Annotated in this window: 36 protein-coding genes, 2 pseudogenes and 1 riboswitch; of the genes and pseudogenes, 15 read left to right on the plus strand and 23 right to left on the minus strand. The window is 74.2% G+C overall.

The features are described from left to right. Positions 1-77: 77 nt before the first annotated feature. Together VKZ81_RS27500 and VKZ81_RS35240 are read right to left on the minus strand one after the other, a co-directional pair. Positions 78-635 carry a helix-turn-helix domain-containing protein gene (locus VKZ81_RS27500; RefSeq protein ID WP_324244645.1) on the minus strand — a complete coding sequence of 186 codons (558 nt, stop codon included), beginning with the start codon at positions 633-635 and terminating at the stop codon, positions 78-80. A 33-nt stretch (positions 636-668) separates the two neighbouring features. Continuing rightward, a pseudogene (locus VKZ81_RS35240) lies at positions 669-1,152 on the minus strand (DJ-1/PfpI family protein); the annotation flags it as partial. Positions 1,153-1,266: 114 nt separating this feature from the next. Here VKZ81_RS35240 and VKZ81_RS35245 point away from each other — a divergent pair. After that, a pseudogene (locus VKZ81_RS35245) lies at positions 1,267-2,052 on the plus strand (EamA family transporter); the annotation flags it as partial. Between the two features lie 230 nt (positions 2,053-2,282). Here VKZ81_RS35245 and VKZ81_RS35250 read toward each other — a convergent pair. After that, a complete protein-coding gene (locus VKZ81_RS35250) occupies positions 2,283-2,915 on the minus strand; it encodes an OmpA family protein (RefSeq protein WP_414709487.1) in 633 nt (210 codons plus the stop codon). Then, positions 2,912-3,514, minus strand: a complete 603-nt coding sequence (locus VKZ81_RS27515; RefSeq protein ID WP_324244612.1) for a hypothetical protein — start codon at positions 3,512-3,514, stop codon at positions 2,912-2,914. Before VKZ81_RS27515 ends, VKZ81_RS35250 begins: the two co-directional genes overlap by 4 nt. A gap of 224 nt (positions 3,515-3,738) precedes the next feature. On the opposite strand from VKZ81_RS27515, the gene VKZ81_RS27520 reads away from it, so the two are divergent. Further along, positions 3,739-4,467, plus strand: a complete 729-nt coding sequence (locus VKZ81_RS27520) for a hypothetical protein (protein WP_324244613.1) — start codon at positions 3,739-3,741, stop codon at positions 4,465-4,467. Positions 4,468-4,471: 4 nt separating this feature from the next. On the opposite strand, the gene VKZ81_RS27525 is transcribed toward VKZ81_RS27520, so the two are convergent. Next, complete coding sequence (locus VKZ81_RS27525) at positions 4,472-5,866, minus strand: NAD-dependent succinate-semialdehyde dehydrogenase (RefSeq protein WP_324244614.1); 1,395 nt, start codon at positions 5,864-5,866, stop codon at positions 4,472-4,474. 148 nt (positions 5,867-6,014) lie between these two features. Between VKZ81_RS27525 and VKZ81_RS27530 the strand changes: the two genes are divergently transcribed. Beyond that, a complete protein-coding gene (locus VKZ81_RS27530; protein ID WP_324244615.1) occupies positions 6,015-6,572 on the plus strand; it encodes a very short patch repair endonuclease in 558 nt (185 codons plus the stop codon). On the opposite strand, the gene VKZ81_RS27535 is transcribed toward VKZ81_RS27530, so the two are convergent. The 4 genes from VKZ81_RS27535 to VKZ81_RS27550 are packed head-to-tail and all read right to left on the minus strand — an operon-like array spanning position 6,573 to position 11,492. Then, entirely contained in the window at positions 6,573-7,802 is a 1,230-nt protein-coding gene (locus tag VKZ81_RS27535; protein ID WP_324244616.1) for a CaiB/BaiF CoA transferase family protein, read from the minus strand. Continuing rightward, a complete protein-coding gene (locus VKZ81_RS27540) occupies positions 7,799-8,938 on the minus strand; it encodes an acyl-CoA dehydrogenase family protein (protein ID WP_324244617.1) in 1,140 nt (379 codons plus the stop codon). Before VKZ81_RS27540 ends, VKZ81_RS27535 begins: the two co-directional genes overlap by 4 nt. Further along, on the minus strand, positions 8,935-10,116 hold the full coding sequence (locus VKZ81_RS27545) for a CaiB/BaiF CoA transferase family protein (protein WP_324244618.1): 1,182 nt from the start codon (positions 10,114-10,116) through the stop codon (positions 8,935-8,937). The genes VKZ81_RS27540 and VKZ81_RS27545 overlap by 4 nt, the downstream gene beginning before the upstream one ends. Continuing rightward, entirely contained in the window at positions 10,113-11,492 is a 1,380-nt protein-coding gene (locus VKZ81_RS27550; RefSeq protein ID WP_324244619.1) for an MFS transporter, read from the minus strand. Before VKZ81_RS27550 ends, VKZ81_RS27545 begins: the two co-directional genes overlap by 4 nt. A 217-nt stretch (positions 11,493-11,709) precedes the next feature. Between VKZ81_RS27550 and VKZ81_RS27555 the strand changes: the two genes are divergently transcribed. After that, positions 11,710-12,879 carry a PucR family transcriptional regulator gene (locus VKZ81_RS27555; protein ID WP_324244620.1) on the plus strand — a complete coding sequence of 390 codons (1,170 nt, stop codon included), beginning with the start codon at positions 11,710-11,712 and terminating at the stop codon, positions 12,877-12,879. A gap of 10 nt (positions 12,880-12,889) precedes the next feature. Here VKZ81_RS27555 and VKZ81_RS27560 read toward each other — a convergent pair whose 3' ends face one another. Beyond that, a complete protein-coding gene (locus VKZ81_RS27560) occupies positions 12,890-13,930 on the minus strand; it encodes an Lrp/AsnC family transcriptional regulator (protein ID WP_324244621.1) in 1,041 nt (346 codons plus the stop codon). Between the two features lie 92 nt (positions 13,931-14,022). On the opposite strand from VKZ81_RS27560, the gene VKZ81_RS27565 reads away from it, so the two are divergent. The 4 genes from VKZ81_RS27565 to VKZ81_RS27580 are packed head-to-tail and all read left to right on the plus strand — an operon-like array spanning position 14,023 to position 18,287. Continuing rightward, positions 14,023-15,231, plus strand: coding sequence for a M20 metallopeptidase family protein (locus VKZ81_RS27565; RefSeq protein WP_324244622.1), 1,209 nt, complete (start codon positions 14,023-14,025; stop codon positions 15,229-15,231). Further along, on the plus strand, positions 15,228-16,562 hold the full coding sequence (locus VKZ81_RS27570) for an MFS transporter (protein WP_324244623.1): 1,335 nt from the start codon (positions 15,228-15,230) through the stop codon (positions 16,560-16,562). The genes VKZ81_RS27565 and VKZ81_RS27570 overlap by 4 nt, the downstream gene beginning before the upstream one ends. Continuing rightward, positions 16,537-17,340, plus strand: coding sequence for a cyclase family protein (locus VKZ81_RS27575; protein WP_324244624.1), 804 nt, complete (start codon positions 16,537-16,539; stop codon positions 17,338-17,340). Before VKZ81_RS27570 ends, VKZ81_RS27575 begins: the two co-directional genes overlap by 26 nt. After that, complete coding sequence (locus VKZ81_RS27580; RefSeq protein ID WP_324244625.1) at positions 17,337-18,287, plus strand: MBL fold metallo-hydrolase; 951 nt, start codon at positions 17,337-17,339, stop codon at positions 18,285-18,287. The genes VKZ81_RS27575 and VKZ81_RS27580 overlap by 4 nt, the downstream gene beginning before the upstream one ends. A 100-nt stretch (positions 18,288-18,387) precedes the next feature. Here the strand turns inward: VKZ81_RS27580 and VKZ81_RS27585 are convergent, their stop codons facing one another. Genes VKZ81_RS27585 through VKZ81_RS27600 form a run of 4 tightly spaced genes read right to left on the minus strand, consistent with a single transcriptional unit; the run spans position 18,388 to position 21,781 of the window. After that, positions 18,388-19,614, minus strand: a complete 1,227-nt coding sequence (locus VKZ81_RS27585; protein WP_324244626.1) for a cytochrome P450 family protein — start codon at positions 19,612-19,614, stop codon at positions 18,388-18,390. Beyond that, entirely contained in the window at positions 19,595-19,990 is a 396-nt protein-coding gene (locus tag VKZ81_RS27590) for a nuclear transport factor 2 family protein (protein WP_324244627.1), read from the minus strand. Before VKZ81_RS27590 ends, VKZ81_RS27585 begins: the two co-directional genes overlap by 20 nt. An 11-nt stretch (positions 19,991-20,001) precedes the next feature. Then, positions 20,002-21,225: an NAD(P)-binding domain-containing protein gene (locus VKZ81_RS27595; protein ID WP_324244628.1), complete on the minus strand. Its 1,224-nt coding sequence runs from the start codon at positions 21,223-21,225 to the stop codon at positions 20,002-20,004. Between the two features lies 1 nt (position 21,226). Next, positions 21,227-21,781 carry an OsmC family protein gene (locus VKZ81_RS27600; protein WP_324244629.1) on the minus strand — a complete coding sequence of 185 codons (555 nt, stop codon included), beginning with the start codon at positions 21,779-21,781 and terminating at the stop codon, positions 21,227-21,229. Positions 21,782-21,969: 188 nt separating this feature from the next. On the opposite strand from VKZ81_RS27600, the gene VKZ81_RS27605 reads away from it, so the two are divergent. Then, on the plus strand, positions 21,970-24,546 hold the full coding sequence (locus VKZ81_RS27605; RefSeq protein ID WP_324244630.1) for an ATP-binding protein: 2,577 nt from the start codon (positions 21,970-21,972) through the stop codon (positions 24,544-24,546). A 16-nt stretch (positions 24,547-24,562) separates the two neighbouring features. Here VKZ81_RS27605 and VKZ81_RS27610 read toward each other — a convergent pair whose 3' ends face one another. Continuing rightward, positions 24,563-25,591, minus strand: a complete 1,029-nt coding sequence (locus tag VKZ81_RS27610; RefSeq protein WP_324244631.1) for an aldo/keto reductase — start codon at positions 25,589-25,591, stop codon at positions 24,563-24,565. A gap of 141 nt (positions 25,592-25,732) precedes the next feature. Between VKZ81_RS27610 and VKZ81_RS27615 the strand changes: the two genes are divergently transcribed. Continuing rightward, the gene (locus tag VKZ81_RS27615) at positions 25,733-26,359 is read left to right on the plus strand and encodes a TetR/AcrR family transcriptional regulator (protein WP_324244632.1); all 627 of its coding nucleotides are present in this window, start codon (positions 25,733-25,735) and stop codon (positions 26,357-26,359) included. Positions 26,360-26,366: 7 nt separating this feature from the next. Here the strand turns inward: VKZ81_RS27615 and VKZ81_RS27620 are convergent, their stop codons facing one another. Beyond that, positions 26,367-26,951, minus strand: coding sequence for a TetR family transcriptional regulator (locus VKZ81_RS27620; protein ID WP_324244633.1), 585 nt, complete (start codon positions 26,949-26,951; stop codon positions 26,367-26,369). Between the two features lie 36 nt (positions 26,952-26,987). Here VKZ81_RS27620 and VKZ81_RS27625 point away from each other — a divergent pair, with 36 nt between their 5' ends. Next, positions 26,988-27,899: an SDR family NAD(P)-dependent oxidoreductase gene (locus tag VKZ81_RS27625; RefSeq protein ID WP_324244634.1), complete on the plus strand. Its 912-nt coding sequence runs from the start codon at positions 26,988-26,990 to the stop codon at positions 27,897-27,899. Between the two features lie 12 nt (positions 27,900-27,911). On the opposite strand, the gene VKZ81_RS27630 is transcribed toward VKZ81_RS27625, so the two are convergent. Together VKZ81_RS27630 and VKZ81_RS27635 are read right to left on the minus strand one after the other, a co-directional pair. After that, the gene (locus VKZ81_RS27630) at positions 27,912-28,490 is read right to left on the minus strand and encodes a carboxymuconolactone decarboxylase family protein (RefSeq protein ID WP_324244635.1); all 579 of its coding nucleotides are present in this window, start codon (positions 28,488-28,490) and stop codon (positions 27,912-27,914) included. Beyond that, on the minus strand, positions 28,487-29,500 hold the full coding sequence (locus VKZ81_RS27635) for an ABC transporter permease (protein ID WP_324244636.1): 1,014 nt from the start codon (positions 29,498-29,500) through the stop codon (positions 28,487-28,489). Before VKZ81_RS27635 ends, VKZ81_RS27630 begins: the two co-directional genes overlap by 4 nt. Positions 29,501-29,703: 203 nt before the next feature. Between VKZ81_RS27635 and VKZ81_RS27640 the strand changes: the two genes are divergently transcribed. From VKZ81_RS27640 to VKZ81_RS27650, 3 genes are read left to right on the plus strand one after another with little or no spacing between them, the layout of a single operon-like run. After that, the gene (locus VKZ81_RS27640) at positions 29,704-31,287 is read left to right on the plus strand and encodes an ABC transporter substrate-binding protein (RefSeq protein WP_324244637.1); all 1,584 of its coding nucleotides are present in this window, start codon (positions 29,704-29,706) and stop codon (positions 31,285-31,287) included. A 14-nt stretch (positions 31,288-31,301) separates the two neighbouring features. After that, entirely contained in the window at positions 31,302-31,850 is a 549-nt protein-coding gene (locus tag VKZ81_RS27645) for a nuclear transport factor 2 family protein (RefSeq protein WP_324244638.1), read from the plus strand. Beyond that, positions 31,847-33,757, plus strand: coding sequence for a nuclear transport factor 2 family protein (locus VKZ81_RS27650; RefSeq protein WP_324244639.1), 1,911 nt, complete (start codon positions 31,847-31,849; stop codon positions 33,755-33,757). The genes VKZ81_RS27645 and VKZ81_RS27650 overlap by 4 nt, the downstream gene beginning before the upstream one ends. Here VKZ81_RS27650 and VKZ81_RS27655 read toward each other — a convergent pair. From VKZ81_RS27655 to VKZ81_RS27675, 5 genes are read right to left on the minus strand one after another with little or no spacing between them, the layout of a single operon-like run. Then, complete coding sequence (locus tag VKZ81_RS27655) at positions 33,706-34,362, minus strand: ABC transporter ATP-binding protein (protein WP_324244640.1); 657 nt, start codon at positions 34,360-34,362, stop codon at positions 33,706-33,708. The two genes, VKZ81_RS27650 and VKZ81_RS27655, sit on opposite strands and share 52 nt — an antisense overlap. Next, positions 34,362-35,186, minus strand: coding sequence for an ABC transporter ATP-binding protein (locus VKZ81_RS27660; RefSeq protein WP_324244641.1), 825 nt, complete (start codon positions 35,184-35,186; stop codon positions 34,362-34,364). Before VKZ81_RS27660 ends, VKZ81_RS27655 begins: the two co-directional genes overlap by 1 nt. Further along, entirely contained in the window at positions 35,183-36,037 is an 855-nt protein-coding gene (locus tag VKZ81_RS27665; protein WP_324244642.1) for an ABC transporter permease, read from the minus strand. Before VKZ81_RS27665 ends, VKZ81_RS27660 begins: the two co-directional genes overlap by 4 nt. After that, positions 36,034-37,074, minus strand: a complete 1,041-nt coding sequence (locus tag VKZ81_RS27670; RefSeq protein WP_324244643.1) for an ABC transporter permease — start codon at positions 37,072-37,074, stop codon at positions 36,034-36,036. The genes VKZ81_RS27665 and VKZ81_RS27670 overlap by 4 nt, the downstream gene beginning before the upstream one ends. Continuing rightward, positions 37,062-38,678 carry an ABC transporter substrate-binding protein gene (locus VKZ81_RS27675; RefSeq protein WP_324244644.1) on the minus strand — a complete coding sequence of 539 codons (1,617 nt, stop codon included), beginning with the start codon at positions 38,676-38,678 and terminating at the stop codon, positions 37,062-37,064. The genes VKZ81_RS27670 and VKZ81_RS27675 overlap by 13 nt, the downstream gene beginning before the upstream one ends. 105 nt (positions 38,679-38,783) lie before the next feature. After that, positions 38,784-39,001, plus strand: a riboswitch (cobalamin riboswitch). A 137-nt stretch (positions 39,002-39,138) separates the two neighbouring features. Between VKZ81_RS27675 and metE the strand changes: the two genes are divergently transcribed. Then, on the plus strand, positions 39,139-40,661 hold a 1,523-nt coding region (metE, locus tag VKZ81_RS27680), incomplete at its 3' end, for a 5-methyltetrahydropteroyltriglutamate--homocysteine S-methyltransferase (protein WP_324244646.1).

Consider the following 40,661-nt stretch of genomic DNA (forward strand, 5'->3'; position numbering starts at 1 on the left):
GCGGGGCGACGACCCCGAACCGGAGCGGTCTCGTCATGTCGGGACTCCTCGTCGTGGGCGCCGCCCGTGCCGCGGCATCATCCCTGCAACGAGTCCGCTTCTCCGACCCGGATCCGGACGTCCTGCGCCGAGATCTCGCCAACCCGGCGGTGCAACCCGGTGACTACCCGCCCGCGGTCCGGAACCGGGCCCGGTGGTCCGACGGTGCGACGCCCACGATCCGGTGGAACGTGCGCCGCAATGTCTCGGCGGATGCCGAACCCGCACCGGCGCGCGATGCTGTCCACCGGATCGTCCCGTTCGGCGAGCGCGCGTTGGGCCACCTCGACCCGGACCCGTTCGACGTAGGCGGAGGGCGGTATCCCGATCTCGCGGGTGAACTTCCGCTGGGAGTGGCGCGGGCTCAGCTTCGCCGGCGCGGCGAGGGCCGCGATGTCGTGCCGGCCGCCCGGGTCGGTGTCGATGGCATCGACGACCACCCGCAGCGCGTCGGTGGCCGCCGGCCTCGACCACAACGGGGTGCTGAACTGCGACTGGTTGCCCGGCCTGCGCAGGAACAGCACCAGCTCCCGGGCGACCTCGAGCGCGGCCTGCGCCCCGACGTCGTCCTCGACGAGTGCCAGCGCCAGGTCCATGCCGGCGGTCACACCGGCCGAGGTCCAGATCCGGCCGTCGCGGATGAAGATCGGTTCACGGTCGACGATCACCGCGGGGTGCTGGCGGGCCAGCTGCTCGGCTTGGAGCCAGTGCGTCGTCACCCGGCGCCCGTCCAGCAGCCCCGCCGCCGCGAGCAGGAACGTGCCGTTGCACACGGAGGCGACGCGACGGGCCGAAGCGCCGGCTGCGGCGAGCCAATCCATGAGCGTCGGGTCGGAGACCGCGGTGTGCACCCCCGCCCGCGACGATCACCGCGTCGGCGCCGCGCGGGTCCACGGCGGACACCGGGGCATCCGCGTTGATCGACAGTCCCATGGATGAGCGCACGAGGCCGGCTCCCCCCGCAGCGACGGTGCACGCGTAGCCGGCATCGCGCAACACCTCGAACGGGCCCACCAGGTCCAGCGACTGGTGGCCGTCGAAGATCAGGAAGGTGACCGCGGCGGCCTCATGCCCGAAGCGTGCCGCCCGGCCGCGCCGCCGTCCACCGCCCACACCCGCGGTGACGCGCCGTCGGACCTGCGTGGCGCGATCGGGGGGCTGCTGGTCGACGACGCCCTCCCGGCCGGCGACGAGCCTGGAGCCATGGCTGTCGGAGGCCCGCTGCTCATGGTCGGAAGCGCCGGTGCGTGGGCGGCCGGGTTGATCCTCACCAAGGTCGCGCTGGACGAGACCGGCGCGGCGCCGAACCTCGTGCTGGTCGTGCAGCTGAGCGCGTCGGTCGGGGTGCTGGGGGTGATCGGGCTCGTGGCCGGGGCACCGACCGGCGGCGCGTGGCGCCGCGGGTGGGTCGGCCTGCTCGAGCCCGGGGTCGCGTACCAGCTGGCGCTCGCAGGGCTCGCAGCGACCAGCGCGGCCAACGCGAGCGTGCTCGGCAGCATCGAACCGGCCGTGGTGCCGCTCATCGCGTGGGTGCTGCTCCGCGAGCGTCCGCACCGCCGGACGGTCGTCGTCGCGGCAGCGACGGCCGGAGCGGTCCTCGTCTCGTTCGCGGGCGACGGGGGAGGCGGGTCACCGATCGGCGACGGGCTCGTCGTCGCGAGCGTGGTCGTCGCGGCGCTCTACGTGGTGGTCGCCTCGCGGTACGTGGCGTCGGTGCCGCCGCTCCCCGCCGCGTTCACCCAGCAGGCCTGGGCGCTGGGCTTCGTGGTCGCAGGCGGCGTCGCCGTCTCCGGCAGCGCGCTCTGGCCGGACCTGACGACGCGCGGGCTGGTGCTCGTCGCGCTCTCCGGTGTCGTGGGCTACGCGCTGCCGTTCTGGCCCTACCTCGCGGCCCTCAGGCGCCTGCCGGTCGCCCGGGCGGCCGCCTACCTGACCCTGATCCCCGTCTGCGGGCTGGCGGGTTCGGTCGGGTTCCTCCGCGACCAGATCACCTGGCTCGACCTGGTCGGGGCCGGGTTGGTGGTCGGTCCGCTCCTGTCCGACGCCGTCGTCGGCCGGGCCGCGCGCATCGCGGTTCCACGACCATCGGGTGGCACCGCGGCGGGGCCCCGCGGTGCTCCTGAGAGCGCGCCACCACCGCGCGCAGGAACCGGCGCGCCGGCGGGCGCCCGCGGCGTTCGGCTCTCGCCGACCGGGTCGTCCGGCTGGACAACGGCCGCGGCGAGCCGCTCCGCGCGGGCGGATCACCCGTTGAGATCGGCGGGGTCCACGCCCTCGATGACGATCTCGACCCGGCGGTTGCGGGCCCTCGCCGCCGGGTCGTCGGAGCCATCCGGGCGGACCTCGGCCGCCACGGGCTGTGTCTCGCCGACGCCGCGGGCGGTGATGCGGTCGCGCTCGACGCCCCCGGCCACGAGGTGGTCGACGACCGCGTCCGCCCGCCGCTGGGAGAGGTTCAGGTTGTACCCGGCGGTGCCCTTGCCGTCGGTGTGCCCGGTGACCCGCACGGGCGCGTCGGCGAAGTAGGTGATCGCCTCGGTGAGGTCGTCGAGCACCCGGGTGGCGTCGGGGCGCAGGTCGTGCCGGTCGAACTCGAACAGCACGGTGTCGGGGAGGGTGATCACGGTGTCGCCACCGCGCGACGTGGCCCCGAGCTCGGAGAATGTGTCGGCGATCCGGCGCTCGATGTCGGAGGAGGCGTCGCTGCGGCTGCGCTCCAGCTGGGTGCCGCCCCGGCGCTCGGCGGTGCTGCTCGGTGCCGCGTCGGCGGTCGGGGGCGAGGCCGTGTCGGCCGGGGCCGCCTGCGGCGGGCCGGCCGGGGCGCACGCCGCGGCCGCGACGAGCGCGACGCCGACGATCCACCGGCCGCGGTTCACGTCCGGACCAGGTCGATCGGCACGACGAACTTGGGGAACACCGAGGTGTCGCTCTCCGACTCGAGGTCGAAATCGTCGATCTCCCTCGGGTAGACGTTGGTGACCAGCATCAGCCGCGCCGGGCTGCCGCGCAGCGGCCCGCGGAACGCCAGCGTGCCCTCGAGCGTCTCGCCCGGCACGAGGGAGATCACCGGCCTGTCCTCGTCCGGCTCGACGAGGTTGTACTCCTGGCCCGCGTCGTCGACCAGGCGCAACCGCTCGCCGGTCACGTTGCCCATGTGGATCGTGCACTCGGCGCGCGAGGCGTTGTTGATCTCGACATCGAGGTAGATGTCGTTGCCCTCGAACGCGAGCTCGTGCAGTGCCAACGTCATCCCGTTGGGGTGGACGACCTCGATGTCGAGGTCCTGCGACCGCGGTCCCGGTTCCTTCGTCGCGGACGCGTCGTAGGGTTCGGATTGCGGCTGCGCCTGGGGCGCGGGGGCCTGGCTCTGGGTTGTTGTGGGTCGCTCGGTGTCGCCGGGAAGCGCGGGGAACGCGCATCCCGCGGCCGTCAGGACGGCGAGGGCGAGCACCGAGCCGGCGCGTCGCGTCGACACGTGTCTCCTGCTCCTCGGGTGGGCGGGGTGCCGATGCTCTCCCGCCCACCCGGGGGACGCATTGCCGTTGCGCGCACGTTCGTTGGGAACCGGTGCACGGGTGATCGGGTCCTGCGATGGCGAACCACCCGATCGGGAACCAACGGGATGCCGCCGAACCACGTCCTACCGGTGAGGACCGACCGACGAGGTCCGCTCCGGGCGGGCCGGGGGGAGGGATCGACGTGGTCACGAAGGCGACCCGCGCACTCGCGGCGGCCGGCGCCGCGGTGCTGGTCGGCGGCTGCGGGGGCAGCGCGCCGGACGCCACCGCGGCGCTGGAGGTGGCGTCGACCGCGTCGACCGCCGTGCCCCCGGGCGAGGCACCGGCGGACCCGGCCCCGGTGGACGTCACGTGGGCCGACCTGGACGACGACGGGGCGAACGACCGGATCACCGTGCAGGCCGACCCGGGCGGCGGCTGGCAGCTGCGCGCCGACCTCGCCAGCGGGACCGTGACGGCGAAGCTCCCGAGCGACCAGCCCGAGGTGCTGGAGGCCGACCGGCGGGTCAGCGACGTCGACGGGAACCGCGTCGCCGAGGTGGTCGTGCCGGTGTCGATCGGGGCCAACGCGGTCGCGTCGGCGATCTACCTCTACGACGGGGAGGTCGGGCTGGTGCCGGTCAGCGGCCCCGACGGCCACCCCTTCTTCGTCTACGAGGGCGGTGGGGCCACCGCGGTGAACGGCTACGAGTGCGCCGACGACCACGACGGCCGTTCCCTCGGGCTGCTGGGCGTGACGTTGCGCGAGGACCTGCCGCCCGGCGCGCCGCCGCGGTACTCGGGTACCTACGTGGCCCACGCGGTGGTGGACGGCGTCGTGACCCCGCTCGAGTCCACCGCGATCGACGACGTCGCCGCCGACGACCCGCTGCTGCAGACCGATCCCGCGAGCTGCGCCCTGGCGGGCTGAGGCGTCACTCGACGTCGCCGCTGCGCTGCTCGGTGGGTGCGACCCAGACGGTCTTTGCGTTCACGAACGTCCGTGGCCCGAACGCGGCCAGCTCCCGCCCGTAGCCGGAGTTCTTCACCCCGCCGAAGGGGACCTCGGGCGTCGACTCGGTGAACTTGTTGATGTAGATCATCCCGGTCTCGACCTCGTCGACGAATCGCCGCTGCTCGGACTCGTCGCGGGTCCAGGCGCTGCCGCCGAGCCCGAACGTCGAGTCGTTCGCGATGCGGATGGCGTCGTCGACGTCGCGGGCGCGCCACACGCTCGCGACCGGCCCGAACAGCTCCTCGCGGTGCGCGGGCGAGCCGTCGGGGATGTCGGTGAGCACGGTCGGGGGGTAGAAGTTGCCGGGGCCGGGTAGCGGCTCCCCGCCGGTGAGCAGGCGGGCGCCCGCGGCCACGGTGTCGCGCACCTGCTGGTGCAGCGTCTGCACCGCGTCCGGCGAGGCGAGCGGACCGCAGTCGGTGTCGTCGGCCATCGGGTCGCCGATCCTCAGCGCCTCCATGCCCGCCACCAGCCGCCGCTCGAACTCGTCGGCGATGTCGGCGTGCACGATGAGGCGCTTGGCGTTGATGCACGACTGGCCGTTGTTCAGCATGCGCGAGGCGATCGCGTTCGAGACGGCGTCGTCGAGGTCGGCCGAGGGCATGACGATGAACGGGTCGCTGCCGCCCAGCTCCAGCACGCTGGTCTTCACCGCCTTCCCCGCGGCCGCGGCCACCTGGCGACCCGCGGGCTCGCTCCCGGTGAGGGTCACGGCGCGGACGCGGTCGTCGGCGATGATCCCCTCGATCGCACCCGAGCCGACGAGCAGCGTCTGGAACGTGCCGTCGGGGAAGCCGGCGCGGCGCAGCACGTCCTCGATGGCGAGCGCGCACTGCGGCACGTTCGACGCGTGCTTGAGCAGCCCGACGTCGCCCGCCATCAGCGCGGGCGCGGCGAACCGGAACACCTGCCAGTACGGGAAGTTCCACGGCATGATCGCCAGCACCGGGCCGAGCGGCTGGTAGCGGGTGAAGACCTCGCCGCCGGGCACCTCGTGCGGCACGTCGGCGAGGATCTCCTCGGTGTGCTCGGCGAACCAGCGGCAGCCCTTCGCGCACTTGCCGACCTCGGCGACCGACGACGCCAGCGTCTTGCCGACCTCGAGCGTCGCGATCCGGGCGAGGGCATCGGCCTCGTCGTCGAGGATGTCGGCGGCGCGGCGCAGCAGGTCGGCGCGCTCGGCGTAGCTCGTCGCGCGCCAGCCGCGGAACGCCTCGGCCGCCAGGGCGAGCTTCTTGTCCAGCGCCCCGTCGTCGAGCGGGGCGAACTCCCGCACGGTCTCGCCGGTCGCCGGGTTGATCGTCGCGATGGCCATGTCCGGGGGCTACCCGGGGTGGGCGGGCTCACGCCCGGTGGAGCGAGCCGGCCGCGATGTCGGATCCACCCGAGACGCTGGTGCCGTGTACCAGCACCTGGATCCCGGTCCGATCCCGCCGGCGTCGTCCCCGGCTACGGCGCGGGTGATGCGGCGGACCCGGAGGGCCGGCACGCGGCCGGAGTTGGCCCTGCGCAGCGCCTTGCACCGGCGCGGGCTGAGGTTCGTCGTCGACCGGCCCGTGCCGGGCGGGGACCGCCGCCGGCGCGTCGACATCCTCCTGCGCGGCGCGCGGGTCGCCGTGTTCGTCGACGGGTGCTTCTGGCACTCCTGCCCCGAACACAGCCACCTGCCGAGGACGAACACGAGCTGGTGGCGCCGGAAGTTCCGCGGCATCGCGCGCCGCGATCGCGACACCGACGCGAGGCTCGCCGCCGCGGGCTGGCTCGTCGTCAGGGTCTGGGAGCACGAAGACCCGGACGACGCGGCCGAGTCGATCGACCGGATCGTGCGCCATCGTGCCGGTGCGCACGGGCCGCGGCGTCCACACCCGGACAGACGGGTGCGTTCGGGCGACGGGGGCGGCCGAGGGGCGGCCGCCGGCGACGGTCGGGTCGGCGCCGGCGAGCGCGGTCGGCGCCACTTCCCCACCGGTCGCCGTCGACCTCCGCCGCCGCCCGTGCGACGGCGGCGGAGGGACTCCTGATCAGACGTACTGCGCGGCGTGGCGGGCGGCGTCGCGGTCGACCGGCCGCCGGATCGCCCCCTCGTCGTCGAGCCGGTCGATCTCCGCGGCCCCGAGACCGAGCTCGCGGAGCACCTCGACCGTGTCCTGCCCGAGGCGGGGCACCGGCCGCCGCACCGTGCCCGGGCTGCGCGAGAGCCGGACCGGGTATCCGATGAGCTGCGCCCGGAACTGGTCGGCGACGTCGACCTCGACCAGCAGGCCGTTGTGGCGCACCTGCGGGTGCCGGAGCGCCTCCTGGATCGTCAGCTGCGGGGCGCAGAGGACGTCGACGGAGCCGAGCCGTTCGAGGGCCTCCTCCGTGCTGAGCCGGGCGACGACCGGCGCGATGATCTCGTTGGCGATGTCGCGGTTGCGCGCCTGCAGCTCGGGGGTCGCGAGCTCAGGTCGCAGGCTGAGGTCCTCGATCCCCAGCGCCGTGCAGATGCGCTGCAGCGCGTTCGGCCGGAAGAGGCCGAGCACCGTGATCACGCCGTCGGTGGTGTCGAACGTCCCGCCGTACCACTGGGTGACCCAGTTCAGCTCCTCCCCGTACATGGTGTGCGCAGCGACCTCCATCATCTGCATCGACACCGCCGTGTCGAGCAGGTTGACGGTGACCTCCTGGCCGTGCCCGGACCGCTCCCGCTCGTACAGGGCGGCGAGGACGCCCTGGACCAGCAACATGCCGGACGCGAAGTCGACCTGGGCGGTCGGGTTCAGCTCGGACCGGCGGCCGGGGGCGGCGAAGGCGCGGGCGAGCCCGCTGACCGACTGCGCCAGCATGTCCTGCCCGGGGCGGTGGGCCATCGGGCCGTCGGGCCCGTAGCCGGAGGCGCTCGCGTAGATCAGGCGCGGGTAGCGCTGCACGAGGTCGGCGTAGGAGAGCCCGAGCCTGCGGACGGCGTCGGGCCGGTAGTTGTGGATCAGGACGTCGGTCCGCTCCAGCAGCCGGTGCAGGACCCGCATCCCGCCCGGCGTCTTGAGGTCGAGGCTGATGCTGCGCTTGTTGCGGTTCAGCGAGGCGAAGTAGGACGAGACCCAACCGTTCTCGACGGCGGCCCGGTCGAGCAGGCGCATGGCGTCCCCGTTCGGCCCGCGTTCGACCTTGATCACGTCGGCCCCGAGGTCGCCGAGCGTCTGCCCGGCGAGCGGTCCCTGCATGATCTCGCACAGCTCGAGGACCCGGATGCCCTCCAACGCCCGGCTCACGCGCCCACCCCCGCGTAGACCGCCTTCGCGATGAGCAGGCGCTGGATCTGGTTGGTCCCCTCGTAGATCTGGGTGATCTTCGCGTCGCGCATCATCCGCTCCACCGGGTAGTCGCGGATGTAGCCGTAGCCCCCGAAGAGCTGCACGGCGTCGGTGGTCACCGACATCGCGTTGTCGCTGCACAGCAGCTTGGCCATGGACGCCTTCGCGCGGGCGTCCGGGTGCCCGGACTCGATGAGGCCGACGGCTTCGTAGAGCAGGGCCCGCGCCGACGCGACCCGGACGGCCATGTCCGCGACCATCCCGCGCACCATCTGGAAGCGGGAGATCGGCTGCCCGAACTGCGTGCGTTCCGTCGTGTAGGCGACCGCGGCGTCGAGCGCGCCCTGCGCCACCCCGAGGGCCTGCGCCGCGATCAGCGCCCGGCTGCCGTTCAGCTCGGACATGATGTAGCGGTAGCCCTGGGTGGGGTCGCCGACCACGCGGACGTCCGGCACGACGCAGCCGTCGAGGACGATGTCGGCGGTGGGGCTGCCGCGCAGACCCATCTTGCGTTCTTTCGGGCCGAAGGACAGGCCCGGGTCGTCGCGGTGGACGACGAACACGCCGTAGCTCGACTCGCCGGTGCGGGCGAGGACCGCGTACCAGTCACCCCACGGCGCGTTGCTGATGAAGCGCTTCTGGCCGGTGAGGCTCCACCCGCCGTCGACCTTCGTCGCGGTGGTCGAGAGCCCGGCGACGTCGGAGCCCGCGGTCGGCTCGGTGAGGCACCACCCCGCGCCGGCCCGCCCGGACGCGACCTGCGGCACGACGAGCTCCTGCAGCTCGGCCGACCCCTCGGAGAGGATCGTGCAGGTCCCGGCCCAGTTCACCAGCAGCACGTGCGAGGTCGTCATGCAGGCGCGGGCGATCTCCTCGACGGCGATGACCTGGGTGAGCAGGTCGGCGCCGGAACCGCCGAGGTGCTCGGGGTGGGCGAGGCCGGCGAGGTCGGCCTCGACGATCGCCTCCCACGCCTCGGTGGGGAAGCGTTCCTCCTCGTCGACGGCGGCGGCGTACGGCGCGATCCGCTCGGTGGCGACCTGCCGGACGACCTTGCGGAACTCCGTGTGGATGTCCTGGGGGGTGCCGGTCATGACGGGACGTCTCCCTCCGCTGGGGTGGTGGTCGTCTGTTCGGTGATCGGGGGCCAGGAGAGGTCCCCGCCCGCACCGGGACGTGCGGTGATCCGCGCGCACTCGTCCGGGGTGAGCCCGAACCCGCGCAGCACCTCGGCGGTCTCACCCGCCGTCGGGGTCGGCCCCGGCTCCGGCGCCGTGCGGGACAGCCGGGGCACGGCGGGAACGCGGGTCAGGTCGAAGCCCGGATGCCGGGATGCGATGTGCGGGTGCGCGGCGAGCTCGTGCGGTTCGAGGACGGGGGTGACGCAGGCGTCGCTGTCTGCGAAGTGGGCGGCCCAGGTGTCCCGGTCCTTCGTGCGGAAGGCGGCTTCGAGCGTCCGGGCGAGCGAATCCCACCGCTCCGGCGCCAGGTGGTCGGGCACCCCGTTCTCGTCGTCGAGCCCGAGCCCTCGCCAGAGCGCGGCGAAGAACTGCGGTTCGAGTGCCCCGACCGCGACATACCTGCCGTCGGCGCACTCGTAGGTGCGGTAGGCGGGCATCGTGCCGGTGAGCACCCCGGTGCCCCGCTCGGGCAGCGTCGGCGTGCCCCAGTCCGCGAAGGGCATCGCCATCATCGACAGCACGCCGTCGACCATCGCCGCGTCCACGTGCTGGCCGACGCCGGAGCGCTCCCGCTCGTGCAGGGCGGCCAGGATCCCGAACGCGGCGAGCAGCCCGCCGCCGCCGAAGTCGGCGAGCAGGTTGAGCGGCGGCGTCGGGGGCTCGCCCGCGCGACCGAAGGTCCCCAGCGCGCCGGCGACGGCGAGGTAGTTGATGTCGTGCCCGGCGCGCTGGGCCAGCGCGCCGTCCTGCCCGTAGCCGGTGAGGCTGCACGAGACGATCCGCGGGTTGATCCGGCTCAGCCGCTCGTGGTCGGCCCCGAGCCGGGCGGCCACGCCGGGCCGGAAGCTCTCGATCAGGACGTCGGTGCGGGCGACCATCCGGTCGAACAGGGCCCGGTCGTCGGCCGACTTGAGGTCCAGCTCGACGGCGTGCTTGCCGCGGCGCAGCACCGGGATCGGGGCGCCGGTGCGGCCGCCTCCCACCATCACCACGTCCGCGCCGAGGTCGGCGAGCAGCATGCTGCAGTAGGGGCCGGGGGCCAGCCTGCTGAGGTCGAGGACCCGCAGCCCGCTCAGCGCACCTCGCGTCACAGGGTCGCCTCCTGGATGCGCGCCGTGGCGGGGCGGAGCGCCGCGGTGCTCAGCAGGCTGAGCAGGGCCAGGCCGGCGAGCAGGACGCCGACCGCCATCGGTCCGTGCACCGCGGCGATCGCCGCGGCCACCATCGGCGCGATCGCTCCGCCGAGGATGCCGCCGAGGTTGTAGGCGACCCCGGCCCCGGTGTAGCGGTACTCGGTGGCGAACAGCTCCGGGAGGTAGGCGCCGACCGGGCCGTACGCGATCCCGTAGACGCCGAGCATGCCGGCCAGCGCGACGCCGAACGCGATCCCCGAGAGCCCGGTCACCCAGGTGAACAGCAGCAGCACCACCGGGACGGTGAGGGCGTAGGCGACGAGGATCGTGCGTCGCCTGCCGTACCGGTCGGACAGGATCCCCGCCGCAACGGTGGTGAGCGCCAGCGCGGCGCTCGCGACGATGCCCAGCGCGAGCACCGCCGCCCTGCTGAGGGCCGGTCCGTCGGCCGAGGTCCCGTACGCGGTCATGTAGGCGGTGGCGACGTAGAACAGGGCGAACAGGACGGTCATCACGCCCCCGCCGAGCAGCACCTCGCGCCACTGCGCCCGCAGCACGGCGCGCAGCGGGACGACGGCCGGGCCGGTGTCGCCGCGTGCGGCGCGATCGGCCACGTGCCTGCGGAACGCCGGGGTCTCGGCCACCGACAGGCGGACGTACAGGCCCACGAGCACGAGCACGGCGCTGCAGAGGAACGGGATCCGCCAGCCGTAGCTCAGGAAGGCCGGGCTCGACGGCCCCACCACCACGTCGACGGCGAGGAACGTCGCGCTGGACAGGGCGAACCCCAGGGCCGGACCGAGCTGGGGGAAGACCGCGTAGAGGCCCCGCTTCGCGGGCGGGGCGTACTCGGCGGCCAGCAACGTCGCCCCGGCCCACTCCCCGCCCACGGCCACGCCCTGCGCGAAGCGGAGCACGGTCAGGGCGATCGGTGCCGCGACCCCGATCGTCGCCGCGCTCGGCAGCAGACCGATCAGAACGGTCGCCACCCCCATCAGCAGCAGGGTGGCGACGAGCGTGTTCTTCCGGCCGAAACGGTCACCGAAGTGGCCGCACACAACGGCCCCGACTGGTCGCGCGACGAATGCGACGCCGAGCGTGGCCAGCGAGGCGACCACGGCCGCGGAGTCGCCCAGCGCGGGGAAGAACACCGTGGGGAACACCAAGGCCGCCGCGGTTCCGTAGATGAAGAAGTCGTAGAACTCGATGGTGGTTCCCGCGCAGCTCGCGAGGGCGACCCGGCGCAGCTGACCTGCGTTGACGTCCAGGTCGGAGCGCTCGGTCCGGCGGGGTGTTCCGCGTGGGTGGGGCGGGGCGATCGATCGTTCGGGCATGACTCATCTCCCTTGACGAGATCACGGGGGAATGCGGGCGAAAACACGGAAAGTGAGACGCCTGGCGATCGCGGCGTGCGATTGTCGCGGTGGCAGAAACGGTAAGCGGCCCGATGGCGCCGGTCCATGTCCCCGCAGATGAGCGGCCGCTGCTCCCGTTGTGCGGCGGCACAACAGCATCGATCATCGGCGGACGGCGCGGACCGAGGGAGCAGCGATGCAGGACCGGGGTGGATGGACGCCGGGCGCCTTCGACGGGGTCGCGGTGCGGCTGCGGGAGCGCGCGGACGGGCTCGCCGAGGAGATCATCGAGGAGATCCGGGCCCACGTGCCCAGCTACGAGTCGGTGCCCCGGGCGTCGCTGCGCCACTCCCTGCTGCAGCACGTCGAGACCGCGGCCACCGCCCTGGCCGCCGGTCGGGTCCCGGAGCGGATCCGCGACGTGAGCGTGGCCGCGGAACGCGCGCGGGCCGGCATCCGGATCGAGCACGTGCTCCTCGCGATCCGCGTGTCGTTCCAGTGCCTGCGCGAGTTCGCGATCGAGACGGCCACCCGGCTGGGGATCCCGACCGCGATCCAGCTCGAGGGGATCCGGGTCCTCTGGGAGGTCAACGACCTGGTCAGCCGGGAGTACGCGGTCGCCCACCGCGAGGCGGACCTCGAGATGGCGAGGACGGCCGAGTCCCGTCGGGTGGAGATCCTGCGCCGCCTGCTCACCCAGGAGGCGCTCTCACCCGAGACCGCGGTGCTCGCCGGGTCGCTGGGCCTCGTCGCCGGGGCGCGCTACCGGGCGTTCCGGGCCCGCCCGGAGGAGGACGGGTCGGCCTCCTCCCTCCTGCAGGAGATCGTGCGGTGGGCGGCGACCCACCGCCTGGACGCGGTCGGCGCCGTCGTCGAGGGCGACGCGGCGGGCGTGCTGGCCGCCACCGAGGCGATCCCGGCAACGGGCCCCACCGTCGCCGTCGGGCCCGTGGTGGAGCTTCGCCACCTGCACGAGTCCTACCGGGTCGCCAGCCGGGTCATGGAGGTCGCCTCGCAGTTCGGCCGCCACGGGCCGCAGACGCTGCAGCAGATCTCGCTGCGCGTCGCGGTGGCGGCCGAGCACGACATCGGCGACGTCCTGGTCGAACGCTTCCTCGGCCCGCTCCTGGACCAGGGGGAGTTCGGCGTCGAGCTCGTCGCGACCCTGGACGCCTTCCTCGCCGCCGGGATGAACACGGCGGTCGCGGCCCGCGCGCTCGTCGTGCACCCGAACACGCTGCGCTACCGGATCAACCAGGTGAAGCGGCTGAGCGGGATCACCCTGCGGTCGGCGCAGGAGACGAGCGAGGTGTGGTGGGCGCTGCGCCGCTACGAATGGGCGCGCCGCACCGGGCACCTGCCGTGAGCCGGCCCGCTCAGCGGCCGGCGAGCGCGGTCGGCACCACCACCTCGCCCGTCGCCCGCCCGCGCTCGTCCAGCATCCAGCCCATCCGCTTCGGGGTGCGCAGGTTGACGGCGTTGTCGCGCAGCCGCATCCACGGCAGCCGCTCGCCGAACAGGCGCTCGATCCGCAGCATGTCGTGCACGGAGCGGGTCCACACCGTCATCGCGATGTTCGCGTCGCCGGTCATGGACATGCACATGCGCAGCTCGGGGAGGGTCGCCAAGGCCGCGATCGTGCGTTCCTGATCGGCCGGCTCGACGTGGGCGGTCCAGGTGCTGCTCACCGACCAGCCGGAGACCTCGGCGGCGAGCTCGCAGCGGAACGACAGCAGGTCGGAGCCGATGAGCCGGGCGAGCTGTCGGCGCACGGTCGCGGTGTTGCGCCCGGTCGCCCTGGCGAGCTCGGCCGCGGTGCGGCGGCCGTCCACGGCCAGCCCCTCGATGAGCGGCCACGCGTGCGCGGGCGGCGTCGTCCGGACGGCCGGCGTCGAGCGGGCCTGCTCCGCCTCCAGCGCCACCACCTGCGCCGGGTCGAGCGCGTCGAGGCGCCAGTGGGTGCCGTGCCGGTGGATCGCGGTGGCCACGTACGTCCGTTGGCGCTCGACGCCCGGCAGGGCCTCGAGGTCGTCGAGCACGAACGCCGTCAACGAGGCCAGGTCCGGGGTGATGACGGTGAGCAGCAGGTCGCGGCCGCGGGTGGACTCCTCGACCGTGACGGCCCGCGGGTCCCGGCACACCGCCTCGACGACGGACCGCCGGGCGCCGGGCAGGCAGTCGACCTCGACCAGCGCGAGCGTGACGTGCCGGTAGCTGCCGCCCGGGTGCGCGGTGACCCAGGCCAGCCCGCGCTCGCGCAGCCGGCTCCAGCGGGCGGCGAGCGTGGCGGGGTTCGAGCCGAGGACGCGCGCCGCCGCGGCCCACGAGACCCGCGGCGCGATCTGGAGCGCGTGCAGCAGCGCGAGGTCGTGCTCGTCGATCTCGTCCGGGCCGGCGTCGTGCACGGATCTGCTCACCAGGCACATCTTGCTGCACGAATCGATGGATTCTTCTCCGAGTGACGAAACCGGTGCGCACACTGCGCCGGACGTCGAGAACGGAGGTGGACGTGTCGGTCCTCGAACAGGCCCGCGAGATGGCGGGGGAGCTCACGCGGTGGCGCCGCGACCTGCACGCCCACCCCGAGGTGGGCCTGCAACTGCCGCGGACGCAGGAGGCGGTGCTCGCCGCGCTCGACGGCCTCCCGGTCGAGATCAGCACGGGCACGGCGGCCACCTCGGTCACCGCCGTGCTGCGCGGGGGCGGGGACGGCCCGCCCGTGTTGCTGCGGGCCGACATGGACGCGATCCCGGCGCAGGAGCTGACCGGGCTGCCGTACGCGTCCACGGTGCCCGGGGTGATGCACGCCTGCGGCCACGACCTGCACACCGCGATGCTCCTGGGCGCCGCCCACCTGCTCGCCGCGCGGCGCGACCGGCTGCCCGGCGACGTCGTGCTGATGTTCCAGCCGGGCGAGGAGGGCTGGGAGGGTGCCCGCGCGATGATCGAGGAGGGTGTGCTGGACGCCGCGGGCCCGCGGGTCGCCGCCGCGTACGGCATGCACGTGTTCTCCACCCTCCCGCAGCGGTTCCACACCCGCCGCGGCGCGATGCTCGCCTCCTCCTCCGCGCTGGAGGTGACCGTGCACGGGGAGGGCGGCCACGCCTCCACCCCGCACCTGGCCCGCAACCCGGTCGTGGCCGCGGCCGAGATGGTGCTGGCGCTGCACACGCTGCGCACCGACGTGTTCGACCCGGTCGTGCTGACGACGGCCGTGCTGCACGGCGGGACGCGGCGCAACACCATCCCGGCGTCGGCGAGCTTCGAGGCCACGGTGCGGACCTTCTCCGAGGCGGCCGCGGTCCGGGTCGGCGACGAGGCGCGCCGGCTGCTCGACGGCATCGCGGCCGCCCACGGCGTCGAGGTCGACGCGCGGTTCGTCCGGGAACGCCCCGCCACCGTGAACGACGCGGACGAGGTCGCGTTCGTCGACGAGACCGTGCGCGAGGCGCTGGGCGAGGAGTGGCTGCGGCCGCTCGAGAACCCGTTCACCGGCGCCGAGGACTTCTCGCGGGTGCTCGCCGAGGTGCCCGGCGCGTTCGTCGCGCTCGGCGCCCTCCCGGACGGGGCGGACCCCGCCGAAGCGCACTTCAACCACAGCGGCCACGCCGTGTTCGACGAGGCCGTGCTCCCGCTCGGGGCCGCCCTGCACGCCGAGCTCGCCCTGCGCCGGGCCGGTCGGCCCGGCCCCGCCCGGAACCCGGAGGACCAGCGATGACGGCAGTTCCCGACAACCGCAGGCGCGCCCGCCGGGCGCTGCTCGCCATCGGCTTCGGCCACGCCCTCGAGTGGTACGACTGGGGCATCTACGCGATCTTCGTGCCGTTCTTCGCGGCGCAGTTCTTCGACCCCGCCGATCAGGTGTCGGCCGTGCTGTCCAGCCTCGCCGTGTTCGCCGTGGGGTTCGTGGCCCGCCCGGTCGGCGGCATGGTGGTCGGGCGGCTCGCCGACCGGGTCGGCCGCCGCCCGATGATGGCGCTCACCGTCGGCGGCATGGCGGTGGCGAGCCTGGTCATCGGCATCTCGCCGACCTACGCGACGATCGGGGTCGGGGCGTCCGTCGTGCTCGTGCTGGCCCGGATCGTGCAGGGGCTGGCCACCGGCGGCGAGCTGCCCTCGGCGCAGACGTACCTGGCCGAGGCCGCGCCCCCGCAGCGGCGGGGCCTCTGGTCGAGCGTCATCTACATCGCGAGCGTCGGCGGGAACACGATCGGCGTGCTGCTCGGCCTCGTCCTCTCGCTCACCCTGACGCAGGCGCAGATGAGCGAGTTCGGGTGGCGGATCCCGTTCATCGTCGGCGGGGTGCTCGGCGTGGTCGCGCTGTGGATCCGCCGCTCGCTGGAGGAGACCGAGGCGTTCCGGCGCGAGGCAGCGGCCGATCCCGCCACGCGCCCGCGGATCTGGCCGGAGATCGTGCGCCACCGCCGGGAGGCCGCGCAGGTCGTCGGGCTGTCGGTCGGGTTCACGGTCGTCTACTACTCGTGGGTGATCGCCGCCCCCGCCTACGCGATCAGCGAGCTGGGGATCGACTCCAGCGCCGCGCTGCTGGCCGGGGTGCTGGCGAGCCTGGTCCTCATCGCCGTCCAGCCCGCGTGGGGCGCGCTGTCGGACCGGATCGGACGCCGTCCGGTCCTGCTGATCAGCTCGCTGGGCACCGCGGCGCTGCTGTTCCCGCTGCAGGCGATGGTGCGCGACGCGGTGCAGCTCGGGATCGCGATGTCGATCGCGATGGTGTTCATCGGCGCCGGGATCGCGATCCTGCCCGCGGCCTACGCCGAGATGTTCCCGACCCGGATCCGCGCGGTCGGCCTCGCCGTGCCGTACTCGATCGCCGTCGCCGCGTTCGGCGGCACCGCCCCCTACCTGCAGACCTGGGTCGGTTCCACGCTGGGCCGCCCGGCGTTCACCGCGTACGTGGTGGCGCTGCTGGTGGTCACCGCCGCCACCGTGCTGACGCTGCGCGAGGGGCGCGGCCGCGACCTGGCGACCGGCGAGCTCCACCTCGGACGGGAGAGTGAGCAGCGTGAACCCGCTCGACCTGCTGCGTGACGACCTCGAGGTCGTCGACCTCGCCCAGCCCCTGCAGGTGGGCATGCCCACCTCGCCCACCCACCCGGCCTTCGACTTCGCGCTCCGGCAGCGCCACGGCGACGTCGCGCGCGCCGACGGCATGACCGGCTCGCACGAGGTGATGGTCCTCGGCGGCCACGTCGGCACGCACGTGGACGCGCTCAGCCACGTCGCGGTCGACGGGCTGCTGCACGGCGGCGTGCCGGTCGCCGACGCCGTCGAAGCGGGCCGCTACCGCACGCACGGCATCGACCAGGTGCCGCCGCTGCTGCGGCGCGGCGTGCTGGTGGACGTCCCGCGGGCCCGCGGCGTGACCCGGCTCGCCCCGGGCGAGCCGGTGGGCGTCGCGGACCTGCAGGCGGCCCCCGAGCCGCGACCCGGCGACGTGGTGCTGGTCCGCACCGGGTGGGCGCAGCTGTGGCCCGACCCGCCCGCGTACGTCGGCGGGCCCGACGGCGTCCCCGGCGTGGACGCGGAGGCGGCCCGCTGGCTCGCCGAGCGGGGGGTCGCGGCCGTCGGGGCCGACACGATCGCGCTGGAACACATCCCCGCCGGGGGCGGGCTGTCCGCGCTGCCGGTGCACCGCATCCTGCTCCACGAGGCGGGCATCAACCTGATCGAGGTGATGGCGCTGGAGATGCTGTCCGAGAGCCTGGCCGCGCACGGCACGGGCGAGTTCCTGTTCGTCGGCGCACCGTTGAACGTGCGCGGCGCCACGGGTGCGCCGATCCGACCGCTGGCGGTGATCGGGTCGTGAGCACCTCGGACCCGATCGTGCTCGGGGACGTGTCGGTGACCCGGGTGATCGAGTGGACCGGCAAGGTCCGGACCGTCGCCGACATCGTGCCCGACAGCACGCCCGCGGGCCGCGCCGCGCTGGAGCCCGTGTTCCGCGACCCCGCCGACGACGGCTACCGGTGCGCGATCCAGACCTGGGTGCTGCGCAGCGAGGGGCGCACCATCCTCGTCGACACCGGGGCGGGCAACGACCGCGACCGCCCCCAGATCCCGACGTTCGACCACCTGAGCACGCCGTTCCTGGACAACCTCGCCCGGGCGGGGGTGCGTCCCGAGGACGTCGACGTCGTGGTCAACACGCACGTGCACTACGACCACGTCGGCTGGAACACCCGGCTGCAGGACGGGGAGTGGGTGCCGACCTTCCCCAACGCCACCTACCTCGTGCCGCGGATCGACCACGACTACTTCGACCCGGTCAACGAGCACCGCAGGCCCGCGCCGGTCACCGACGCCGATCGGCTGCGCCGCCGGGGGAGCCACCTGGTGTTCGGCGACAGCGTGCGACCGGTCGTGCAGGCGGGGCTGGTGACGCTGTGGGAGGGCCGGTACGAGATCGACCGCAACCTGACGCTCGAGCCCGCGCCCGGGCACACGCCCGGCTCGTCGGTGCTGCGGCTGCGGTCGGGGAGCGATCGCGCGGTGTTCGTCGGCGACATCCTGCACAGCCCCGTGCAGCTCGCCGAGCCCGACGCCAACAGCTGCTTCTGCGAGGACGCCGCCGGCGCTCGCGCCACCCGGCGCCGGATCCTCGCCGAGGCGGCCGACGAGCGGATCCTGGTCGTGCCCGCGCACCTGCCGGGCCACGGGGCCGCCGAGGTGCGGGCGCGGGGTGGCGGGTTCGAGGTCACGCGCTGGGCCGGGTTCCGGCCGGTCGGGGACGGCGTGCCCGCCTCAGCCGGCTGAGCCGCCCACCGCGCCGCGCGGGGGCGCCCCCCTTACTTCAGGAAAGCCACATTCACGAAGCCCACGTTCATGAATGTGGCTTTCCTGAACATCGGCCCCCTCAGCCGTCCAGCAGCACCGGCAGCTCGGTCAGCCCGCGCAGCACCAGCCCGTCGCCGTGCCCCCACCGCAGCTCGCCCGGCTCGACGGCCAGCCGCATCCGGGGGAACCGCGTGTGCAGCGCGGCGAGCGCGATGCGCCCCTCCAGCCGGGCCAGCGGCGCGCCGAGGCAGTGGTGGATGCCGTGGCCGAGCGCGAGGTGGCCGCCGTCGGAGCGGTGGATGTCGAACCGGTCCGGGTCGCGGTAGCGCGCCGGGTCGCGGTTCGCCGCCGCCAGCGACACGATCACCTGCGCGTCGGCCGGGACCACGGTGTCGCCGATGCGGACCTCCTCGGTGGTGTAGCGGAACGTCGAGTGCGGCACGGGCGCGTCCCACCGCATCGCCTCCTCCACCACGCGGGGCGCGAGCTCGGGGTCGGCGACGAGCGCGTCGCGCTGCGCCGGGTGGCGCAGCAGCGCGACGGTCGCGTTGCCGATGAGGCTCGTGGTCGTGTCGTGCCCGGCGACGATCAGCTGGAAGATCGTGGAGAGCATCTCCTGCTGCGTGAGCGCGCCGTCCCGCGCGGCGACGACGAGGTCGGTGACGAGGTCCTCGCCGGGCTCGGCGCGCTTGAGCTCCAGCAGCGCGCAGAGGTAGCCGACGACGGCATCCGAGGCGGCCACGGCCTCGGGGCCCTGGCCCGGGGCGAGCAGGGTCCGGATCCACCGGCCGAGGTCGGCGCGGTCGGCGCGCGGCACCCCGAGCAGCTCGCAGATGACCGTGAACGGCAGCGGGAACGCGTACTCGGCGACGAGGTCGACGACCCCGTGCCGGGCCGCCACGGCGTCGAGCAGGTCGTCGACGATCCGGCGGATCCGCTCCTCCAGCCGGTCCACCCGGCGCCGGGAGAACGCGGGCATCGCCATCCGGCGCAGCCGGGTGTGGTCGGGCGGGTCGACGGCGAGCATGTGGCGGGCGAGCGCCGGGCCGGGCAGGCCCTCCGCGACGACCTCGCCGCTGCGGGCGAGCGCCGCGTGCATGTCCTTGGACAGCCGCGGGTCGTTCAGAGCGGCGCGCGCCTCGGCGTGCCCGAGGACGAGCCACGCGGTGTGGCCGTCGGCGAGCCGCACCCGGTGCACCGGCCCGGTGGCGCGCACCCGCTCGAACAGCGGGAAGGGGTCGTCCCGGTCGTAGTGGGCGGGGCCGCCCCACGCGTCCAGCGCGGGGTCACGCAGCGACGTGCTCATCGAGGACCTCCCGGAAACCGGAGCACAGCAGGTCGATCACCGCCAGCAGCCCGTCGATCGGCTTGCAGATCGCGGTCTGGGTGCACGCGTAGCGGGTCGTGCCGCGGGTGACGTGCAGGCGGTAGTGGATGAGGACGCGGTCACCGACGGGTTCGCCCGCCGCGCTCACCAGCCGCACGGTGTCGAACCCGGCGAAGAAGCCGTGGAAGCGGGCGACGACGTCGGCGCGCCCGTGGGCCTCGATCGGGCCGCCGGGCAGGAGGGCGCGCAGCCGTGCCGTCTCGGTGATCACGGCGGCGAGCCGCTCCGGGTCCCGCGCGGCGACGAGCGCGGCGACCTCGGCGGCGATGGCCTGGTGCTGCGTGTCATGCCGCATGGCGGACCCCCTCAGCTCGCACGCCCGGCGAGCGCGTCCAGGTGGTCGACGAGGTGGTCGGTGAGGTCGCGCGCGTCGGCCGCGGCGCCGTCGATCAGCGTCGACTTGCGGCGGCGCAGGAACGGCAGGCCCATGACGTAGAGGCCGGGCGCGGCGGTGACGCCGCCGTCGTGCACGATCCGGCCCTTGCGGTCGAACACCGCCAGGTCGAGGAAGGACAGGTCCGGACGGAAGCCCGTGGCCCACACGACGCTCTCGATCCCGCCGCGGCCGAGCCGTGCGGACAGCACCGGCTCCGGTACCGCGGTCGGGTCGAACCGCTCCGGCGCGTCCGCCTCGACCCCGGCCCGGTCGGCCCACGCGTCGAACCGGTCCAGCAGCCGGTTCAGTTTGAGGTCGGCGAGCGCGCACACGTTCGCCAGCGACCCGGAGAACTGCGCGGCCCCGTCGCGGACCCCGCTGAGCCTGCCGACGAGCGCGGCGCCCTGCCGGCGCAGCGCGTTCAGGTCCAGCGTCCGCGGCGCGCCGACGAGCTGCATCGACGGCAGGTTCCGCTGCCGCAGCAGGTCGCCTACGGCGTCCCAGCGCTCGTCGAGCAGGCCGGACGCGTCCATCCACCACAGGACGTCGCGGCCCCGGTAGGTGCGCGGCAGCCGCACGTGCTCGCCGACGGCCAGGGTCACCGGCCGCCCCGAGCGGGCCAGCTCGTCGGCGATCTGGATCCCGCTCGCCGAGGCACCGACGACGAGCACGCCACCTTCGGGAAGCCCGGCGGGGTTGCGGTAGTCCGCCGCGGTCACCGTGGGGATCCCGGGTGGCAGCGGGACGGCGGGCGCGGCCGCCGTGGCGGCCGCGCCGGCCGCGACGACGACGGTGCGCGCCCGCCACGGTCCCTGGTCGGTGCACACCAGGTAACCGTCACCGAAGGCCCGCACCGACGTGACGGTCACCCCGGTGAGCACCGGCGCCCCGGTCGCGTACTCCTCCAGCAGCCCCACCACCTCGGGCATCGTGAGGTAGCCGTCCGGGTCGTGGCCGCGGTAGGCGTGCCCGGGCAGCCGGGTCATCCAGTTCGGGGTGAGCAGGCGCAGCGAGTCCCACCGCTGGGTGCGCCACGAGTGCGCGACCTCGCCGCGTTCGAGGACGACGTGGTCCACCGAGTGCGCGGCGAGGCAGCGGCTCACGGCCAGCCCGCAGTGGCCTGCGCCGATCACCACCGTCGTCGCGTGCCGCACGTCAGCTCACCGTCACCGTGACGACCGTCGGGTTGGTCAGGATGTCGTAGACGGCGGAGCGCTTCTGCGACTGCGCCACCAGCGCCTCGATCTCCGCGGGCGTGGCATCGGCGTCGATGCGGTAGTCGACCCGCACGGCGCTGAAGCCGTTGCGGACCTCCGGGTCGACGCCGAGGATGCCCTGCAGGTCCATCTCGGCGGCCACCTCGGCGCGCACCGAGCGCAGCTGGATGCCCCGCTGCTGGGCGACGGCCGCGATGCCGGCCGTCAGGCAGCCGCCCAGCGCGACCAGCACGTACTCCACGGGCGTGATCCCGTTGTCCTCGGCGGCGAACTGCGGCGGGTGGTCGACGTCGAAGGTGAACGTCCGGGTGTGCCGCTGTTCCTCGCCGAACCCGTGGAACGTGTCGACCTCGGCGCTGCTGTGCGTGCCGTTGACCCAGGACACGCGCGACCGCCACTGGAAGCGGGCGATCTCCGGCGCGTCGGCGATCGCCTCCCGGGCCCCGAGCAGGGCGGCGACGTTGACGCCGTTGTCGACGACGGACGTGGTCATGGTGTGCTCCTCATCGGATCGGCCTTCGAGAACGGCCGGAACGCTAGGAGCGCGGGGATGGGCATCGCGTCGGGAATCGCTACCCATCTCGGCACGGCGCCATTACCCATTCCGGACGCGCGCGGCTACCCGGATTTGGGGCCTTCGGGCGGGTCCGGCCGCGGCGCGCCCCGCGTAGGTTGCAGCTCATGCCCCTGCTGGAGCGGGACGAGGCGCTCGCCGACCTGCACGCGGCACTCGGTTCGGCGCGGCGCGGCGAGGGGCGCGTCGCGCTCGTGAGCGGCGGCGCGGGGCTCGGCAAGACGTCGGTGGTGCGGGCGTTCCTCGCCGGTGTGGGCACGGACGTCGCGGTCCGCGAGGGCGCCTGCGACGACCTTCTGACCCCGCGCCCGCTGGGCCCGATCCACGACCTGAGCCGCCGGTCCGGCCCGGCGCTGGCCCGTGCGCTCGCCGGCGGCGACGTGCACGCGGTGTTCACCGCGCTGCTCGACGAGCTCGCCGGAGGCGCGCCGACGGTCGTCGTGGTGGAGGACGTCCACTGGGCCGACGACGCGAGCCTCGACGCGCTCGCGTTCGTGGCCCGCCGCATCGAGCGGCTGCCGGCGCTGCTCGTGCTCACCTACCGCGACGACGACCTGTCCGCCGAGGCGCCGCTGCGCCGCGTGCTCGGCGGGCTGCGCGCCCCGGCCGCGGTGCGGATCGCGCTCGCGCCGCTCTCCCCGCACGCCGTGGTGCAGCTCGCCGGGCAGGAGGAGGCGGGCAGGCGGCTCTACGCCTCGACCGGGGGCAACCCGTTCTTCGTCACCGAGCTGCTCGCCGCCGAGCACGAGGGCACGCCCGCCTCGGTGAGCCACGCGGTGATGGCGCGGGTGGCGCGCCTGCCGCCGCCCACCCGCGAGCTGCTCGACCTGCTCGCGGTCGTCCCCGCCCGCACGGAGGCCGCGTTGCTCGACGTCCTGTGCCCGGGGTGGCCGGAGCGGGCGGGGGTCGCCGAGGAGCGCGGCGTGGTCGTGTGGCAGGGCGACGGGCTCGCCTTCCGCCACGAGCTGGCCCGGCGTGCGGTCGAGGAGGCGCTGCCCGCGTCCCGGGCGCGCGGGCTGCACGCCCGCGTGCTGGCGGCGCTGCAGGCCGCCGGCGCGGACCCGGCCCGGCTCGTCCACCACGCCGATCGCGCCGCGGACCTCGACACGCTCGTCGTCGTCGCACCGCTCGCCGCGCGGGCGGCCGCCGCGGCCGGTGCGCACCGGGAGGCCACGGCGCACTACCGGAGGGCGCTGGAGCTCGGCGACCGCTACTCCGACGCCGAGCGGGCCGAGCTGCTGGAGGCGTTCACGGTCGAGGCGTCCACCACGTGCCGCATCGGGGAGGCGCTGCGGGCAGCGGAGCGGGCGCTCGCGTTGCGCGAGGCGCGGGGCGAGGCGTCGGGGATCGGGCGCAACCTGCGTCGGCTCTCCCAGCTGTACTGGTACGCGGGCCGCCGCGACGACATGGAACGGCGCCTCGCCGCGGCGCTCGAGGTGCTGGAGGGGCAGCCGCCCGGCCCGGAGCACGCGATGGCCTACAGCGACCTCGCGATGCGCATCGGCCTCTACGGCGGGCGGAGGGAGGAGGCCGAACGCACGGCCGACCGCGCCGTCGACCTCGCCGAGCGCTGCGGCGACCCGGCCGCGCTCGGCCACGTGCGGGGCCGCATCGGCCTGCTGCGCGCGACGCTCGACGGCGACGACACCGTGCTGCGGGACTGCCTGCGGCACGCCCGGACGACCGGGGCGCACTTCGACGCCGGGCTCGCCTACGAGGGGCTCGCCGCGGGCGCCGCGCTGCGCCGCGATCGGGCGGCGACCCGGCGCTGGATCGCCGAGGGCATCGACTACCTGCAGCCCCGCGACATCCTGGGCCCGCTGCAGTACCTGCGCGGGCTGCAGGCGGCCCAGGAGCTCGCCGACGGCGACTGGGCGGGCGCGGAGCGGTCGGCCGCGTGGGTGCTGGCCCAGCCGGAGGGACGGGGGATCACCGGGATCTACGCCCTCGTGACCGAGGCCCTCCTGCGGCTGCGCCGCGGCCGCGTCCCGGAGGCCGCGGCCACGCTGGACGAGCTGTGGACGGTCGCGGAGACGTGCGGCATGGTGCAGCACGTCGCGCCCGCCGCGTGCGTGCTGGCCGAGCACGCCGAGCTCACCGGCCGGTGGGACGGCGCCGTCGCGCCCTTGCAGGAGGCCAGGGGGCTCGCGCAGCGGCTGGGGTTGGCCGGCGTGGCGAGCGAGCTCGGGTTCTGGCTCTGCCGAGCGGGCGCCCTCGACCCGGCCGAGCTCGGCCCCCCGGACCCGGACGACCCGTACGCGCTGGCCGCGGCGGGCGAGTGGCACGCCGCGGCGGCGGTGTGGGAACGGTGGGGGCGCCCGTTCGACCGCGCCCGCGCCCTCGCCGCCGCCGACGACCAGCAGGCCCTGCTCACCGCGCTCGACATCGCCACCGACCTCGGCGCCGAGCCGCTGGCGGCCCGGCTCCGGGCGCGGCTGCGCGGGTTCGGCGTGCGGCGGGTACCGCGCGGTCCGCGGCCGGTGACCCGGGCCAACCCGGCCGGGCTCACCGCCCGCCAGCTCGAGGTGCTGGCCCTGTTGTGCGAGGGGCTCACCGACGCCGAGATCGCCCGCCGCCTCGTCCTGTCGGTGAAGACGGTGAACCACCACGTCAGCGCGGTGCTGGACAAGCTCGGCGCCGACAACCGCCGCGACGCGGTGCGCATCGCCACGGGCTCGGTCTGAGCGCGCCGGGTTGTGGTCAGGCCGCGGCGCGCTCGTCGAGCGGGCGCCGGCGCAGGCGGGGCCGCTCGATCGCGGGCGGGTCGTAGGCCATGTCGAGTCGGCCGACGTCCGTGCCCGGGGGGACGATCGCGTCGATGCGGTCGAGCACGTCGTCGGTGAGGGTGACGTCGAGGCCCGCGAGCGTGCTGTCGAGGTGCTCCATCGTCCGCGGCCCGATGATCGCGGACGTGACCCCCGGGTGGGAGATGGCGAAGGCCATCGCCATGTGGGTCAGCGGGAGGCCGGCCTCCTGGGCCACCGGGATGAGCCGCTCCACCGCGTCGAGCCTGCGCTCGTCGGTGAGGTGCGTGAAGCCGAATCGGGTGCGGTGCGCGTCGGGCTGTCGGCCCTTGCGGTAGCGGCCGGTCAGCAGCCCGCCGGCCAGCGGGCTCCAGACCAGGGTGCCCATGCCGTGCCGCTGGGCGACCGGCAGCACCTCCCGCTCGCTGCCGCGGTCGAGGATCGAGTACGGCGGTTGCTCGCTGCGGAACCGCGCCAGGCCGCGCCGCTCGGACACCCACTGGGCCTCGACGATGTCCGATGCGGGCATCGACGAGGTGCCGATGGCCCTGACCTTCCCGGCGCGGATGAGGTCGGTGAGCACCGAGAGGGTCTCCTCGACGTCGGTGTCCGGGTCGGGTCGCATGATCTGCAGCAGGTCGACGTGGTCGGTGTCCAGCCGGCGCAGCGAGTCCTCCACGGCGCGTACCAGCCAGCGCCGGGAGGTGCCCCGCTGGTTCGGGTCATCGCCCATCGGCCTGCTCACCTTCGTGGCGAGTACCACGGCATCCCGGCGACCCGTGAGGGCCTTGCCGACGATCCGCTCCGACTCGCCGTGGGAGTACACGTCGGCGGTGTCGATGACGTTGATCCCCGCGTCGAGGGCCTTGTGGATGATCTTGATCGACTCGTCGTGGTCGGGGTTGCCCAGCGAGCCGAACATCATCGCGCCCAGCGCGTAGGGGCTGACCCTGATGCCGGTCCGGCCGAGGGTGCGGTATTGCATGGGGTTCTCCAGGGATGAGGGGCGCCGGGCGGAAAGGCGCAGCGGTGGCGTGCGCTCCGGGCGTGCCGTACGCTCGGTTAAGCGGAACGCTCTTCCGGAACTATACGGAATGCTGTTCCGGTTGGCAAGCGAGGAGGTGCAGTGGCGGGCAACGCGACCGGTGCAGCGCGTGGCGGCGGGGACGACCGGCCGCAGCGGCGGCTGCGCGCCGACGCGCAACGCAACATCGACGCCCTGCTGGAAGCGGCGAAGACGGCCTTCGGCAGGTCGGGGGTCGACGCGCCGGCGAAGGAGATCGCGGACCTGGCGGGCGTCGGCGTCGGCACGCTGTACCGGCACTTCCCGCAGCGCTCGGACCTGATCAAGGCCGTGTTCCAGCGCGAGGTGGACGCCTGCGCGGACGCGGCCCCGGCGCTGGCCGCGGCCCACCGGCCGGTCGAGGCGCTGGCGAGGTGGCTGGACCGCTACACCGAGTTCCTCGCGACCAAGCGGGGGCTCGCCTCGGCCCTCCACTCGGGCGACCCGGCCTACGACGCTCTGCCCGGCTACTTCATGCAGCGGCTCGGGCCGGCGCTCGGATCACTGCTGGAGGCGGCGGCGGCCGCGGGGGAGATCCGCGCCGACGTCTCCGCGAAGGACCTGCTGTACGCCGTGTCGAACCTGTGCCTGCCGCCGAGCGACGAGGGGATCGGCTACAGCCGGCGCATGGTCGCGCTGCTCGTCGACGGGCTGCGCCACGGCGCGGCTGCGGTCGGGTCCTCCTCCTGAGCCCCGGTCACCCGGCCGCGGCCGACGTGGGGCGCAGGGCGGCGAAGGCGCGGTCGACGAGCGCGGCGTGATCGGTGGTGCCGCCGGAACGCAGCCACTCCCGCTCCGCCGCTTCGAGCGCCGCGCCCGCTGCGGCGGTCAGGAGGTCGGCGGTGAACGCGTCGAGGCCCGTGCGTTCCCGCAGCACCTCGGCGACCCGCAGGCGTGCCTCCTCGCGGCGCTGCGCCGACCGCGCGCGGAGGGCGGGCGTCCGCTCGATCAGCTGCAGCCGCGTCAGCCGCTCGCCGGCGGCGGCGATCCGGGTCGCCCAGGTGTGCAGCACCGCGTGCAGGCTGGTCCACGGGTCCTCGTCGGCGGGCCGCGCCCGCAGCTCCTCGGCCACCGCGTCGCCCATCGCGTCCACGGAGTCGAGGACCATGTCCTCCTTCGTCGGGAAGTAGCGGAACAGGCTGCGGGTGGACACGCCCGCCGCGCGCGCCACCTGCTCCACCGTCGTCTCGTCGAACCCGTGCTCTGCGAACAGCTCCAGCGCGAGCTCGGCCAGCTGGGCGCGCACGGCCGAGCGGGTCCGCTCCCGCAGCCCGCCGCTCATGACACGCAGCCTACCTTTCGGCATTGACTGTCCAACATGTCACTCACTGACAGGACCGTGGTGGTCACCGGTGGCACCGGGGGGATCGGCAAGGAGATCGCCCGCGCGCTCGCCGGGCTCGGCGCGCGCGTCATCGTCACGGGACGGGACCCGCACCGCGCCGCCACCGTGGTCGACGAGCTGCGGGTCGGCACCGGGAACCCCGCGGTCGACGCCGTGTGCGCGGACATCACCCGCCAACGCGACCTGCGCGCGCTCGCGCGGGCCGTCACCGACCGGTGCGGCTCGCTGTACGCGTTGGTCAACAACGCCGGCGTGAACCCGGCGCGCCGCGAGCTCACCGAGGACGGCGTCGAGACGGCGTTCGCCGGCAACGTCCTGGCGCCCTACCTGCTCACCCGGCTCCTGCTACCCGCCCTCGAACGCACCCGCCGCGACGGCGGCGGCGTCGCGCGCGTGGTGAACACCGCGGGAGGTGTCCCGCGCGGGCGGCTCGACCCGGACAACCTGCAGGCCGAGAAGGCCTTCAGCGGCTGGGTCACCGACACCCAGTACAACCGCTCCAAGCTCGCGATGATGGCGATGACGCGCACGCTCGCGGAACGGGTCGACGCCGCCGGGGTCGCGGTCGTCGTGGCCTATCCCGGCCACGCCCACACGGAGATGAACCGGTCGCTACCGCTGGGCGCGTACCCCCGGCTGCTGCGCCCGGTCGTGCCGCTGCTGAAACCGCTGATGCCGGTGCTGTGGGGCGATGCGGCTGCGCCGGCGCGCAACGCCGTGCGCCTGGTCGGCGCGACGGACGCCGAGGCTCGGGCGGCGCACGCCCACTACCTCGGATTGCGCGGCCGGTTCGCCCCGTGGCCCGCCGCCACGGACGACCCGCTGGTGCGAGAACGGATCTGGCGGATGTGCGAGCGCCTCACCACCGCGACCGGGCCGGCGTGATCGGGGCCGGCGTCAGTCGCCGGGCACCTCCACCCGGAAGACCGACATCTGCGTCGCGACCATGTCGTAGTAGCCGACCAGCGACACGAGCTCGAACAGCGTGCGCTCGCCCAGCACGTCGACCGCGGCCGCGTACTCGGCGTCGTCGAGCGTCCTGCGGTCCAGCAGGGCGATGGTCGTCTCGAACACCGAGCGCTCCTCCTCGGACCGGAAGTCCGGGGCGGTGCGCGTCGCGAGCCCCTCGATCTCGTCGTCGGTGAGGCCCGCCGCGCGGCCCGCCCGCCGGTGCGCGTGGATCTCGAACGCGCAGTCCCGGTGGAACGCGTGCAGCAGCAGCGCGATCTCCCGGGCCCGGTCCGACAGCTGCAGCTCGAAGCGCATCGCGCCGCCGGCCTGCTCGAACACCCGCGCCAACGGTGGGCTCAGAAGCCACGTGCTCGGCGGGCCGATCAGTCCGCCGTCCGGGTGCACGAGGGAGAAAGGGCTCCCCGGTGCGGCGCGCTTGCCGCTGGTGAACTTCGCGTAGATCTCCGCCTGCTCCGGCGTCATCTCCTCCGGCGCGATGCGGGCCAGCCTCCCCGCCACGCTCACCCCCTCTCCGCGGCGGCCGCCTGGGGCGCCGTCCGGTCCGGCCTGCCGGGGTCGAACCGCGCCCGCAGGCGCGGGTCGACCAGCCCGTAGACCACGTCGGTGACGATGTTGATCACGATGATCGCCGCCGTCAGCACGATCACCACGCCGAGGACGACCATGTTGTTCTGCCGCTCGATCGCGTCGACGAACAGCAGCCCCATGCCCGGCCACCCGAACACGCGCTCGACGAGGACGGAGCCGGCGAGGACGAACCCGAGGCTGTAGCCCGACACCGTGACCATCGGCAGCAGGGCGTTCGGCAGCGCGTGCCGCCACAGGATGCGCCGCCGCGACAGCCCCTTCGAGCGCGCGGTGTCGACGAAGTCCTGCCCGAGCGCCTCGATCATCGAGGAGCGCATGATCCTCGTCTTGTAGGCCAGCTCGGACGTGGCCATCGTGATGACCGGCAGGACGAGGTGGCGCAGGTCGATCCCGGACGCCCCGTACGGGCTCTTGCCCTGGGTCGGGAACCAGCCGAGCCCGATCGAGAACGTCATGATCAGCAGCATCCCGAGCCAGAAGTTCGGCACCGAGAACAGCGCGACCGCGATGCCCGAGAGGCCGCCGTCCAGCCAGCGCCTGCGGGTGCGAGCGGCGATGGAGCCGAGGAGCACGCCGCCGAGCGTCGAGATCGCGAAGGCCGGCAGGGTCAGCGCCAGCGTGTTGCCCGCGCGGTCGAGGATCAGGTCGAGCACCGGCTCGTTGTTCGTCCCGAACGAGTAACCGAGGTTCCCGGTCAGCACGTTGCCGAGGTAGCGCAGGTACCGGTCCCAGACGGGCTGGTCGAGGCCGTAGGCCGCGGTGATCTGCGCGCGGAACTCGTCGGACAGGGGCACGTCGCCCACGAGGCTCTGCACGGGGTCGCCCGGCGCGATCTCGAGCAGGAAGAACAGCACCGTGATCACGGCGATGAACAGCACGAAGGACGACAGCAGCAGCCGTCCCCAGTAGACCAGGCGCGCCCTCATCGAACTCCCTCGTTCGCAGTACGCACTGTCAGGTCAGCATACGAACGCATTCGGCGCGTGTCCACGCCGTGATACCCGCAACGAGCATCCCCTGCGCCGCGACGACGCCCTGGACACCGTCCATCGCCGACCGTATTCTGAACATGCTCACCGGGATGTGAACAGCGTGCATCGATCGTCGGCGCTCGATGGAAGGGGTCCCCGTGGGAGCGAGGAGAACGTCCTGGTCGGCGCTCGTGTCGGCCGTCGCCGCCGTCGCCCTGGCCGTCACGGCGTGCGCGGGAGGCGGTGGCGACGGTGCGGAGCGCCAGTACGTCGTCGCCATCGACGACGACCCGCGCGGGCTCAACGCGCAGCTGATCGCCGCCCCGATGACGGCGATGTTCAGCGCACAGATCCTGGAGCCGCTGATCTTCATCTCGACCGACTACGAGCTGTCGCCCGCGCTCGCCGAGAGCTGGGAGCTCAGCGAGGACGGCATGGACCTGCGCCTCGCGCTGCGCCAGGGGGTGCAGTGGCACGACGGCACGCCGTTCACCGCGCAGGACGTGAAGTTCAACTTCGAGGAGATCGTGCCGCTGTCGTTCTACGGGCAGGACATCTCCGCGCGCCTCGACTCCGTCGAGATCGTCGACGACGCCACGGTCGTGCTGCACATGAAGGAGCCCTACGGGCCGCTGCTGGAGACGGTCGCCGCGCAGTTCATGGTGCCCCGGCACCTCTACGAAGGCACCGACTACGTCACCAACGAGGCGAACATGGCGCCGATCGGCACCGGCCCGATGATGTTCGAGTCGTACTCGTCCGGCGAGCAGATCGTCCTCGTGAAGAACCCGGACTACTGGGGCGGTCCGGTGCAGGTCGACCGGGCGATCTTCCCGATCATGGGAGACGCGGCCGCGCGCACGGAGGCGCTGTTCGCCGGTGAGATCGACCAGGCCGTGGTGGACGTCGCCCAGCTCGGCCGGGTCCGCGACAACCCGGACACGATGCTCTTGGAGAAGTTCGCCTACCCGCAGTACGTCGCGATGATGTTCAACGGGGAGAACCCGTACCTCGCGGACCCGGCCGTCCGGCGGGCGATCTTCTCCGCGATCGACCGGGAGGCGGTCGCCGACGTCGTCCTCCAGGGGTTCGGCCGCCCGGCGACCACGTTCTTCCCGGACTCGCTCGGCTGGGCCAACAGCCCGAACATCGACTTCTCCCGCGACTTCCCGCGGGACGTCGACGCGATCAACAAGGCGCTCGACGACGCCGGGTTCCCGCGTGGGCCGGACGGTGTGCGGTTCACGCTGGACCTCCGCTACACCGCGGAGCGCACGGAGACCGCGGCGATGGCGGAGCTGGCCCGGTCGATGCTCGCGGACGTCGGCGTCGGGGTGAACCTCGTGGGCACGTCGGCCGCCGTCTACACCGAGAAGGTCTACACCGACGGCGACTTCGGGATCAGCTTCCTGCCGGCGACCGTCGGCCCGGACCCGAACATCGCGATGGCCCGCTGGTACATGTGCAACCCCGAGAAGCGGGCCAGCGCGAACCCGTCCGGGATCTGCGACCCGCAGATCGACGCGGCCGCCCTGGAGGCGGCGGGGGCCGCGAGCCGCGAGCAACGGGCCACGGCGTTCCACGCCTTCCAGGAGCGCGCGGCCGAACTGATGATCTACGCCCCGGTGGTCTGGTTCAACGGGCAGTTCCCGTCGGTCAACACCTCGCGGTGGGCGGGGCAGGACGAGCCGCAGCCGGCGTCCAACCGCCTACCGTGGCTGTCGATGGCGCCCGCGGTGTGAAGGGGGAAGGCAGGGTGCAGGAGGAGGACGCGTTCCGCAGGGTGGTCCAGGAGCTCGCCGATCGGCAGGCGATCCTCGACTGCCTCAACCGGTACGCGCGGGGGCTGGACCGCAAGGACCTCGACATGCTCCGGTCGGTGTTCCACCCGGACGCGACGGACCACCACGGCGGTTCGATCGACTACCACCCGGCGGCGGAGGCGCTGATCGCCGACTGGCAGGTGCGCGACGCACACCGCACGTTCAGCCAGCACCTGTTGATCAACACCTCCATCGACCTCGACGGCGACGTGGCGCACGCGGAGACGTACTTCCAGCTGATCGTCGGGCTCAAGCCGGGGGCGCGGCCGGACCAGCCGCGGCTGGGGCTGAGCGGCGGGCGCTACGTCGACCGGTTCGAGCGGCGGAACGGCGAATGGCGCATCGCGCGCCGCGTGCTCATCGTGGAGTACGAGGCGGCGTTGGACGCACGCGACCGCAGCCACCACCTCCTGTGGGCCCGCCGCAGCAAGGAGGACCCCTCCTACGCCCGCCCGCTGCTCGGACCGCCGCCCACGCCGTGACCGGGGGCGGGACGCTGGCGCACGCCGTCGAACGGGTCGAGTCGGTCCGGGACGTCAAGGACGTCCAGCGCCACCTCGCCCACGCGGTGCAGGTCGGCGACGTCGCGCAGGCGATCGACCTGTTCACCGACGACGCCGAGGTCCGCTGGGGCGACGAGCGCCTGACCGGGCGCGCCGCGGTCGGCGCCTGGATCGAGCGGACCCTGCGACGGTGGGGTGCGCTGCACACCGAGGTCGTCGACCAGCCGCTCGTCACGCTCTCCGCGGACGGGCGCACGGCGCGGGGCCGTTGGCACGGCATGCGTTTCCTGGGCGACGGTGCGGGTGGCGCGCGGATCGAGGCAGGCATCTACGAGAACCGCTACGCCCGCACCGGCGGCGGGTGGCGGATCGCCGCGGTCGACCACACCCCGCTGTACGCGGGCGACTACGCCGACGGCTGGACGAACGTCGACCCGGAGGGGGTGCCGATCGTCCCGCGGCACTTCACCGCCGACGAGGTGGGCGCCCCGGTGGGGGAGGTCCCGGAGATCACGGGCTCCGGGTCGGACGACGTCGACGCGCTCGCGGCGCGGATCGCCCGGCTGAACGACGAGGACGACGTCCGCAACCTCGTGCACGCCCTGGGCTACTACGTCGACCGGCGCATGTGGACCGACGTGGTGGACCTCTTCGACGACGACTCGGCCGCCGACGCCGCCGTGCGCGTCGGCGGCGCCGAGTACACCGGGCCGCAGGGCGTGCGGGACGCCTGCGCGACGATGGGCCCGGAAGGGCTGCGGCGCGGGGAGCTCAACGACTGGCCGATCTTCGACCTGGTCGTGGACGTCGACGGGGCCCAGGCGCGCGTGCGCGGCATCACGGTCGGCCTGCTCGGCGACGCGAACCGCGGAACGGGGTACTGGGAGTTCGCCCGGTTCGGGGGCGTGCTCGTCAAGCGCGACGGCCTGTGGCGGATGAAGAGCGTCACCGTGACACGAATGGTGCGCGCGGAGTACGCGGACGGGTGGGGCCACCAGCGGGCGGTGCGCCGCGGCGAGGCCGGGCGGTTGTCCCGGCGCGTGCGGGCCCGCTGCGGTCCTGACGCACCGGGGCGCCCGGCGGACGTGCGGTTGGCCGACCTCGCCCGCCGGCTCGCCCGGTCCCGCGCCTACGACGCCGTGGAGAACGTCTCGGCCGCCTACGGCTACTACCTCGACGACTTCCAGTGGCCGGAGCTGGCGCGGTTGTTCGCGGTGTGCGGCCACAAGCAGAGCCCGTTCGTCGGGTACTACGTCGGGCGCGACCGCATCCTCGAGGCGGCGGTCGCTGCGCGGGGCGCCCGGCGGCGGGCCGACGCGCGGCGCGAGCGGGCGGTGTTCCACTGGCGCCCGCAGAGCGTGGTCCACGTGTCCCACGACGCTCGGTCGGCGAACCTGCGCACCCGGCTGTTGCAGACGCGGACCGCGAGCCGCGTCGACCCGGACTGGACCGGCCTGCACGGCGGTTGCTACCCGAACGACCAGGCGGTGCTCGAGGACGGGGTGTGGCGGCTGTGGAGCGTCACGATCGACGAGTACTCCTTCGTGTCACCGACCTGGCACGGCGGTTGGGCCGCGGCCGGGGACGGCCGGGCGACCGCGCGCCCGGACCGGAGCCGGCTGGTCGAGGCGTGCCCGCCGGACATCGCGATGCCGGAGCTGGGTGCCCGGGTGGAGGGCCTGCTCGGAGGCGTCGGCCGGCCGCGGGTGTGGCCGGAGATCGCGCCGATGTGGTTCGGCTACCGGAACCCGGTGAGCGGGCGCACCCCCGAGCGGTACTGGCCCGACTGCGCGCCGAGCCGGGCCGTTCCCGGCACGAGCATGACCCGCCACGGCTACGAGCTGCCGCCGACGGGCCCGGCGGTGGACGGGGTCGAGGTGGCCTGAGCCGCGAGGTCGGCCCACTCGACCACCCGCGACGCCACCGCGTCGAGCAGCGCGCGGTCGTGGGAGATCGCGAGGACGCCGATGCCGTCCGCGCGGGCCCGGTCGAGCAGCAGGTGCCAGATCCGGGCCTGGGTGAGGGCGTCGAGGCTCGCGCTGATCTCGTCGGCGACCAGGTAGCGCGGCCGGGCGAGCAGGGCGCGGGCGAGGTTGACCCGTTGCAGCTCGCCGCCGCTCACCTCGTGCGGGTAGCGGTCGAGCCAGTGGTCGGCGACGAGCTCCGGGTCGGGGCGGGTGTGCGGGTCGGCCTCGGCCAGCACCTCTCGGATCGTCCAGCGGGGGTCCATGGCGAGCTGGGGGTGCTGCAGGACGAGCTGAACCGGGTGCGGCGTACGGGCCCGCGGACGCGCCGGCTCCCCGTCGACCTCGATGCGCCCGGCCAGCGGCCGCAGCAGCCCGGCCGCGAGCCGGCCGAGCGTGCTCTTACCGGCCCCGCTGGGCCCACAGAGGCCGACGACCTCGCCCGGGGCGACGGTCAGCCGGACGCCGTCGACGACCCAGGGCCGGCGGGGCCCGTAGCGGAAGCGCACGTCGTCGAACAGCAGCATCAGCTCGCCCCCGTCGTCGTGCAGATCCCGTCCTGGCGCGGTGCGCGCAGGCCGTTGGCGGGAAGCGCCTGCCAGAGGGCGCGGGTGTAGGGGTGGGCGAGGTGTTCGCCGTCGCCGCGGAAGTCCGCGGGCGCCGCCGTGTCGACGGTCCGGCCCGCGTCGCAGATCACGACCCGATCGCAGACGGCGAGCGCGCCGACGAGGTCGTGGGTGATCAGCAGGACGCCGCAGCCCGCGTCGGCGCGGGCCCGCAGCTGGGAGAGCACCGCCTCGGCGCTGTCGGCCTGCAGGCCGGGAGTCGGTTCGTCGGCGATGACGACGCGCGGATCGCCGAGCAGGGCGATCGCGACGAGCACGCGGCGGGCCATCCCGCCGGAGAGCTCGTGCGGGTAACGGTCGAGCACCTCGGGACCGAGGCCGTACCGGCGCAGCGCCTCGCCCGCCGCGGCCCGCGGCTGCGGCAGCCCGGCCAGCCGGGCCGCGCGGCGCACCTGGCTGCCGACCGGGGCGACCGGGTCGAGGTAGGTCACCGACTGGGGGAGCAGCGCGATGTCGCGTCCGGCGAACCGCCTGCGCTCGGCGGGCGGAACCTCGGTGCCGTCGACGAGGACACGACCGCCTTCTACGGCGTTCGGCGGCAGCAGCCCGAGCACGGCGTGGGCGAGCAGACTCTTGCCGGCTCCGCTCGCGCCGACGAGCGCGACGACCTCGCCGGCGGCGACGTCGAGGTCCATGCCGGTGAGGCCCGGGACGACGCGGCGCCGCAGGCCCCGTTCGTACTGCACGAACGAGACGGTGAGGTCCTCGATCCGCAACAGGGTCACAGGTGGACGCTCCTCGGGTCGACCAGCGCACGGGCGTTCTCGCCGATCGTGTCGACGAGCTTGACGACGATCAGCAGGCACAGCCCGGGCAACAGGGCCAGCCACCAGGCGCCCGCGGTGAGGTAGCGCATCGACTCGGCGAGCAGGACCCCGATCGACGGCTCGGCCGGATCGACGCCGAGCCCGAGGAACGACAGCGCCGCCTCGTGCAGGATGGCGTGCGGGAACAGCAGGACCGTGCCCACGACGACGTGTCCGAGGACGTGGCGTGCGAGGTGGGTGGACGCGATCGCCCAGCTGCTGCGGCCGAGTCCGCGGGCCACGGCGACGTAGTCCGACGCCATGACCTGGCGGGCCTGGCCGCGCAGCACCCGGGTCAGCGTGGGCCAGTGGGTGACCGCCACGGCGATCACCACCGCGTGCGTGCCGCCGCCGAGCGCGAAGGCCAGCAGGATGAGCAGCACGAGGTGGGGGAGGGCGAGGAACGCGTCCACCAGCCAGCTCACGATCCGGTCGACGACGCCCCCGAACACCACGGCCGCGCAGGCGAGCACGACCGCGATCGCGGCGGAGATCAGCGCTGCGGACGTGCCGACCAGCAGCGACAGCCGCAGGCCCGCGAGGGCCCTGGCGAGCACGTCGCGGCCGAGCCAGTCGGTGCCGAACGGGTGGGCGGCGGACGGGCCGAGGTTGCGGTCGGCCAGCGCGGTCGTCTGGGCGGCGTCCGCGCTCAGCGTGCCCGCGACGACGACGCCGAGCACCACGGCCGCGGCGGCGCCGATCCAGAACAGCGTGCGGCGCCTGCGGTTGGGCAGGTGCTCCGCCGCCTGCGCGGCGATGGTGGTGGTCATGCCACCTCCTCGGCGGTCGCCCGGCCACGGGAGCGCCAGGACGCGCCCACCCGTCTGATCCGCGGGTCGACCTGCGCGTGCACGAGGTCGCCGATCGCGTTGCCGACGAACACGAACACGGTGGTGAACAGCGCGATCCCGAGCAGCAGCGGCACGTCCTGCCCGAGCGCGGCCGCGGTGGTGGCGGCGCCGAGGCCCGGGTAGGAGAAGACCTGCTCGGCCAGCACGGATCCGCCGAACAGCTCGCCCCACGAGCTGAACTGCAGCAGCAGGGCGGGCGCCGCCGCGTTGCGCAACACCCGGTGCAGCACCACGCCCGCCGTCGACTCGCCCTGTGCGCGGGCGAAGGCGACGTAGTCGCTCTCCAGCGCTTCGACGACGGCGTGGCGGGTGTGCAGGACGACCGGGGCGACGCCGACGATCGACAGCGTCACCGCGGGTAGGAGCAGGTGGTGGATCCGGTCGAGCAGGCCGACCTCGTCGGCGGTGACCCCGACCGGAACCGCGCAGCACACGGGCGTCCAGCCCAGCCGCACCGAGAACACGTAGAGCAGCAGCAGGCCCACCCAGAACGTCGGGGCCGAGGCGAGCGTGTACGCCCACCACGTCACGACGCGGTCGGCCGCCCGGCCGCGCTGCACCCCGGCCAGCACGCCGAGCGCGAAGCCGATCAGCCCGGACAGCAGCCAGGCGGCGCTCATCAGCGCGAGGCTGGTGAGGAACCGCTGCGCGATCACCTCCGTGACGGGCTGGTTGAACGTGAGCGAGTGGCCGAGGTCGCCCTGCAGGAGGTTGCCCAGCCAGGCCCCGAACCGCTCGAGCGGCGGGTCGTCGAGCCCCCACCGCTCGGCGATGAGCGCGCGCTGCTCCGGCCCGATCACCGCGACGTCGGCGCCGACGTAGGCGCTCACCGGGTCGACCGGGGAGTTCACCATCAGGACGAACGACGCCACCGCCACCGTCGCGAGCAGCAGCGCCAGGCGCAGGACGCGGCCCCCGACCGCCGAGATCACCCGCACCGGGCTCAACAGGTCCAACGCCAACCGGTGATGCCCGCCGTGATCGGCCAGCCGTGCCCGTGCGGCTCGATCTGCGGGCGGCCGATGTCCAGGCACTCGTCGACGTAGTACGTGTGCTGGAGGTTGACCAGCCACGCCCACGCCGCGTCCCCGGCCGGCCCGAACCCGACGCCGTTCTCGTCGGCCTGCGCGGCCCGCCAGTGCCGGTTGGCCACCTCCGGGTCGGTCGCGGCCATCGCGGCGTCGAGGTGCGCGTCCACGGTCGGGTTGGAGTAGTAGCCGGGGTTCCAGAACTCGATGCCCGCCTGCCGCGAGGAGTAGAGGTTGTACATCTCGGTCGGGTCGTGGCTGCCCCAGCCGAACACCACGGCATCGGCGTGCAGGCGGTTGGTGATGGCGTCCCAGCTGACCCCGGATACGGTGATATCGATGCCCACCGGGCGGACCATGTCGGCGACGGCCAGCGCCAGGCCCTGGCGCAGGCTGTCCTCGGCCCGGTACAGCAGCGTGAACGCCGCCCGCACCCCGTTCCGCTCGCGTACCCCGTCGCCGTCGGAGTCGACCCAGCCTGCGGCGTCGAGGATCGAGGCCGCGCGGGCCGGGTCGTTGCCGGGGATCGCCGAGGCCGGCTCGTACCACGGCAGGCCGTCGACCGGCCCGGTCGCGGGCGAGCCGTACCCCGCGAGGACGCCGTCGACCAGCGCCTGCCGGTCCACGGCCCAGTTCACCGCCTGCCGGATCGCCAGGTCGGAGGTGACGTCGTTGCCGATCGGGCGCCCGTCGGCGTCGGTCCGGCCGGTGTCGGGCACGGTGGGGAAGGAGATCCCGCGGTTGTCGACCGAGGTCACCGCCTCCAGCCGCATCCCGGGGATGGTGGCCGTCGCCAGCGACGACGGCACCGCGGCCACGTCCACCTGGCCGGCGGTCGCCGCCGCCACGGTGGCGTCTTCGTCGGTGAACAGGAACACGACCCGGCGGAAGGCGGGCAACTGCCCGTAGTAGTCGTCGTTGCGCTCGACGATCAGCTGCTGGCCCGGGTCCCACTGGACGAAGCGGAACGGGCCGGAGCCGATCGGGTTGCGCGCGTAGTCGGGGCCGTGGGCGTGCTCGGGGACGATCCCGAGCGACACCAGCCGGTTGACGAACGTGCTCTGCGGCGCGGTCAGCCGCAGCTCCACGGTGTCGTCGTCGACCGCGACCGCCTCCTGCAGGGCCGTCACGTCGGTGAGGCCGCCGCTGCGCGCGGCGGTGCTGAACGTATAGGCGACGTCCCGCGCGGTGACGGGGGTGCCGTCGGTGAACCGCGCGTCGGTGCGGATGTCGACGGTCCACACGAGGCCGTCCTCGCTCACCGAGTAGTTCGTCGCGAGGTCCGGGACGACGTTCAGGTCGGCGTCGCGGGTCAACAGGGTGGACTGGAACAGCGGCGACCCGTAGCGCCCCCACCCCAGCGTCGGGTCGTAGCCCTCCTCGGACTCGCCGCCGATCGCGAGCCGCAGCTCGTCCGGGGGCGCGGCGGCGGGCGCCGGGGTCGGCGTCCCGCAGCCGGCTACCACCACTGCCATCGCCGCCGCGGCGGCCAGCGCTGCCCAACGCGGCGAGCTCCTCGCACCGCGCGCCATATCCGCCCTCCATGGCCCCGCTCGAGCCGATCATTCGCTGTTGCATTAAAGATGCAACAGCGAGTTAAAGGCAAGAGCCTCGCTGATCACATCGGGGGTCGGCGTAAGCTGTGTTGCGCCGGCGGTTCGTCCCGGGTGCCGGTCGTGGCCCGGGACGAGGCAAGAGGGAACCCGGTGGGAGTCCGGGACTGCCCCGCAGCGGTGAGCGGGAACGACCACCGTCATGAGCACTTGGCCACACGGCCTGGGAAGCGACGGTCAGTAGGTGCACCTGGAGGTGCGTGCCCGCGAGTCCGAAGACCTGCCGTCGGTGCGCACACCACCCGGTGTGCGCTGATCCGCGGCCTCGTGGGTGGGCCGGTGGAGCCGGGCCGCTTCGTGCGAGGACCCCGGTTGCTGCTTCCTGCCCCGCGGTCGTGGGTTCTTCGGAACCGCTCGCGAGGAGAGAGCAGTGCCACAGATCCCCACCCTGGGGCCGACCGTCCTGGGTTATCCCCGCATCGGGCCGCGCCGTGAGCTCAAGCGCGCCGTCGAACGCTACTGGTCCGGCGCGGCGAGCGCCGCCGAGCTGCACGAGGTCGCCATCGGCCTGCGCCGGGACACCTGGGCGGAGCTCGCGTCCGCCGGGCTCGGCTCGGTGCCGTCGAACACGTTCTCGTTCTACGACCAGGTGCTCGATGCGGCCCGGGTCGTCGGGGCGGTGCCGGAGCGGTTCGCCGCGCTCGGCCTCGATCCCCTGGACGAGATGTTCGCGATGGCTCGTGGCCGAGACGGGGTGCCCGCGCTGGAGCTGACGAAGTTCTTCGACACGAACTACCACTACCTCGTGCCGGAGCTGGGGCCCCAAACGCGGTTCGCGCTCACCGACCGCAAGCCCTTCGAGGAGTTCACCGAGGCGCTCGCGCAGGGTCTGCGCACCCGCCCGGTGCTGCTGGGGCCGGTGACGTTCCTGCTGCTGGCCAAGCGCGCGCCCGGCACGCCGGCGGGATTCGCGCCGCTCGACCTCTTGGACCCGCTGCTCGACGTCTACGCCGAGCTGCTCGGCGACCTGGCCGTGGCCGGGGCCGGCTGTGTGCAGCTCGACGAGCCCGCCTTCGTCGCCGACCGCACGCCTGCTGAGCTGGACGCCTTGCGCCGCGCCTATGCCCGCCTCGGCGCGCTCGCGGAGCGGCCCGCGATCCTGGTCGCCGGCTACTTCGGCCACCTCGGACCCGCGCTGCCGGTGCTCGCCGCCTCCCCGGTGGAGGCGATCGCGCTGGACCTCGTCGCCGGGGTGGCCGACGTCGACGTCGCCGCCTCCCTGCCCGGGCTCCGCCACAAGACGGTGCTCGCGGGGGTGGTCGACGGGCGCAACGTGTGGCGCACCGACCTCGGCGGTGCCCTCGCCCGGGCCGCGACGCTGCTGGGTTCCGCCGGCCGGGTGGAGATCTCGACCTCGTGCTCCCTTGCGCACGTGCCCTACGACCTCGAACTGGAGACCGGTCTCGATCCGGCCCTGCGTGAGCGCCTCGCGTTCGCCCGGCAGAAGGTGGCCGAGGTCGTCCTGCTCTCGCGCGCGTTGCACGAAGGCCGCGATACCGTCGCCGCCGAGCCGACCGGGGGCGCCCCGGCCGCCCGGGACGACCGGGTCCGGGCCCGGCTCGACGCACTCGGTCGCAACCACTACCTTCGCGCCCCGGCGGAGGAACGGCGGGCCGCGCAACAGCGGCACCTGCGCCTGCCCCCGCTGCCGACCACGACGATCGGGTCGTTCCCGCAGACCGCGTCGATCCGGGCCACCCGCGCCGCCCACCGTGCGGGCGAGCTCGACGACGCCGGGTACGTCGCGCGGATGCGGGCCGAGATCGAGCGGGTGGTGCGCCTGCAGGAGGAGATCGGGCTCGACGTCCTCGTGCACGGGGAGCCCGAGCGCAACGACATGGTGCAGTACTTCGCCGAGCACCTCGACGGGTTCGCGACCACCCAGAACGGGTGGGTGCAGTC

The organism is Pseudonocardia sp. (assembly GCF_035305885.1).
Lineage (GTDB): Bacteria > Actinomycetota > Actinomycetes > Mycobacteriales > Pseudonocardiaceae > Pseudonocardia.

Bases quoted from the DNA above. Each gene is read 5' to 3' on its own strand.
- VKZ81_RS27500 (WP_324244645.1), bottom strand. From the start codon at position 635: ATGGACCTGGCGCTGGCACTCGTCGAGGACGACGTCGGGGCGCAGGCC.
- VKZ81_RS27525 (WP_324244614.1), bottom strand. From the start codon at position 5,866: ATGGCCATCGCGACGATCAACCCGGCGACCGGCGAGACCGTGCGGGAG.
- VKZ81_RS27530 (WP_324244615.1), top strand. From the start codon at position 6,015: ATGCGGCGGACCCGGAGGGCCGGCACGCGGCCGGAGTTGGCCCTGCGC.
- VKZ81_RS27540 (WP_324244617.1), bottom strand. From the start codon at position 8,938: ATGACCGGCACCCCCCAGGACATCCACACGGAGTTCCGCAAGGTCGTC.
- VKZ81_RS27550 (WP_324244619.1), bottom strand. From the start codon at position 11,492: ATGCCCGAACGATCGATCGCCCCGCCCCACCCACGCGGAACACCCCGC.
- VKZ81_RS27555 (WP_324244620.1), top strand. From the start codon at position 11,710: ATGCAGGACCGGGGTGGATGGACGCCGGGCGCCTTCGACGGGGTCGCG.
- VKZ81_RS27570 (WP_324244623.1), top strand. From the start codon at position 15,228: ATGACGGCAGTTCCCGACAACCGCAGGCGCGCCCGCCGGGCGCTGCTC.
- VKZ81_RS27585 (WP_324244626.1), bottom strand. From the start codon at position 19,614: ATGAGCACGTCGCTGCGTGACCCCGCGCTGGACGCGTGGGGCGGCCCC.
- VKZ81_RS27590 (WP_324244627.1), bottom strand. From the start codon at position 19,990: ATGCGGCATGACACGCAGCACCAGGCCATCGCCGCCGAGGTCGCCGCG.
- VKZ81_RS27600 (WP_324244629.1), bottom strand. From the start codon at position 21,781: ATGACCACGTCCGTCGTCGACAACGGCGTCAACGTCGCCGCCCTGCTC.
- VKZ81_RS27605 (WP_324244630.1), top strand. From the start codon at position 21,970: ATGCCCCTGCTGGAGCGGGACGAGGCGCTCGCCGACCTGCACGCGGCA.
- VKZ81_RS27610 (WP_324244631.1), bottom strand. From the start codon at position 25,591: ATGCAATACCGCACCCTCGGCCGGACCGGCATCAGGGTCAGCCCCTAC.
- VKZ81_RS27620 (WP_324244633.1), bottom strand. From the start codon at position 26,951: ATGAGCGGCGGGCTGCGGGAGCGGACCCGCTCGGCCGTGCGCGCCCAG.
- VKZ81_RS27625 (WP_324244634.1), top strand. From the start codon at position 26,988: ATGTCACTCACTGACAGGACCGTGGTGGTCACCGGTGGCACCGGGGGG.
- VKZ81_RS27635 (WP_324244636.1), bottom strand. From the start codon at position 29,500: ATGAGGGCGCGCCTGGTCTACTGGGGACGGCTGCTGCTGTCGTCCTTC.
- VKZ81_RS27655 (WP_324244640.1), bottom strand. From the start codon at position 34,362: ATGCTGCTGTTCGACGACGTGCGCTTCCGCTACGGGCCCCGCCGGCCC.
- VKZ81_RS27665 (WP_324244642.1), bottom strand. From the start codon at position 36,037: ATGACCACCACCATCGCCGCGCAGGCGGCGGAGCACCTGCCCAACCGC.
- VKZ81_RS27675 (WP_324244644.1), bottom strand. From the start codon at position 38,678: ATGGCGCGCGGTGCGAGGAGCTCGCCGCGTTGGGCAGCGCTGGCCGCC.